Here is a 57,671-nt window from a genome sequence, read left to right as displayed (position 1 = left end):
CATGGTGCCCGTCACAGCCGCAGGAGACTATAACGTAGCTATTTTGTCTGACATCGGCGGTGAAAAGGTGAATGGACGCTTTACCTTTGCCAAGTAACACCAACTTATATTCAATCACCCCGAGGTCAAGCAGATTGTAATCGGGACGACTTGCCAATTACCTAGATTGGATCTGGGAGTGAGCGAGTAAGAGTTTTAGATTACGGAATCAGCCTGGCCAAATATGGCTAGGCTGATTGCTTTTCTGATTGCCCTCAGGCAGGCTGAATATTCACAGTGCCCATCATGCCGAGATCTTCGTGATCCAGGATGTGACAGTGGTAAACCGTTTTACCTGTGAATGTGCGGAACGGAATGCGGATGCGCACGGTTTCGTTGCCTTTTACCAGTACCGTGTCTTTCCAAGCCTGGTAGGGTTCAGGCTGTCCGTTGCGGCTGATCACTTGAAACGGGTTGACATGTAAGTGAAAGGGATGATCCATCCGGTCAGGATCGACATTGACCAGTTCCCACTCTTCGACGGTGTTGAGTTTGGAGGCGATGTCGATGCGTTGGGCGTCAAAGGTTTTGCCGTTGAAGAGGAATGCCATAGACATCCCCGGCCCCATGGCCATATTGAATTCAATGCGACGGCTGAGGGTAGGGTTAGGCAACAACTCGACTGTGCCCAACTGCTGGGGCAGCGGTAGGACGGCAACAGAGCCGCGATAGGTCACAGTGGCCAGGGTTTGGGTGGCTGCGACAGAACTGCCCTGGCCCATCATACCGCCCATGCCCATGCCGCCCATGCCACCGCCCCCCATCATCATGCCGCCGCGATCGTAGGGGAGATTGAGCAGGCGATACTGGTTCGGTTCGCGGTTGCCCTGCACCAGTACTTCAGCTCGTTCACCAGGGGCTAGCAGCAGTTCAGAGAGTTCGACGGGGGTGGCGATCGCACCCCCATCCGTTGCCACCAGATGCAGACTATGGCCCTCTAGCTGCAATCGATAGAACCGAGACGGAGACGCATTTAACAGCCGCAGCCGCAGCAGCCCGCCCTGAGCCAGGGGTAGCTCAGGGTTGAGCTGCCCATTGACGATGATCAACGGGCCTTCGCGGCCCACCATGCGGGCCATCATGTCGGGCGCGGCGATCGCCCCGGCGCTGGTGATGTCAAAGTCTTGCAGCACGACAAATGCTTCTTGAGCGGCCTTAATTTCAGGTACTTCGTCTAACTCGCCCCGGACAGTAAACAGCCCCGCCAGCCCCCCAAACACCTGCTCGGCCACATGTCCGTGGTGGTGGGGGTGATACCAAAACGTCCCCGCCGGATGATCGGCAGGCAGCGTAAACTCATAGGTCAGACGCTCCCCTGGGGGCACGCTGAGAAAGACATTGTCGGCGTTGCCCTGGGGGGTAATGTGCAGCCCGTGGTAGTGCAGGTTGGTGGGTTGATTGAGTCGGTTAGTAAAGCGAATCTGCACTGTATCGCCCGGTTTAGCCTCTAGCCGGGGGCCAGGCAGTTGACCATTGAAGGCCAGCAGGTTAGCACGGCGATCACCCAGGGATACTGCCTGAACATTCGCTTCCAAATCAAGGCTCAATAATCCTCCTTGACTGTTAATAACTCGCCCTTGCAGCAGAGTAGGGCTAGCGGTAGAGCCTTGGGTTTGTGCTTTAGAACATTGAGAGAGCAGGATAGCTGTCGTAGCTCCCGCACTCAAGCCTAGAAATTCTCGTCGTTTGATAGAGCGCATAGGTTAGGTACTTAGATTTCAATGACTCACTCAGGCAGCTGCCTTAAACGAGAGCTCATGCCTCACTACTATGGCGGCGTTGCTGATTCCAGGTATGAACCGATCTCTGTAGGTATTGGAACCCCGCCCAATTTTTTGCAGAATCATACTGCTATTCAGCAACGCCACTATGGCGATAGAGATTTTAGTGAACTGGAGAATCAAGGCAGCGAAACAATACTTAGCGTTTCTCATAGCCATGCTACGACTGAACTATGAAACGCCAGTGAAATACAGACAATACGAAAAGATGGGCACTGGTCTGGTAAGCGATGATAGGTAAAATAGCTGTAGTGCGATTACCCCAAAGCTATAGACTGTACTCACTGCCAGAGCCACCAAGTCGTGGAAAACGGGCGTGAACTAACAGATGAGTAATTGTCCAAATTCATTACCATTAGCTTATGAAATCAGGATGAAATCACTCTATTTAATCAGTAAGACATTGATTTTTATGTCCTGGGGAGATTGTATATGAAATTTTTTTCGATGGACTTGACTCTATAGCTGACTAGAGACTCTATCATGGCAATAGTCATCAAGATAGTGACGAATTTTTGTTGATTGAAAATTAGATAAATACTATGAAACCGACTCGCATCATCACTAGTGGAATTGTTGCTGGATTAGCCCTGTTGGGAGTTGCCATACTTCCAGCGATCGCTCATGAATACAACCAAAAAACCTCTACCCTTGCCCAAAGGCAGCCTACAGCGCCTTCTTATGAAGATCAAGCACAAACAGCCCCAACAGAAGAACAAATGCGGCAAATGATGGCTCAGTGCAACTCTATGATGAGCATGAGGCACAACATGATGGGTAATGAAAATATGCCTGAGATGATGGAGCAGCCAAAAAGCCATTCTGGGCAGGACATAATAAACCCCATGCCAAGATAATAAAATCGGGCGTTGCTGAAATGAGGGATAAACAGATTGATGAAACCCCATCGGCACTAAACTTTCGAAAAGATATTCATCTCAGGAATCAGCAACGCTTAAAATCGTTCCTATCTCAAGCAAGAGCAACACGATGAAAACAAAATTCAATGTCTTTGGCATGTGTTTCGACTGGAGAGTATTGGTGGGGCTGGTAGCCATTGGCATTGCCATTGCGATATTGGTACCGCAATTAACGCTGAGTGCATTACCATTGCTGTTGCTAGCAGCCTGTCCACTTTCAATGTTTTTGATGATGGCGATGATGAATCGAATGGACAAGGACTCAATGTCTGCTACATCACACCAATCAGTGAGCAGTTTACCCACCAGCATACATCTTGACCGGGATGCGCAACTGGCTCAATTGCGAGAACATCTTCAGCAATTGCAGACGCAGCATGAAGCGATCGCCCACCAGATTAATACCTTAGAACAATCTGAACAGCGATCATCCGGTAGTTCTTCACTTAAGGCAGATTATCATTCCAAAGAGTAAACTGTGCCGGATGAGGTGAGAACCATTAACACATCATTAATTGCTAGAAGAATTAATTAAAGCCGGAGCTGCTGCTAACTTTCCACCCGAATACATAGAACAAGCGGCGCAATAGATTCGGTTGAATCAAGTTCAAACGGAGATATGAAAACAAAGACTTAGAGATAATCCCGTTGGTATAGGAATGGCGATCGCTCTATTAACTATTTGGAATGTCAGTCATTTACAACCCCAAGCTTTCATCAGCTGTATAGTGACCCCTTTCAGCAGCATGATGGGCATGGAGCAGTAATCAAAAAACTACGATAAGGACACTATGAGTCAGCCAAAATTAAGCGAGGGAAAAGCTAAAAAATGGTTAGCTTATGCTTTTCTTGCAACTATATTTCTTCTAATCCTAGGAGGCACAGCCCGGTTATTTAGCCGTACCAGCCAGCCTACTGAAGGCAATTTGTCTAGTGCTGCACCTCAATCGCCAGCGAACAAGACAGATAGCGCACCAGCACCCACTACGTTAGAAGCATCTCTAAAACCAGCCGAAAACTGGCAGGCAAATAATCACATTCACGGATTAACCGTCAGTCCTGACAATCCTCAAATCATTTATATTGCCAGTCACAGTGGGCTTTTGAAGCGATCTGAGACGGGTCAGTGGTTTTGGATAAAAGAGCAATACGATTACATGGGTTTCATTGCACACCCCACTGATGCAAATCGCTTTTATGCCAGTGGTCATCCGCCAGAGGGTGGTAACTTGGGTTTTCAAGTGAGCCAAAATCAAGGGTTAGATTGGCAAGAAGTTTCCATGCCAGGGGTAGATTTTCATGCCATGGCGATCGCACCTAGCAACCCTGATACCATTTACGGCTTAGCTACATCTGGAAAGCAAGGCTTTTTTGTATCAAACGATGCGGGTCAAACCTGGACACAACCGTCTGGCAGCGGTTTAGAAGCAATGCCCTTTAGCCTCAATGTTGATCCTCTTAATCCAGAACGAGTTTTAGCAACAACACAAGCAGGGCTATATGAAAGTCAGAATGCAGGCAAAGCGTGGTCACTGATTCCCAGTACAGCCACTTCTCCAATCGCCGGATTAGCACTGCGAGCAGAGGGCGATCAAACAACGATGTTGGGATACCGTATTTCTTCTACGGATACTGGATTATACCGTAGCGTGGATGGCGGACAATCTTGGGAACCTTGGAGCGACGAATTAGAGGGCATAGTTTTATACATGGCTGTTGCTCCCACTAATTCCCAAGTTCTCTATGCTGTTAATGAGAACAATGCCGTCTTTCAATCACAAGACGGTGGCAAAACATGGGATGAACTGAATTCGTAACCGTGAGTCAAACAATTTGATCGCTCTAACTGTTTGGGGGTGTCTAAAAAACTAAACAACTACGAGCCAACCGCTATGAAGGCGTTCTATGATACTCACATTGCCCGTAGACCAAAATGTCAGAATGGGCGATGTCATGGTTAGTCTTTTATGAAGCGTAAGCCACTAAGGAAGCAGCAATTTCTCAACCGTCAGAATGCGATCGCCTTCAGCATTCTGGTGCTGTGTATACTGGTTTGCGGCTGGCTTTGGGTTCAACCAGACTTTGACTTATTCTCCGCACAAGGTCTGGAGCAAGCTATTCAAAGCTGGGGATGGTTGGGAGTATTCGTTTACATTGGCATCCTCATTTTATCTGTTGTCCTTAGTCCCATTCCAAGCGCTCCCTTAGCGGTTGCGGCTGGTATGGTTTGGGGGCCAATTTGGGCAGGAATTTATAGTGTTATTGGTGGCTTTTTAGGTGGCTTGCTGGCGTACTTTATTGGATACACCTTAGGGCGATCAGCTGTTCGCGCGTTGACGGGCAAACTTATCTACTTTTCTAAAAATCGAGGAGAAGTTTATCTTGGCTGGATAATCTTCATCACACGTCTGCTTCCTGTCTTGTCATTTGATCTAATTAGCTATGGAGCTGGTGTCACAGGGATTTCGCTGCCAATTTATGCCACTGCAACCTTACTTGGCATGATTCCATCAACCTTTCTTCTAACTTTTCTAGGCTCAACTTTTACAGTTGGTTTACCTTTAGGAATTATTTTCTCTCTTCTGTTTCTGATTCTGCTGATCGGTTTACCCTATGGCATCCATCGATATAACTGGTTCAACATGAGAGACATTATTCATGTGGAATAAGTGCTCATCATAGTATCTTAACTGTTTTAGAGTCAGGGCGCAGTGATAAGTAAAGGACACGTTAAAAGGGATAATAGAGATAGTGTATCTGCATAAATTTCCTGCATCCATCACTCTTCGGCATCACTGTGTAAGCCTTGATAGGGAAGAGAAAATTTACACTCCACTGCAATTTTTGCTTGCGACAGAACCATTTTAGTGAACTGTAGAGTCAAGGTAGCGAAACAATACTTAGTGTTTCTCATAGCCATGCTACGACTGAACTATGAAATGCCAGTAAAATACAGACAATACAAAAAATAAGTAATTGCCTGATTTCGTTACCATCAACTTATGAAATCAGGATGAAATCACCCTATTCAATCAGTAAGAAATTAAGCTTCATCCCTTAGAGGGATGAAGCTTAAAATGCTTTTATCTACATTCTTACTACCAAATAGACGTTAATGGAGAGCGATCATGCTTCTCAATCACGAACAATATCAATCTAGCTTTGATGAAGCCATGGCTTGTGTAGTGCAATGTGAGCACTGTGCTGAAGCCTGCATGGGGCAGGCAGAAATGGTGAAATGTGCTCGGATGTGCCTAGATACCGGCGATAGCTGTCGCACATTGGCGACCTTTATGGTACGGGGTTCCTACTTTATTGCCCCTTTAGCAAATGCCTGCGCCGAGATTTGTGATGCTTGTGCAGCTGAGTGCGAGAAGCACAATATGGAGCACTGTAAAAAGTGCGCTCAGGCTTGTCGTACAGCAGCCAATACTTATCGTCAGATTGCTAGTAAGTAGGTGAACTGGAGAAAACTTTAGTACTGGAAAAAACCTTAGTAAGGAGCATTAAACGGTATGTCTACTCAAAAGGCGATGAAAAGCGAAAAAATGTCGATGGGAAAGTATGGAAGATTTGCCGCGATGATAGCAACATCGACTGTTGCGATGTTTGTGCTGATGTACTTGAACATTTACCAGCTAGACCATATTTACTTTAGTGAAACACGGGTCTATATGGCTCTCTTCATGGGAGCAGTCATGGCTGGCATCATGCTCGGCTTTATGCTGAACATGTACGGCAATCGAAAAGTAAATATAAGTATCTTCGCAGGCAGCTTTATAGTATTTTTTCTATCGTTATGGCTTGTTCGTAGCCAGGCTACCGTTGGGGATGTCGCTTGGATGAAAGCAATGATTCCGCACCACTCAATTGCAATTTTAACGAGTGAGCGGGCTAATCTATCAGACCCGCGTGTGCAGCAGCTTGCCGGAGAGATTATTGAGGCTCAAGTCAGAGAGATTGATGAAATGAAGGTGCTAATTAAAGATCTTCAAAGTAAATAGCTCTGCGTCAAACTTAACTCAAGGTATGAGTTTTTGCACGGCTAATACTTAGGTTTGAACTTATCTGGATAGAAATCAAGCTGAGTGAAAATAAGATATGTTGCTGCTCGGGAATCATTTCATTCTAATTTCATATTTCTCTTGCAAGCTTACTTACAAGTGCCTTAGACGTTAGTTTTTCCTGATCGTTTAGAAACAAGGCTTACAGGCAAATCCCCTGGTACTCACGTAAGTCAATAAGGGAGCGACTATGGATCACGACCACGCGACACAGCATGATCACTCTAGGATGCATCATGCCACTTCAAGTCATGGTGCTGATTCTAACCATGACAAACATGCCGGTCATAGCCCTGAGATGTTCAAACAGCGGTTTTGGGTCTCCCTGGTATTAACCCTGCCAATTCTTTACTTTTCGCCGCAGCTTCAAGGCTGGCTGGGCTACGAGGCGGTGATGTTCCCTGGCTCAACCTGGATTAATCCCATCCTTGGCATTGTCCTTTACTTTTATGGGGGCTGGCCCTTTTTGTTGGGGGCATGGCACGAGCTGCAAAGCCAAATTGGCATGATGACGCTGATTGCCTTGGCCATCACGGTGGCCTTTATCTACAGCCTGGCAGTTTCCCTAGGGCTAGACGGCATGCCCTTCTACTGGGAACTGGCTACGCTGATTGTGATTATGCTGCTGGGCCACTGGATTGAAATGGCCTCGGTACAGGGAGCAAGTAGGGCTTTAGATGAACTCTCGACCCTGGTGCCAAGTGAAGCCCACCGCATGCGCAACGGCCAGATTGACGACGTGCCCGCCAGCGACATTCAGGTGGGCGACATCATTCTGATTCGCCCCGGTGAACAGATTCCCAACGATGGCGAGGTGATTGAGGGCAGTACCAGCGTCAATGAGTCGTTTTTGACCGGGGAGTCGAGGCCGGTACATAAACAGGTGGGCGATGAGGTGGTGGCAGGCTCTATCAATACCGATGGCTCTGTGCAGGTCAACGTCACGCGGGTGGGCAAAGACACGGCGATTAGCCAGATTATGCGCCTAGTGGAAGACGCGCAGTCGTCGCGCAGCCGCTATCAGGTGTTGGCTGACAAGGTAGCCTACTGGCTCACCCTGATTGCGATCGCGGCGGGCACTCTGACCTTCATTGTCTGGCTCACCCTGAGCGACCTGGTGTTTGCCATCAACCGAGCGGTGACGGTGCTGGTGATTACCTGCCCCCACGCGCTAGGGCTGGCTATTCCCCTGGTGATTGCCAACTCGACCGGACTAGCCGCCCGAAACGGCATTTTGGTACGCAATCGCGACTCGATGGAGCGGGCCAAAGATATCAAAATCATGGCCTTTGACAAGACCGGAACGCTGACCCAAGGTAAGTTTGGAGTGCAGCAGGTTGCGGTAGAAGGCATGCCAGAAAATGAGGCTCTGGTGATCGCCGCCGCCCTCGAAAACCCCTCTGAACATCCCCTGGCCAAAGCCATTGTTGACTCGGCCCACCAGCGCCAGCTTAACCTGCCCCCCATGAGCAATTTTCAAACCATCACCGGACGCGGGGTAGAAGGCCGGGTGAACGGGCAGACCTACCGGGTGGGTCGGCCAGAATGGGTGCAAGAGCAAAATCTATCCTGGCCCCAAGCGCTACAAACAGCTTTAACCAGGGCTGATGAACGGGGCGAAAGTGCCGTGGTGCTGATGACGAGCGATCGCCCTATTGCAGTGATTTCGATGGCTGACCGGGTACGCGATAGCGCCCGTACCACCGTTGATCGCCTGCACCAGATGGGTATTCAGTCGGTGATGATTACCGGCGATGCTGAGGCAGTGGCTCAGGCGGTGGCTGAGGATTTGGGCATTGATCGCTACTACGCCCGCGTGCTGCCAGAAGACAAAGTCGACCGCATTAAGGAACTGAAACAAGAAGCTCCCACCGCATTTGTAGGTGACGGCGTCAACGATGCGGCAGCGTTGTTAGAGGCCACGATGGGGCTGGCGATTGGGGCCGGGACGAACGTGGCGATCGAGTCAGCTGACCTGGTGCTGATCAACGATGATCCGCTGGATGCCGTCAAGGCGCTGGTTTTGGCCAAAAAGACCTACCGCAAGATGATCCAAAACCTGTTTTGGGCCACAGGCTACAACGTTCTGGCTATTCCCCTGGCGGCGGGGGTGCTATCCGCCTGGGACATTTTGCTGTCCCCAGCGGTGGGTGCCTTACTGATGAGCCTTTCGACGGTGATTGTGGCGATTAACGCGGTGCTGCTGCGACGGGCGAAGCTGGCCTAGAGGCATGCCCGCACTGGCGAGGGGGCGTTTAATGATAGAGGCGCTGCCCTTAGAGACGGCGCTCTTAGCGTGAACGCTGCCGCCGTAGGACCGGCGCTCGCCCAGCCCCAGCCCAGCTCCGCTGCTCTGGAGTGAGCGAGCTTTCTCGATGCGGTATGACTTTGCACCGGCTCCAGCGCCACCCGTGCTAGCTACCACCCCACCGTCACAATCAGCGCTAGCGCCGGGGGTAACCCTAAGGCCATTCCTGAGCCAGGCCATCGTCTAGAGTGCCCAAGCCATTAGGATATAGTCTTTACCCTCATTTAGTTCAAGCGCTTAACGCCCGAGGGGTGCAGGGACAGGTAAAGAGTGAACCAGCACCCCCGGCAGTCGCCGCCTACGTCAGGAGACCAGGTCTCTTCCTAACCACTGGAAGCAACCCCAGCGCAAACTGCTGCTGGAGCGACTGCAATTTGAGAAGTCGTAATGGACGTTGCTGATCATAGGTATGAACCGTGGGCTGTGATGCCTAGAGCCTCATTTGTAATCAGACAAATTCATACCCTCATTCAGCAACGCCATCATAATGAATCTCCATGTTGTCTATAGCAACGGTGGGTGAGCGCTGGGCACCGCTTAGGTTGTGAGTGACTGTGTGATGGATTAGGCAAGCAATGGCTGCTGAAGGGCATCTGGAGCGAAGCCCAGGGAGAGGTCTAAGTCAGCAAAAAAGCCTTGCCACAGAAGCAAGGCTTTTTTGTACTTGGCGAAATTAGGTAGCTAAAATCGCTAACCTCTCAACTTAGAACCGGAAGGTGGCTCGCAGGGCACCCCAGAGCGCAGAATTATCGGTAAAGGCAACTTGGTTAGCATCGCCGTAGATAATTGCAGGGGTAATGGTCAGGAACTTGTTGAAGGGAATGTCGTAGTAGCCCTCAATTAAGAAGGGATTCTCGCTGCGCCCAACCAGCTGAGGCAATTGGCCACCATAGACAGCTAGCTGAGATCCTTCCATTAGGAAGTCGTTGAGGCCGACGCCAGCATTCCAGCTGAAATCGTTACCCCCGTTGAAGGTGCTATAGGCACCGTGACCGGCAATGAAGAACCGGCCAAAGTCGAGGTTAAGCAACCCAGCAAAGGTATCGATAGCACCAGCGGCGGCAGCGACCCCCGTATTGTTGAGCGCGAAGGTATTGGAGCGATCGCTGTGGAGGTAGGCCACACCCGCCTGCAAGAAGCCTTCGCCCAGATAGCTGAGCTGGCCAATGTAGCTTTGGTTAGCGGCAGCAAACACACCCACATTGGGCTGAGTCGCCCCAGGATTGCCCGCCGTGTAGCCAGCATCAAACACGATAGTGTCTGTCAGGTTGATGTTGACGCCAACGCCAGCGCCATTGCTGCTGCTGCCAGCTAGATTATAAAATGCAGGTTCACCGGCTTGCGCTACCGAAACCCCATCGAATGGGACGATGGTGCTCGTTACCCAGTCGTCGCCAGCCAGGCCACGGGCCGCAACGGTGACGTTGATCCGATTACCCACCGGAAACCTGTAGAAAAAGTCGTCTACGGTGACGTTGTAGTCTGCACCTCGGGCATTTTGTAATCCCCCAAAGGCCGTCAGGGCATTACCGTCACCGGCCTGTAGACGAATCCGCAGACGATCTCTGCCGGTGAAGCTAGAGTCAAAGTTCAGACGAGCGCGGGCTGCAACGCTGGTGCTGGTTTCGCTGGCTGCTCCCCGGCCATCTAGGGTGTCGAAGGGGGTAATTAGGTGGAAATCAACCTGACCACGCAGCTTGGTGGTAGTGGAAAACTGCTGGGCGCGTAGGGTAGCAGTTTCAGCTTCGAGGGTATCAACGCGACCGCGCAGGGTGGCCAGTTCAGCCTGGAACTCTTCTTGCAGGCGACGGATGGTAGCCAGATCGTCGGGGTTGATGCCCGACTGAGCGATTAAGGTGGCAATGACATCTAAGCAGGAGTTCAGGCCAGCGGCGAACTCGAAGCGCGTGAGGCTGCGTTGACCACGGAAGGTGCGGTCAGGGTAACCCTGAATACAACCGTAGTTCTCTACCAGGCTTTGCAGCGACTGGAAGGCCCAGTCGGAGGGCAGCACATCGGTCAGATCCGACACGCTGGTAATTTGAGCCAGTTGAATCGAGTCTTGGTTAAAGCTGTTCACCTGAACGGAGGCCGAATCAGCAGCGACAGCCGTACCAGAAACAGCTACAGCAGCACCCCAGACAGCAGGCACCGCTAGCAAAAATTGCCACATTAGTTTGGTCATTCGGGAATATCTCCTCACACTGGATAAAACTGGATATAGCGGTTTTCATAAATATGGAGCACGCCAAAAACCCTGAAACCTTCATCCAGCAAGGGTTGTATGTACTGCCATAATTATGAATCTTGCTATAGCGTCGGTGGCATAGAGCCTTCCGATGACGTAACAGAAACATATAGGAAATCTGCGGCGGTAAGATGAGAGCCACTTGGAAAATAGCTGAGTGTCTAGTAAAGGTTGAATTAACGGATTAACAAGACATTAAGAACCTATATATAGCGGTTTTCATAAATATGGAGCACGCCAAAAACCCTGAAACCTTCATCCAGCAAGGGTTGTATGTAATACCATAATTATGAATCTTGCTATAAAGCCTTCAGAAGAATATTCGTTTAGCACCGTGGAGATACATGATAAAAAGGTCTACAAATCATAATGTGGGCGTGAGACTTACAAGAGGGGATCTCAAAATGCGGCTCTGAAACGGCGGTGCAGTATGTATTATCGGCGTCGAATTTCTATGGCAAGACTCAGGCGGGCTTGTAGCATATCTTGGATGTCCAGTGGAACATCTATAGTTAGGTGAGACTACAATAAAGATTAAGGAAGCGGATAACTCCGGCAATAGCAATAGGTCTTTGCTCTTACCCTTTATTCACCCAGAAAGTCAGCATATCCTTTGTATCAGAAGGTTTCGATGCATCTTCTCTTAACGAACCAGTGCCACGAGCGGGAGCTTAATGGTAAAAGTGCTGCCCTTAGAGACGGCGCTCTTAACGTAAATACTGCCGCCGTGGGTCTGGGCGATCGCCAACGCAATTGACAACCCCAGCCCCGCTCCGCCGCTCTGGCGAGACCGATCTTTTTCAATGCGGTAAAAGCGATCAAAAATCCGGGCTTGATCATCAGGGTGAATGCCCACCCCAGTATCTTCTACCGTAATCAGGGCGTGCTTATCTACTGCTTTAAGGCGGATGGTGACCTTGCCATTGGCAGGGGTGTGCTGCAAAGCATTGCTGACCACATTCAGCACCAGGCGGTAAAGCTGCTCTGCATGACCAATCACTACCAGGGGCGGGGTTGCAGGCTGATCGAGTACTAGGCCAATGCCCTTTGCCATAAACAACGCCGCCATTTCTTCATCAATATCGCTCAGGATGTCTTGCAGGCAGCATGCCAGGCCGGGCGTTGAGGTTTGGATATCGAGCCGGGATAAGAGCAGCAAATCGCTGACTAAGCTAACTAGGCGATGGTTTTGGCGAGCAATCACCTGGAGCGTATCGCGCGCCTCGGCATCTGAGATGTCTGGCAGCCGAATCACTGACTCGGTGGTGGCCTGAACCGCAGCTAGGGGGGTTCTCAGTTCGTGGGCGGCATCTGCCGTGAACTGCTGAATGTTGCGGTAAGACATTTGCACCGGCTCTAGCGCCACCCCCGCCAGCCACCACCCCGCCGCCGCAATCAGCGCCAGCGCCAGCGGTAAACCTAAGGCCATATTCCAGCGAACTGTGTCAAGGTAGGCGGCAAAGTCTTTCATGGAACGGCCCACCACGACCCGGCCCACCAGCTGCTGGTCATCGAGAGCATACAGGGGCAGAATAATTTGGCGGTAAGAGTGACCCGACCCATCGCGCAGACTTTGCCAAGAGGAAGAAACATCAGGGCTGGATAGTCCTTGGGGATAGTCGCCAGCGATCGCAACTAATGTTCCATCGGTGCTTAGCACCCGGATGTAGTAATTGCCGGAGTATAGGTCACCGGGGTGAGAGTGGTTCTGGCTGTGCTCAAAGGGGGCCAGGCAGGGATCTCCGGTTAGGCAAAGGCTCGGCAGCAGCTCAGGGGAACCGCTCTCAATCTGACCTTTGGCCGTGAGCGATTTCTCTAGGTTGTCGTGAACGGCTTCAGCGACTGACTTGAGCTCGCGATCGGCGGCGACCCGATGGGCGTGGGCGATCGCCTCATACATGCCCAGGGCACTGATCGCCAAGACAACGGCCATCACGCCCGTATACCAGCCAGTGAGCTGCCAGCGGCTGCGACGAAACAGTCTATTCAGCTTTGAACCGGTATCCCATGCCATAGACAGTTTCGATCATAGAGTCATAGCCATACTGCCCCAGCTTACGGCGCAGCAGCCGCACTTGGGCCGCTACTACATTGCTGATCGGTTCAGAGCCAAATTCCCACAGCTGGTTGAGCACCTGCTCTTGGGTGAGAATTTGGTCGGGGTGCTCCATTAGATATTGCAGGAGCTGAAATTCTTTCTGGGTCAGCTCGATCGTCTGCTCAGCGGCGGTGTCGCTGTGCAGCAGGGCAATTCTGCGATCACAATCTAGCGTTAGTGGCCCCACCTGAATTTGAGCTGGCCTAAAATCAGCGGGGCGGCGTCTCAAAGCCCGCAGTCGAGCCAGCAGTTCATCCATGCTGAAGGGTTTGACCAGGTAGTCATCGGCTCCGGCATCGAGCCCCGCAATGCGATCTTCGATACGATCGTTGGCGGTCAACATCAGCACCGGCAGCGCATTTTGCTGCGATCGCAGCCAGCGACAGATTTCGAGCCCCGTTCGTCCTGGCAGCATCCAGTCCAACACACCCAGCCCATAGGTCACATTGCTACTTCCCAGATAGGTCAAGGCTTCATCCCCAGACTGCACCCAATCCACCACATAGGCTTCTTGGGTCAGCGTGCGCTTAATCGCGCGTCCCAGGTCGGGCTCGTCTTCAACCAACAAAATACGCATTGTATAGTTGCTCAGGCTACCGGAAGACGCGATCGCAGCGAGTAGCTGCACCACGTCGCTTCAAGAAAATACCACCTGATAATGAAACCACAATGAAATTAATCACGGCATAATTGCTACTCCACTAGGTGAAAGGACACTAAAAAAAAGAAACCCGGCTCTTTAAGAGAGCGTTTGAAAAGGGGTAGGGTGTAGCGAATTATGCCAAGCGCCTGAGCATGATGCAGATCATGGCAATTTGGAGCATAGCTTCGGCGTTTTCAGGAAGCTGCTCATAATCCTGAACCAGGCGACAGGACCAACGCCACCAGCCAAAGGTGTACAAGCTGGAAAGTCACTGGGCAAATCCCGCCAACTAAACCCTTGAGAGACCAGATAGAAAATTGCGTGAGCACCCCCCACAGACAAACCGTGTGGGGTCGCCCTCCTAGCTTTGCCTTTGACAGTAAGGGTTCAATCAACTCAAACTGGCCACGGGTCAAATTGCTGGTGTAGGCTTTACTCATGGCTCTAGCGGGGCTGTAGCTTTAGTAATCTCAGCCTAGACCGTGTGAGCTTTTTTACTACTCAGCCGACTTTTCAAACGCCCTCTAAAGATTTTTAGTTTCTGCGAACTTAGCCTGTACTTTCCGAAAGCAATTATGGAATGGAAATCTTGGCCAATTCTTTCACTGAAAGACCGCGCGAATTTACCTGCCCAGCCTGGCATCTATGTAGTAGTGGATGCAGAAGATGAGGTCTGGTATGTGGGGCTATCCGTTAACATCAAGGTTCGCTGGAATGGCAAGAGTCATCATAGATATCAGCAAATCAGTCGTACAAACAATAAAAAACAATACAAAATCTGTTGGCAAGTATTTCCAATTAGTCAATTGAAGGAACAAGAGCAGAAGTATATTAATCTTTTCAAGCCACACCTCAACTACAGTCGAGTTAAAACATATGCCAAAAAATCCAGAAAGCCAAGTGAAGAAATAAGTCGCTTACTTAAGGTCATCAACAAGAAGACTGCACTTTTCCCTGACGTGAGGTCTCTCGTTGTTGGGTATTACACAGAAATTGATGAAGATGAAGCGGGCTACTTAAAGAAATTTTTCTGTATTGTTATGGCTGTTACTGTCAATGATCATGACGGCCCAATTCTTAATTCTTACAATAAATCCTGGAGCAGAAGGGGTGAAAATTTAAAGGGAATTTGGAAAATTTATGAAGCTGATTACAATGAAAATGAAGCCGAAGAAAAACCCGCCCTTATCCCCGTTTTTATATTTGAAAATATAATTTATGAATTCGTGACTTGCCCTAGGTTTATAGCCCAAATAAGGAATTGTAAGGATGACCTGTTCCTTGCAGAAGTTGCCAGCCAAAATATTTTAGCTTTAAAGAATATGAATTCCCTTGTCTTAGTGGACCGCGACAATGAAAAATATCTTCTCAGAAGTGAAAAGTATCTCCACTACCGAGCGCAAGACTTACAACCAATTTTGCAACTTATGTCAGAGTTGCCAGGCCCTTGATTGGTGTTTGAGTCTATCTCGAACTAAGGTTGCTTAGTCTTACTTGTAAGAGGTCACTGAAGAGCGATTCGCTGTAGCTTTAGTAACTTGCTGAGCCTCCCCTCTGTCCCCCGCGAACAGTGGAGCAGGGGGGAGGATCACTTTTTCTACAAGAAACAGGACTTTCCAAACGTCCTCTAACAATTTCCTTTGATTAAGCAGAAGCATGGACAGGAGTTTTGCCATTGAGGAATCCTACTCCAGAGCGCACCTCAATGGTGCCGAAGTTCATCTTCATGCCGCACATAAACTCGTACTCGCCGGGTTGTGTAGGCGTGAATTCCACTGGAATGGTTTTGCCTTCGGGTAGATCCACCGCAATACCGAATTCAGGAATCAGCAGTTGGGCATAGCAGCTGCTGGGAGTATCACGTCTGAAGTCGAGCCGCACGGGCCGACCCGCTTCGACAATAATGCGGTTCGGTTGGTAGCCCTTCGCTGCCGTTACCATGGCCGTTTGAATGCCCTCAGGGGTGAGAGTCGCCTCCCCTGTCTCTGACGATGGAACGGGAACTGCCGTGGGTACTCCTGAAGGATGGTGCTGATGGTCGGTAGGTTCTGCTGTGGTTGTAGCTACAGGGGGAACTGCGTCTCCGTCCTCGGCCACCACTTCGACGGTGCCGCGAAACATATTCATGCCGCAGGCAAACTCGTAGCGACCAGGCTGGGTGGGGGTAAACTCAATCGCCGTGGTCTGGTTCATCGGCAGCGCCTGGGCAATGCGAAAATCAGGAAAGCGCACTTCTTCGAGGCAGCTGCTGGGGTCTTTGCGGTAGAAGTTGAGCCGCACCGGCTGCCCGGCCTGCACCACGATGTGGCTGGGGTCGTAGCCACCATCGACGGTGACAGCCACCTCTTGCACGCCGCCAGTAGTGGTGGCTGTGCGAGACTTGGGCTTGCTAAGCAAGAACCACCACAGCTCAAGGCCGATCAGGCTGAGGCCCGCCCCGGTAACGGCGGCTCTCGACCACAGCGGTTGCTCAATGCGCTGGAACTGCCCAGTTGGCTCGACAGCGTGATCGGTCATGGCGTCGTGGTTGACCTGGGCGGAGGTGCCGCTGGCGAGAGTGAGGGCGAGGCTCAGACTGGCAAAAGTGGTAAGGGGAATATGCATGAATTTCATAGGGATGCTCCTAGGCAATGGCGTTAACAACAAGTCCTGACAGTGCGCCCAGTAAAAAACCGAATCCGGTAAGTAGGGCAAAGGAAGAAGAGTGGATCATGGGAGGAGTCCTTTTTATGAGAAGTGAAGGACGGGAAGTAGGGGGGGAGCAAGAGAGTTTTGTGTTCTCGATGACTCGACCACCTCATCCCCCCGTCACTCCATCACCCTTGCAGCTTGGGGCGAAAGTTCCGCAACCGCAGCGCATTCGTCACCACTGACACCGAGCTAAAGGCCATCGCTGCCCCAGCAATGATGGGGCTGAGCAGCCAGCCAAAGATGGGGTAGAGAATGCCCGCCGCAATCGGGATGCCCGCGACGTTGTAGATGAAGGCGAAGAACAGGTTTTGGCGAATGTTGGCCATGGTGGCGCGGGAGAGCTGAATGGCGGTGACAATGCCGTGCAGGTCGCCGGAGATCAAGGTGATGTCGCTGGCGGCGATCGCTACATCCGTCCCCGTGCCAATTGCCATACCCACATCCGCCTGGGCTAGGGCGGGGGCATCGTTGATGCCGTCGCCTACCATCGCCACGACCTTGCCTTCCCGTTGCAGGCTTTCGACCTGGGCGGCTTTTTGGTCGGGGCGCACCTCGGCAAAGACGCGGGCAATGCCCACTTCGCGGGCGATCGCCTCGGCGGTGCGGCGGTTGTCGCCGGTCAGCATGACCACCTCCAGACCCATGCGTTGCAGAGTGGCGATGGCGGCAGCCGAGGAGGGTTTGACCGCATCGGCAATACCGAGAATGGCTTCGACTTGGCCATCGACCGCTAGCCAGACCACGGTGCGACCCAAGGATTCGGTGTATTCTCCCTTTTGTTGCAGGTGATCGGTGGCGATGCCGAGTTCATTCATCCAGCGGTGGGTGCCAATCTGCACCCTTTGGCCCGCTACAGACCCCTGGACACCGCTGCCCGCCACCGCTTCAAAGGCCTGGGGATCTTCTAGAGTCACCCCTTGCGATTGGGCGTAGTTGACTACCGCTTCGGCCAGGGGGTGCTCAGAGTTACGTTCCAGTGAACCGGCCAGTTTTAGCAGGTGCAGCTCGGTGGCGGTGCCGTTGACGGTCAGGTAATCGGTCACCGTCGGCTTGCCCTGGGTGATGGTGCCGGTCTTATCGAGCACGATCGCCTGAATGTTGTGGGCCAGCTCTAGGCTGTCGGCCCCTTTAATCAAAATGCCGTTTTCAGCCCCTTTGCCGGTGCCCACCATGATCGAGGTCGGCGTCGCCAAACCCAGGGCACAGGGGCAGGCAATAATCAGCACGCCCACGGTAGTTATTAGCGCCATCGTCACGTTGCCCATGACGTTGTACCAGACGATGAAGGTGAGAATGGCGATCGCAATCACCGCTGGCACAAACCAGGACGTCACCTGGTCAGCCAGTTTTTGAATTGGGGCCTTCGACCCCTGGGCCTGCTGCACCAGCTTGACGATCTGCGCCAAGAAGGTGTCTTTGCCCACCCGAGTGGCGCGAAACTTGAAGCTGCCGGTTTTATTCAGCGTGGCCCCAATCACCTCGTCGCCGACGGTTTTCTGCACGGGCACACTTTCGCCCGTCACCATGGCCTCATCGAGGGTAGACGCGCCATCGACGATTTGGCCATCGACCGGAATTTTTTCCCCAGGCCGCACCAAAATCACGTCGCCCAGCACCACCTCGGCAATGGGAATGTCGAACGCCTGGCCCTGACGAATCACTCGCGCGGTTTTGGCCTGCAAGCCCATCAGCTTCCGAATCGCTTCCGAAGTCTGCCCCTTGGCCCGGTTCTCTAGCAGGCGACCCAGCAAAATCAGCGCAACAATCACCGCAGCGGCTTCAAAATACACGTCTGGGTTGAGGCCTTGGTCAATAAACCACTGGGGGTAAACCGTGGGAAACAGCGAGTAGAGAAAGGCGGTGCCGGTGCCCACCGCCACCAGCGTATCCATGCTGGCCGAGTGGCGCTTGAGGGCTTTCCAGGCGTTGATGAAAAAGGAATTCCCGGCCCAGAACAACACGGGCGTGGTCAGCACCAGCTGAAACCAGGGGTTGTGCAGCCACATGGGAATAAACGGAATCGGTAGGCCCAGCATCATCGGCAGCGAGCCGACCACTAAGATGCCTCCAATCACCAGGCTAAACACAGCCTTGCGGGTGAGCTGGCGGTTTTCAGTCTCTCGTTCTCTCCGTTCAGCATCGTCTTCGGCGGTCAGTGGGTCGTCGCTGAGGGGTTGGGCGGTGTATCCCGCGTCATCCACCGCCGCCTGGATGTAGGTGAGGTTGGTCTGGTGGGGGTCGTAGGTGACAGCGGCTTGTTCTGCACCAAAGTTGACGCTGCACGCTTCTACACCAGGCACGCTGCGAATGGCGTCTTCAATGGTGCTGGCACAGGCGGCACAGCTCATGCCTCGCAGCTTTAAAAGTTGGTTTTGCATCGATATCCTCCTTATCGGGATCAATGGCTGGTCAGAATCAATGACTGAACGGCAGCGCTAGGCAACGGTATAGCCAGCGTCGATAATGGCCTGCTTAATGACGGTCTCGGTGGCGATGGTGGTAACGTTGACCTGCTTGGTTTTGGAATCGGCGTTGACCTGGGCGGTGCTGTCAATTGTTTGAATGGCTTGGGTGACAGCCTTGACACAGGAGGAACAGGCCAGGTTAGGAACGGTAAATGAAAGGGACATAACAAACCTCTAAATGCTGTATGAGTCTATCTTGGAGCTTCCAGTGCGCTGGAGAGTCAAGGGGATAAGCCAAACAATTTGTGAAGCGGTTGATTATTCTTTTTATTAAGTCTTGAAACGACAATGAGGGGCATAAAGACTATGCCCCTCATTACGTTAGCTGTCAGTTTTTATGAGCTTGTATCTGTGCCACATTGACAAGCTCCAAGCCAGCGTGGATTAAGCCATTGCCATGCTCATGAGGCGGCAGGTTTCTGCACAGCGGCGGCACATCTCGGCGCAGGCCTGCATTTGGGCATCGTTGCCCATGCTGGCACAATCTTGGGCGCAGCGATCGCACACCTCCGCGCAGGCCCCGCAAAAATGAGCATGTAGGTCAGAGCCGCGCAGCAGGAAATTGGCGCTGGTTTGGCAGCTCTCCACGCAGTCCATCATCAGGCGAATGTGGGACGGCGCGGCGTGGTGACCACCCTGCTCTAGGCAGTAGGTAATGGTGTTGAGACACAGGCTGTGGCAATCGAGGCAGGTCTGAATGCACTGCTGCATCTCATCATTTACGTTATGTAATTTGAGGGTTTGAATAGGCATAATCAACCTCTCTAGATGTTCAAGATCCTGATCATTTCAGTCTTCTCTAGCTTAAAGAGAGACTGAAAATCACCAAATCTAGCTATTGAGAGAGATTGCCAAATTCGATATCTCATACCGTCAGCGGCTCAAATTTCATCCTGATTTCATTTTTGCTTGGCACACTTTTATATAGCTAAATACAAACTGCGCAGATGATTGAGGTATTGAAATGACGTTGAAACTAGCTGCAATCGCCCTGCTCAGTCTCACTGCTGCTGTCGGCCTGCCCGCCTGCGCTAATTCCCGAGACGCGGCAGTTGAGCCATCCACCGAAGAAACCGCCCAGATGGATCACGGTGGCATGGGCCAGATGGAGAGTGGCGGCATGATGGATCATGGCAGCATGGATCTTGGCCCCGCTGACGAGAGTTTTGACTTGCGCTTTATTGACGCCATGATCATGCATCACCAGGGCGCTGTGGTGATGGCAGAAGATGCTCAACAAGCTTCTACCCGTCCCGAAATTCAAACCCTAGCCAGCGATATCATTGCCGCTCAGCAAACCGAGATTGCCGAAATGCAGGCGTGGCGGGAAGGCTGGTATCCTGACGCCTCGGCAGAACCGGTCATGTATAACGCTGAAATGGGCCACATGATGCCCATGAGTGCAGATATGATGTCGGCCATGATGATGGACGTGGATCTAGGCACTGCCGATGATGAGTACGACCTGCGCTTTATCAACGCCATGATTCCTCACCATGAGGGGGCACTGACTATGGCGCAAGAGGCGCTAGCCAAGAGTAGTCGTCCTGAAATCCAGGAGTTGGCGGAAGCCATCATCGCTAGCCAGCAGGTCGAGATTGACCAGATGACCCAGTGGCGGCAAGACTGGTACGGGCAGTAGGAAGAGGGCGATCGCCCATCCCAAAGAACAAGGCCCCCAATGCCTCTTCATCAAGGCGCATCGGGGGCCGATTTTTTGACTAGAAATCGGTCGCTAGATTACCGATTAGGGAAAAGAAAGGTTTCTTCGCCGCCGCTCTAACGACCTAGGCTGCCTTTGTACGGAGAAATCGGGTTGGTGTACCGACGTTCTAAGCAGTGATTTGAATATTGCCCATCATACCCAGGTCTTCGTGGTCGAGGATGTGGCAGTGGTAAACCGTCTTGCCCACAAAGGTGCGGAAAGGAACGCGAATCCGTACCGTTTCACTGCCCTTCACCAGCACCGTATCCTTCCAGGCGCGATAGGGTTCAGGCTGCCCATTGCGGCTGATGACCTGAAACGGATTGACGTGCAGATGGAAGGGGTGATCCATTAGGTCAGGGTCAACGTTGACTAGTTCCCACTCTTCCACAGTGCCCAGTTTGGCTTCGATATCGATCCGCTTTTCGTCGTAGGGTTTGCCGTTAAACCAAAACTCCATATTCATGCCGTGGCCCATCGTCATCGACAGCTCAATGCGGCGGGTAATGGTTGGTTCAGGTAAAGTTGCCACGGTACCCAACTGTTGGGGTAACGGTAGCGCTGCGACAGAACCGCTATAGGTCAGGGTGGCTAGGGGTTGCGCGTCACCGGAGGAGCTACTGCTACCGTGCATCATGCCGCCCATGCCATGGCCGCCGCCCATCATGCCCATGCCTATACCGTTACGGTTGTAGGGCAGGTTGAGCAGGCGATATGCGCCCGGTTGTTGGTTGCCCTGGACGAGCACTTCGGCCCGTTCGCCAGGAGCCAAAAGGAGTTCCTGAAGTTGTATGGGGGATGCGATCGCACCCCCATCCGTCGCGATCAACTGAAACGGATGCCCCTCAAGCTGCAACCGATAGAAGCGGGAGGCCGACGCATTTAGCAATCGCAGCCGTAGCAAGCCGCCTTGGGGAAGGCTCAAGCTGGGGTTGACCCGACCATTCACTGTGACCAGCGACCCTTCTCGCCCCATCATTAGCGCCATGTGGTTAGGCGCAGGGGGATTGCCAGCCCGGTCAATCTCATAGTCTTTGAGGACAATGAACTCTTCCTGGGCGGCCTTCACTGCCGGGATCTCATCCAAAGCGCCCCGAATAACGAATAGACCCGCCAAGCCACCAAAGAGTTGTTCTGCCGCGTGGTGGTGGTGATGGGGGTGATACCAAAAGGTGCCAGCAGGATGATCGGCAGGAATGGTGAATTCGTAGGCGAAGGTTTCGCCCGGTGCCGTGCTGACAAACACGTTATCGCCTGTGCCCTGGGGGGTGATGTGCAACCCGTGGTAGTGCAAGTTGGTGGGCTGATCGAGCTGGTTGTGCAGCCGAATGCGGACGGTATCGCCAGGGCGGGCTTCTAGCCGGGGGCCGGGGCTTTGGCCGTTGTAGCTGAGTAGGTTAGCGGTGCGATCACCGACCTGTACTGGTCTCACCGCAGCGGTCAAATCGACCTCTAGCAGGCCGTTTTGGCTGGTGTAGAGGGGGGTAGCAGCGGTCGCAGCAAGCCCCTGGGCTAGAGATCGATTCCTGAGCCAGTGGAGGGTTGCCGCACTGCTGACACCAGCGGCTCCGAGGGCGATAAAATGACGACGATCCATAGTCTTTTCCTTTTCCCTGGGGGAGGGTAATGATTGGTTGAAATGCCTGTCAATGCAGCGTGACAGGGGGTGAAATACTTGATGAGTCTATGCTAGAGATTCCAGTGTGCTGGAGTGTCAAGGGGGTGTAGATAAGTTCACAAACAAAACTTCGCGTTCTCTTTTAAGACAAGCTCAAGCGAGATATAAGCCTGTGGGAGGGCGTTAGGTGTCGGATAAGCCTGGCAGAGGGAATGTATCCAGCGTTTTTAACGGATAACCTCTTACATCGCCAGAATTAACCATCACATCTGACGGATAACTGCGGTGTTCAGGGGTGTTATCTGTCAGATATGAAGTTGAATGCATAGTTAGCCCGCTTAGTGACTTTGCCTTAGCAGTGGAGAAATTATCGATATCCTTATTGACCACTGACGTAGAGAGCCGCAACTGGCTTGGTGTGCTATAAACAACTCAGTGACCCAAATCTAAGGTTAAAGCTATTTTTCTTATAGATAAATATCTATGATTTCCTCGACTTTGGCTCTAAGACTAAAGCAATTGGAAGGCAATATTAGCCAGGTCTTACAATTGCTAAATGAGTATGAAAAAGAACTACTCGACGAAGATGATCCTGGCAGAAAAAGCAAGTACCGCCGCCGTATTGAAAGCTTAAAACAGCAGAAAGAAAAATACGAGGAAGAATTTTCAGATCTGCAAGTTCAACTGGAAAGTGAGTACCCAGATCGAGCTCAATCTCTTTCAAGCCAGCTTCAGATAATTGACGACAAAATCGATCTTCTTTTAGAAAGCCAAGAGCACCTTTTTCAGGCGTTAATGGTTCATTTCAGCCCTAAAGAACAGGGCTTTCTCTCTCCTCTTGCGCAAAAATTAGATCAAATTGAACTTATAAAAGCAAAAGCATTTATAGAAGCCATAGATGAAGATCTCATCCCAGAAAAAAACGTATGCTTGATGCTGGAAGAGGCTAGGCAGATGATAAAAGCATCACAGGAAAAAGAGCTAGATTTACCGGAAGAAAATGTAATTATTGCTGAAATAATTAATTCACCAGAAATTGATGTAAAGCACGCATTGAAGGTCTCAATTCCAATTATTCCTTTTATTCTCGCCTATGAAGGAGAATTAGGATTAGGAACTGGAGTCAACCTTAAAGAAGCATGGAAAGGATTAAAGTCGAAGTTTACTAGGGATAATTAGATTGTATGGACTGGCGTGAGGAAAGGAAGTCTAATCTTGAGGAAAGATTGCTAAAAACTGTAAAACTTCTTGGCGAGTGCGAGCAAAGCTTGATTGATGAGAGTGATCCACAAGCTAAAAGCAAACTAAGAACTCAAATTTCTGAACTCAGAGAAGAAATGAAAAACTGCCAACTGGATTTAGAAAGTCTTGAGTCGGCCTCTCATACTCAAAAAAGTTCTGCTTTGGCAATGGCCAATATTGCTTATGATGATATTACATTTGTGATTACAGCGCTTTTGAATCAGAAGCCAAATTCTTTAGATGAGCAAGGTACTTTTAAGCCTACTAATCCTGAAGAAAAAATGTCTAAAAATGATTTGACTCACGAGATCAAATTTGCTTTAAGCATGGGCTTAGCCAAGGCAGGCGAGGTGCGTGACTTTATCGAGAAAAATGCAAAAATCTACTTTCCTGATGTTCCAGAAAGGCTTAAAGCCGCTTTAAGCAATGAATATAAAAAGCTACGTAGCGAAGGCGTTCGAGGAGATGAGTTATTTAATCGTCTTTATGATTTTTCACACCAGAACAATCCGAATCCCTCACGTCAATTGGCAGGCTTAGCAGTTTTATGTTATTTCTTTGAAACTTGCGACGTTTTTGAGCCATGATATTACCTGATAAGTACATTTCAACCAGCAACTCATTGTTAGGTGTTGGTGCTATTCTTATAGAGCATCTGAATCAACCTCGAACAGTAACTTCTCTTTGGAGCGATTTATCAAAAATTTCAGAAGTTGCTACGTTTGAGCGCTTTATTTTAGTGCTTGATCTGCTTTATATGATTGGGGCTATTGAACTAGAGGAAGGTTTGATTTACAAACGTCACCGATGATTAATTCTGTTTTTGCAAATAAAGATTCTTTTAAACCAGTTGAATTCACATGTGGATTCAATTTGATATTGGCTGATCGTACAGATACTTCTAGTTCCAGAGACTCGCGTAACGGTTTAGGAAAATCAACTCTTATTGAAATTATTCATTTTTGTTTGGGTTCGAGTCCACGAAAAGGTACAGGGCTAAGAGTATCAAGCTTGAGAGGATGGTCTTTTGGTCTAAATTTAACTTTGGCAGGGCGCAACGTTATCGTTGAAAGAAGTATTGATGAACCTGCCAAAATTTATTTGCAGGGTGATACTAGCAATTGGGCGATTCAGCCAAGAACAGAAGAAGGTGAGAAGTTCTATAGATTAGAAGAATGGAAAAAGTTGCTTGGATATTTAACTTTTGGCTTACCAATCGATGAAGAAAGACAGTTTACTCCTAATTTTCGTGGGCTGATTTCTTACTTTATTCGTCCGGGAAAAGATGCATTTTCCACACCTTTTGAATTCTTTAGAAAACAACCGGAATGGCAAAAACAAGTTCTTAATACTTTTTTGATAGGGTTTGCTTGGGAAGATGCCAGCGATTTTCAGAAGATTAAAGAAGAGGGGAAACTGTTAGATAATCTTAAGAAGTTGAAGAAGTCTGGTCAAGGTGGCATTTCGATAGGAATCTTGGGTTCACTCGGAGAACTGGAAGCTGCTCGAGTCAGGATCGAGCAACAACTGCAAAGACGCCAGGAAGATTTGAGCAATTTTCGTGTGCATCCCCAGTATAATGAGCTTCAAAAAGAGGCTAACTCTCTTACTTCTGGGATACATGAAATCACAAATGAGAATATATTCAATCGTCAACTTTTGACATTTTATCAATCTAGCGTTGAGCAGGAAAACGAACCAAATCAAAGTGACTTATTTAAAATATATGAGAGTGCTGGCATTGAGCTTCCAGGTTTGGTTGTTCGTCGTCTTGAGGAAGTAGAAGCTTTTCATCATCAGATCATCGAAAATAGGCGGGAATTTCTGCTGACGGAAATTCAGCGTCTTAGGCGAACTATTGCTGATCTAGATCAGTTAATTCAAAGAAAAACCGAGCAACGAGCCGAAAGACTTGAGATTTTACAGACTCATGGTGCTTTGGAAGAATACACTAGACTCCAAGAATTGTATTTGGAAACGCGTTCTAACCTTAACGACATAAATAAGCGTATTGATGAACTAAGAAAAGTGGAAGAAGGAAAAAGTTCTCTTCGGATAGAAAGAGAACTTTTACAGCAAAAAGCACGCCGAGATTATGACGAGAGATACACTCAGGCTGAGCGGGCCATTGCACTATTCAACTCAAATTCACAGGCCCTCTATGATGCTCCAGGGACACTTGCAATAAACGTCGGTTCAAGCGGATTTCAATTTAATGTCGAAATTGAAAGAGATCGTAGTGAGGGAATCGGTAAAATGAAAATCTTTTGCTACGACTTGATGCTTGCTCAATTGTGGGCGCAACGAGAACCATCACCCCACATTCTCATTCACGATAGTACTATTTTTGATGGTGTCGATGAGCGGCAGGTTGCTTTAGCCCTTGAATTGGCAGCCAGAGAATCAGAACGGCTTGGGTTCAAATATATCTGCACCTTCAATTCAGATATGGTTCCGTCAACAGAGTTCTCATCTGAATTTGATTTTGATTCTTTTATAAGGCTCAGGTTAACTGACGATGAGGGCGGAAACCTTCTCGGTATAGACTTCTGATACTGATTCACGAATTCAGCGTACAGGCCAACACTGCGTTAATGCGGACGGCATAGAGGCTGTCGGTAAGGGTTTGAGGTTGCTCGCCGCTGCACAATTTCACCGTTAGAGAAAATCTTAAGCTTCAATACGCCTTGAAAAAGACTTTTTCTGATAGACAATTGCCTATCTTTTAGAGTGAATGTTTTGGCAGTGTATTTTTTCTGCAAGTCATTGGTTTTTCCATGTCTAGCGAAAGGCCTTCATGAAACGCTGCTGCACATTACCGATCGCAACATAGAGCACCGGCACCACAAACAACGTCAGCACCGTCGCCACCAACATGCCGCCAAAGATGGCAGTGCCCAACGATTGCCGACTGGCCGACCCAGCCCCCGTGGCGACCATCAGCGGATAGATGCCCAGCAGGGTCGAAATCGCGGTCATCAAAATCGGGCGCAGACGTTCCTGGGAGGCTTGGACAACGGCTTTGCTGAGGGATAGCCCTTCGTCGCGCAGCTGGTTGGCGAATTCCACAATGAGAATGGCGTTTTTGCTGGCCAGACCAATCAGCATCACCAGCCCCACCTGGCAATACACATCGTTATACAGCCCCCGCATGGATTGAGCGGCCAAAGCACCCAGCACCGCCAGAGGCACCGCCAGCATAATGATCAGCGGATCGACAAAGCTGTTGTACTGCGCCGCCAGCACCAGAAACACAAAGAAGATCCCCAGGCCAAAGATGATGGGCGCTTTGCCGCCCGACTCCAGCTCTTCGAGGGAAATGCCCGACCACTCAAAGCCCAGGTTGGGGGGCAGTACCTCCTGCGCCAGCGTCGCCATCGCCTGCATGGCCTGCCCGGAGCTGGTGCCCGGAGCCGCCGCGCCGTTGATTTCGATGGAACGATGCAGGTTGTAGTGGTTGATAATCTGCGGGCCGGTGGTGCGCGTCACCGTCACCAGGGCGCTGAGGGGAATCATCTCGTTCAGGCGCGATCGCACATACAGTTGCCCAATGCTGTCGGGGTCGGCGCGAAAGGCATCGTCGGCCTGCACGTAGACCCGATAGGTGCGGCCAAAGGCGTTGAAGTCGTTGACGTAGCGGGAACCGAGGTAGGTTTGCAACGTGCTAAAGATGTCTTCGACGGGGACTTGCAGGGCTTCGGCGCGATCGCGGTTCACCTCCACCTGGAGCTGGGGCGCGTTGGCCGTGTAGAGGCTAAACACCCCCTGCAAACCGGGAGTCTGGCTCGCTTTCGCCAAAATTGCCCCCTTCATTTGATCCAGCGCATGGATATCCGAGGTGCTGCTGTCGCGATCTTGAAGCTGGAAGACAAAGCCGCCGACGCTGCCCAGGCTGGGAATGGTGGGCGGGTTCACCGCAATCACAGGAGCTTGGGGAATGCCCATCAGCGGCATCCGCACCCGGTTGATAATGCCCGTCACCGACTGCTCAGGCTGCCGCCGCTCCTGCCAAGCTTTCAGCGGCGCAAACAGGATGCCCCGGTTGGGGGTGTTGCCGTTAAAACCCACACCCCCCATCGCAAAGGTACCCTCCAGTTCCGGCACCGCCAGCAGTCGCTGCTCGGCCTGGGCCACCACCTGCTCGGTGTAGTTGAGGGAGGTGCCGTCTGGCCCCTGCAAAATGCTGATGAAATAGCCCTGGTCTTCTTCGGGCAAAAACGCCTGGGGTACCTGGGTGTAGAGCCATCCCGTTGCCACCAGCAGCCCCACGAAACCGACCAGAACGAGGTTCTGCCATCCCATTAACCACCCCAGGCCCCAGTGGTAGCTGCGCTCTAGCCAGGTCAAAAAGCCGTTGATGCGGCGGTAGATCCAGCCGAGAGCGCCGGTTTGGCGAGGCTGTGCCCGCAGCAGCAGCGCCGAGAGTGCCGGGGTAAGGGTGAGGGCGTTGAAGGTGGAAAGGGCGATCGCAAAGGCAATAGTGAGCGCAAACTGTTTGTAGAGCTGCCCCGCCGTACCGGGGAAAAAGCCCACGGGCACAAACACCGCCATCAGCACCAGCGAGGTGGCAATCACCGCGCCCACCAAGTTCCGCATGGAGGCGATCGCCGCCTGCATGGGCGACATCCCTTCCTTTTGAATCAGGCGGCTGATATCCTCCACAATCACGATGGCGTCATCCACCACCATGCCCGTCGCCAGGGTCAGGCCAAACAGCGTCAGACTGTTGAGGGAAAAGCCAAAGACTTTGACAAAGGCGAAGGTGCCCACCAGCGACACGGGAATTGTGATGGCTGGAATGATCGTGGTGCGCCAGTCTTGCAGAAACACAAAGATCACCAACACCACCAACACCACCGCCTGCAACAGGGTGATAATCACCTCCCGAAACGACGCCTCCACAAACCGCGACGAGTCGTAGGGAATCTCGTAAATCAGCCCTGGGGGAAAGCGTTCCGCCAGCCGCGCCATCTCCGCCTTCACCACCTTGGCAATGGCCAGAGAGTTGCTGCCGGGGGTTTGCAAAATTTGGTACCCCACCGCCGGATGGCCGCTGTAACGGGCAAAGGTGCTGTAGCGCTCGGCCCCAAGTTCTGCCCGCCCCACATCCTTCAGCTTGACCAGATCGCCCGCTGCCCCTGACTTGAGCACCACCTCCTCAAACTCCGCTGGGCTGCTCAACCGTCCCAGGGTTTGCAGATCGATCTGGTAGAGCTGTTCATCATTATTAGGAGGTTGACCGATGCTGCCCACCCCTAGCTGCACATTCTGCTGGCGCAGAGCGGTGATCACATCCTGGGCAGTGAGTTGACGGCTGGCTAAGCGATGGGGGTCGAGCCAGATGCGCATCGCATAGCGCCGCTCACCAAAGGGAACGAGGGTGCCCACGCCAGGAATCCGTCGCAGCGCATCGAGCACATAGAGGTCGGCATAGTTGCTGATGAAGGTGTCGTCGTAGCGATCGTCCTCGCTGTAGAGCGCCATCGCTAGCACAATAGAGCTGGATTGCTTCGACACCTGCACCCCCGTTTGGCGCACCGCCTCCGGCAGTTGGGGTTCTACTTGCAACACCCGGTTTTGCACATCCGAGGCGGCAACATCAATGTCGTACCCCTGGCGAAACGTAACCACAATGGTGCTGGTGCCGTCGTTGCTGCTGGTGGAGCTGATGTAGCGCATTCCGGCCACGCCGTTGATCTGGCGCTCCAGCACGTTGGTCACTGTTTCTTCCACCACCTGGGCGTTGGCTCCGACGGCGTTGGCGGTGACGGTAATCTGCACCGGGCTAATGTCGGGATACTGCTCGATGGGCAGCAGCGGCAGGCTGATCAACCCCACCACCAGGGTAACCAGGGCACAGACAATGGCAAAGACGGGCTTTTTGATAAAGAAATCCGTAAACATAGGATCACCTTTGGATGTAGTGGGAACGTGCCTTCAGTGGTTGGGTGGAAAAAGGATTTACGTAGGGTGTGTCCCCGGCCTTAGGCCAACCCAATGAAGCACCAAAGTGCTCTGCTCTGGCCGAAACGCACCGTTAGCGTCTGAAAATCTCAATTCTGAATAGGGCTGATGGGCACACCGTCCCGCAGCATCAGCACCCCCGTGGTGATCACCACTTCACCGGGCTGTAGCCCCTCGGTCACCTGGTACTGGTTATCTTCTATTTCTCCCAGCTGCACCGACCGCTGACGCGCCACCGTGCCTTCTGGTTCAGACTCCGCCACAAATACAAACGACTCACTACCCAAATGGGTCACGGCACTAGTTGGCACTTGGGTGCCCTGGCGCTGGCTCCAGGTAGTCCTCGCCAGGACAAATTGATCAGCCCGCAGTTTGCCTTCAGCATTGGGCAACAGCGCCTTCACCAGCACGAGTTGAGTCGCAGGGTCAGCATTGGGCGCAACGAACTCAACCTGGCTGGTGCCCAGGGTTTGCCCCTGTCCATCCACCAGTTCCACGGGGCTACCCGGTTGCAGCAGCGACGCCCGCTCCGCCGGAACGGAGAAATTCACCTCCAGGGTGTCGTTCTTGGCCAGCCCGATCAGCGCTGTGCCCGGACTCACCACCTCGCCCACCTTGACGGGAATATCGCCCACCACCCCGGTAAACGGTGCGGTGATTTGAAAATAGGCTAGCTGGGATGCCTGAGCCTGCGTTTGGGCTCGTGCGGCCTGCCAAGATTGCTCGGCCTGGGCAATGGTGGCTTGCTGGGCGCGGATCTGCTCATCCATCGCGTTCAGCTGGGCGCGGGCCACTTCGAGCTGCTGGGCGTACTGGTCGCGCATTTGCCGAGAAACCGCCCCGGCCTCAGCCAGGGTGGCAAAGCGGTCATACTCCTGCTGGGCATACTGCACCTCGGTTAGCTTGGCCACCCGCTGCGCTGCGAGGGCTTGCAACCCAGCCCTCGCATTGGCAATGGTGGACTGGGCCGACTCGGCGGTGGCCGTTGCTCCACTCACCAGGGCTTGTTGTTGCTGCGGATTGATCTCAATCAGTACCGTGCCAGCGGTGACGCGATCGCCCGGTTGTACCCGAATTTGCGCGACCTGCCCCTGTACCTGGGGCCGCAAGAGAACGGACTGGTGCGATCGCAAACTGGCCACAAACGCCGACGTTTCCGCTAGACTCACGGCCTCCACTGTCAAGGTTTGCACGGGCATGGGGGGCTGCTGTGCCTGGGCTACAGGTACCACTTCCTGCTTGTGCCGCCAGCGCCACAGTTCAAAGCCGCCGCCAGTGAGCCAGAGCAGGGCAAAGATGAGCCAAAGGCGCGATCGCCACGGTCGTTTTTTAGGGCTTACCGCTGGCTCTGTCTGAGCCTTAGCGATGGGAAAATCAAAAGCGTCCATAACTGTTTGGAGATAATGGGTCTTCGTCAGGTCAAGCTAAAAAGCTGCCTAAACATCGTCGGGACTGGCCAAATATTGCTGCTCTAACCAAACGCGAACGTCATTAATAGAGAGTGATCGGAACGGCTCGTCGGCCAAGGAGTCTTGAATCATCCACCAGCTCTGACCTGTGCGATCAACGTACTCCCAAACTCGGGGCTCCATTTCCCCAAACAGCGCAAAAGAGAGTTCTCTAGAGGTGCGTGAAAGCCAGCCAAACAATGCTCCAACCGGTGATTTTTGCTTATTGCTTAGGGATGGCTCAATTCATTCCAAATCGCGATGAATATCAGGACTATCAGGCGAAAATTCATACATATTAGACTCCTGTTTGCGGTAGAAATACTCGATAGGGCAGCAGCAGCTTGCACTTAGAAAATCAGCCGATGGGCTCATTTAGTGGTAGTAGCGTTGCTCAAGCCAAATGCGTACCTCATCCTCAGAATCAAAGCGATGGAAATCATGGGTCAAAACCTCATAGACTCTGTAGTAGGTTTTGCCATGCTGGTCGCGGTCTGTGAAAATCTTGAGTTCGCTTGATGGAGTAAATAGCTCAACTATGCCATGCCAGATACGGTGAACGGCTTGCCTAAAACTCCATCTCTTAGGCCTTTCGTCAACCAGCTCAAACCACTCTTGAGCAAAGCCAGAATCTGTGTTAAGTCCGTTGGTGTTAGTGCTCATTAAAAGTTCCTCAACAGGGGTCAAACCAAACATAGGTAAACCATACAGTTTCCAGTCAGATGGAAAGTCAAGAGCTAATTCAAAGAAATTTTTGGCAATAAAAAAGGCCTGCGATCGCAGACCTTTCAACCTAGCTAAAGCTGACAAATAGCCCAGGGCAAACGCATACTCCAATATTTTCGCAGTAAGACCAGCTTTGGGGTGCCTTATCGCGAAAACGTCGGCATCTTACAGGCTGCTGATCGTTGAAACCCTTATTCCTTCGTGGCTCTAAATCAGTATGCGTTTGCCCTGACAAATAGCCCCGTTCAGTAGCCTTTTAGACTCAGGCTAGCTAAGATCCATAGTAAAAACGTTCATGAACCACCTGGCCATCTTGCCATTGTTGTACCGAAACCTGATGGTATGTACGTCGGCCCCATTGACTCGGATTTGTCATCAGTTAGTTGCAAGTGTGAATCTGACATATCCAATACCTTACGCAGGTTTTTAATTCCTGATTAGCTAGGCATAGTCTAACTTTAGAGCTTTCCCCTGACTGGAATGTCAAGAGGAAGTTTTAAAATAAAAAACTGGGCCTCTTGATTAGGCCCAGTGCAGCGTGTATTACTTACTGAGGGAGAGGTAAGTTTACTAGCTTTCGATGATCGGGCAGATGGCTTCATCCGTCTTGGCTACTGTGCTTTGCCACCCAGTCAGAAGCCCAGATAGCTCCTGCCTCAGTAATTGAAGTTGCTGAATTTTTTCTTCGATTTCTATCAGCTTTTCCTCTAGCTTGACTTGGATATGGGAGCAGGGTAAGTCTCCTTGATCGTGCACTTCCAAAAACTCTTTGACTTCGGCTAGGGTGAGGCCAAGGCTCTGGGCGCGCCGGATAAAGCCTAGCCGGGTAAAGACATCTCCCGCAAAAACCCGATAGCCGCCCTCAGTGCGTCCGGCGGTTTTAAGCAAACCAATCTCGTCGTAGTAGCGGATGGTTTTAACGGGTAAGCCGCTTTTCTTAGCGACAGCGCCAATTAGTTTAGGAGGGGCTTCAGTTAGCATCGCTGACCTCATCAAGGATTAAATCTATCCTAAACCCTCCAGTCGTCTAGAGAGTCAAGAGACAATTCTTCGACTTTAGCTCAGCCTCGATTTCTAACTCAACTGTCTTTTTTTTGCCTAGGGTTAGGGCACTGCCCACGTTACCCCTGAATTGATTAAGCACCAAACAACTCAAGCTAAGGGGGCCAGATTTGCCTCCGCAGCCTTTGCAACCGGAGGGCTAGATTTAGTGCAGCAGCGCATTGACTGGCTAGATTTGGTGCAGGTTGTGACAAGACTTGGCTGGTCATTGTTGCCCAACAATGACCAGCCAAGTCTAAGGCCGAGATGAAGATGCTGAGCGCTATGGCCGGAGTAAAGTCTGCCGTGACACTAGGCTCTTTAGGTCCAGGAGAAAAATATTCAGAGGAAGCACTGGCCGTTTTGCTACCGTTCTTAGACCAAGATTCGATGGACTAACCTAATCATGCCTTGACTGAGTGTTGAGCGATAATTGGCAGGGGTGCTTCCTTTCCCTTGTTTACATGCTTTCTCAAGGAAGAATATACCGAGTCAGAATAGACATGACCTCCCCAGGATTAGGGGTAGGTAGAAGCGGGCTCCATATTCCCACTTCGGCATAGCCAAGCCCATAGAGATTATGGATGGTGCTGGTAACACCCTTCGGGGAGCCAATCAGTAGATGGCGTAGCGGCTCTCGCCCAGACGGGACATCTTCTATTGCAATGGGCAAAAGCGGAGAGCGGGGATCCTTTGGATAGCTAGCCGGAGGTTGGGTCATTGTGCTTCACCAGGTGAGGAGTACTAAAGGGTCTTGAGAACACTGAGCGTTCTAACCGTGCCCAACGGACAAAGTCGCTTTAAGACCACGATAGTTTTGAAGTTGCCGTCAGGGCAACAAATCAATGCACAGATGACAACATCTAATCTCGTTTTCGTTTTCGCTTTCGTTCCCAAATCTCCCGGAGGTGGGAGGGTTCATTTTCAAACTGGCTCCAAAGAGCATGAACTTCGGACAGTCGACGCTTATCTGCCTCGGACGGATCGCGACGATGCTCTCCCTGCGAGAACCAGTGGGCCACGGTGCTCTTAGAGCGCCCGCATAATTCCGCTAATTCTTCGTAGGTGACAACCCAGTACTCTAGGAACTCTTCCGGCTCCATTTGTCTCGAAATCCTAGCCTTGTAAGCCCTGAACAGTTCCCAGTGTCGTCTGGTTGGGGTTTTAGCGGCTATCATGGCAAGAACTTGAATATGCACGGGTGACAACTTTTAAGGCCATGATACGTCAACTTAGAACTGATCCGTTAGTTTGCCTTGAGTACATTTGGCTGTCCTCTAGGTCTTTTTGTAGCTCCTGCCGAATGAGGGCAAATCGCTGCACATCTGCCTGGATCAGCCAGGACTCAATCTCGTAAAGCATTTGCCCATTGTCTCGCTGAGTCCGTAACGCGAGAATCGTCTCCGGCAGGTGGTGAGCATCGCCTCTAAACTCGATATTCAGATCGCGCCCCCGCTCCACGATTGTGTAAAACTGCTTACCCTCAAACACCCGCTGCCCCCGAGCTTGGTCGCGGCAAAACCGCTCCAGGAGCAGCACCGCCGTCCCCGCAATCTGCTCCTGGGTCTGGCGGTCAACGGGGATCGGTGTTCTGGGGCGCGGCGAGTTCACGTCAAGTCATTGATGAAGGGATTGAGCCCCGCCATGATGGCGGCATCATCGCCCAAGAACTCCCGCAATGGTTCATCCACCGGCCTTAGGTCAGGCACTGTTTTGATGGATGCTGCTGGGGTAGATGCCATGGAGCTATTGGCTGATGGTAGATGTCGTGGGTATGGCTTAACCAGTGGGAGAGCTGTCTTGGGTAGCGTTATTGAATCATCGAAGACTTCCAGTTCTGGGAGAAACCGCTCCTTGATTTCTAGAATCTGAGTTGTCAACTGCTGAATTGATTGCACAGCCTGCCGCCGAATTTCATCCTGGGGAGCCTGAACCGCTGCCATCGCAAACGGCCCATAGCAGCCATTCAACGCCGATCGCATACGGGCATGGAGGTCATGGCGTGATCGCCCCCGGCAGTAGCCAATCACCGCTACATCCAGCTCATCTCGGCTGGAGTATTGAATTCGGGCCTTCATTTCTGACGATTGGGTCATTCCTCTAATTCCTTGTCTCGGTTGTCTTGGGATGTCCGGGATGTTAATGAGCCTGGGTTGGCTTGGCGCTGTACATAAAGGTCTTGAACAACCCATAGACATCGGCCCAACGGACGCTGGTAATCAAGTCGGGTTCCGCCGTGCCATCTTGGCCTCGCAGTACGTCGGTCATTTCCTGTCGCAGGGTCTCGGCCCAGGTGATCTGCTGGGTAAGCCCTCGCTGGTCGAAAAACTGTTCCAGTTCTGGCCGAATAAAGTAGGCGGCACCCCCGCCGACAATTACATCAACCTCAGCCGAGGGCAGCCACTCCACCAAAAACTGGTTCACTCGATCCAGATAAAACTCCCGAGCGTAGCTACAGGCTCGGGTCAGATCGAGGGCTTCCTTGCGGCCTGGGACGTGGAAGGTGGGATGCTCCTGCAAAACCGCTTCCAGCAGAGCCGGGTCATCTGGGGCGACACCTGGCAGTTCGGTGGCACACTGCTTTAGATATTCCACAAACCCTGGTCCCTGGGAGGTGCTGTTGGTTTCCTGGGGCGTGCTGCCCTTCTCGAAGGTGAGGATAGAGAGATTGCGGTGGCCAAACATCAGAACGACAACGGTGGAGTCGCGAATCCCTATCCCAGCCCTGGCTAACTGCAACCCCTTGGCCAGATAAAGCCCTGCCCCCTCTGGCTGCATCTCGATGCGCTCTAACTGTCCAAACATAGATCGACCCCGAAAGCTGAAGTCAGAAATGGCCCCCAGGATCTGGGCCTTCAGCTCCTTGCGGTCTTGCCAGTATTCTTCCAACGGCAGCAGCAGACCTAGCTGAGCGGTGAACTCACACCCTGAGCTATCAGATTGCTGAGCTTTGAAAGTCTTCTCAGCGATCGCGCCTAGGGTGGCCAGAATTTTGTAGACGGCGCGATCGCGCTTGGGCAGGGCAAGACCCGAGTCACCTTTTTGGGCGATCGCCAACGCTCCAATGGCATAGGCACTATTGCCCACCATCACATAGGCACTGTCCTCGGGCTCCTGGCTGGTCAGCCCACCCAGCATCAGCCGGTCGAGCCGAGCGGGGTTCAACCGAGCCACCTGGGGGTCGAGGTGTAGCAGGTAAGGCTGGCCCTGCCAGTAGAGACACTTGGTGGCAGAGCTGCCCATGTCGATGTAGGTCTGGATGATTTGGGTCATAGTTTTGAATGCCAATGACAGCGTTTAATCAACAGCTTGAGAAGCGAAGAATGTCTTCCAGTTTGTTGATCGATATCTGTATTCTGAGTTGTCGTTTTTATTCACGACTTAATAACGACTGAATTGTTATCTTCAGTAAAATCCATCATGACTTTGATGGCCGATGAATTTCATTCACGACTTGATAACGACTTGTCAATCCAGAATCCAAGACAAGCCTGGAATCACCCAATCATTCACGACTTGATAACGACTTATTCACGACTTCTCCTTTTTTAGGATGCAGATTCCAATCAATAGATTGATGAATAAAAACAAAGTTTGCAGCTCTCTGAGCTGAGCAGAACTGGTATTTTCTGTGAGCTAAAACAGAGATTATTGCCCCTGTATTCTCCCCAGGGAATGCCCCAGCAAAAGCCTGATGGGCTGCCCTGGGGGCTACGCCACTCCACTGCGTTTCGTAGCTCCGCGTTTCACACACCACGCCCAGCCCTGGGCCAGGGAGTTGCCGAAACCCAGCAATATCAGGGGTTCCAGGTATGGGAGCCAATGATCGGTCGTTTACGAATCACTGACGAATTCACGGAAAAGCTCATGGGTAAAGGATTTAGCGTCTCGCTGCCCCTCGAAGAGGCGGCGATCGTCGAAAAAGAGGCCAATCGGCTGGGTCTGCCCGCCGCCAGCATCATTCGCCTGATGATGCGCGATGGTCAGCAGCGCCGCGAACTAGAGCGGCAGGTGGATGACCTGAAGGCTCGGATGGAGCTGCTGCAAGTGCAGTTTCAGGGACTCCAGATTTTGCTAGAGACCATCGCCCTGGAGCAGGCCAATGCTCGGGGGCCGCAGGCGCTGGAAAATCGCAAGGCGCTGATTCAGGAAATCCGCAAGCGACAGGGCTTGGTAGAGGGATAGGAGGTCAGTCATGCTCAGCCTGACGGTGATCAGCGCCAACCAGGGCGAAACCTACTACACCGCCGAGAACTACTACACCAACGAAGAGAACCAGGCCCACTCCGGTTGGTGGGGTCAGGGGGCCAAGAGCCTGGGACTAGCGGGCCAGGTGCAGGGGGGCGACTTCAAGAATCTGCTCCATGGCTCCCATCCCCAGGGGCACCAAACCCTATCGGGTCGAAAGATCGATCCGGAGCGCCATCGAGCCGGGCTGGACTTGACCTTTAGTGCGCCCAAGAGCATCAGTCTGGCGGCTCTGGTTGAGGGAAATAAAGCAATAGAGCAGGCCCATCGCACCGCTGTCACTCGCACTCTGGCCATCATCGAGGAGCGCTATGCCCAAACGCGGGTGCGGACGCCAGAGGGACGGCAGGCTATTGGTACAGGCAACCTGATCGTCGCCCAGTTCCAACACGACACTTCCCGCGAGAAGGATCCACAGCTGCATACCCATTGCGTCGTGATCAATGCCACGCAGTTGGACAATGATCGCTGGCAATCGCTCCACAACGACATTCTCTTCAAGCAGCAAAAGCTGCTGGGGATGATTTACCAGAACGAGTTGGCGGTGGAGGTACAGCGCCTGGGCTATGGCATTGAGCCCAGAGCCAACGGCCAGCTTGAACTCCGGGGGTACCGACCCGACGACCTCCAGACCTTCTCCAAACGGCGGGAGCAGGTTCTGGCGGCGGTGGAGGAGAACGCCACAGCCCAGGAGCGAGAACTGGCCACCTTGATGACGCGGGCACCCAAGGGCAAGGAAATTCCTCGCGAAGAGCTGCAAGCTTACTGGCAGCAGCAGGCTCAGGCGCTGAAGCTGGAACACCCTCAACCCCAGCTGATGGACTGGCAGAGCCAGCCGAAGCGGGCCACCCAAGCTGGGCTGACCCACTGCGCTGAGCGGGAGGCGGTGTTCCAGCGCGAGCAGGTGGAACGGTTTGCCCTGGAAAACCATCTGGGGCAGCAGTGCTTTGATGACGTGCAACAGACCTTGGACACCGATCCGGAGGTGATTCACACCCATGACCAGCGGCTGACCACCCAGACAGCGGTGTTGCGGGAGCTGGAGACCATTCGCACGGTGTTGGATGGCCGGGGAGATGTGGGGAGTATTGCTTCTCCAGACCTAGTGGAAGCACATCTGCGCGATCAGGGGTTGACCGAGGGGCAGGTGAAGGGGGTGATGTTGGCGGTCACTACCCGCGATCGCTTCATCGCCTGGCAGGGGATAGCCGGGGCGGGGAAGAGCTACGCCCTAAATCAGTTTCGTCAGATTGCGGAGTCCCAGGGCTACACCGTGCGGGGCTTTGCCCCGAGTGCAGAGGCGGCAAAGTCGTTGGGTGACTCGGCCCAGATTCAGCTGGTGGAAACGGTGGCGGCGTTGCTGTGTGCTCAACCGGTGGAACCCAATCCGTCTCAGCCCGAAGTCTGGGTGGTAGACGAAGCGGGGCTCTTGAGTGCAAAGGATGCGCTGGCCCTGGTGACCAAGGCCCAGGCGCAGCAGGCCCGAGTGGTTTTGGTGGGAGATACCCGGCAGCTGTCGGCAGTGGAGGCGGGGAACCCGTTCAAAAGTTTGCAGCAGGCGGGGATGGCGACGGCCTACCTCACCCAGTCCTTGCGGCAGAAGAACCAGCAGATCAAAGCAGGGGTTGACCTGATTGCTGCTGGGGAGATTGCGGCGGGGGTGCGGCAGTTGAAGCCGTACATTCAGCAGGTGAGTAGTCAGGAGGCGAGGGCAGCGGCGATCGCCCGCGACTATCTGGCCCTGACCCCAGACGAGCGCAAGAAGACTTTGCTCTTGGCAGGCACCAACCAGGAGCGGTTAGCGATCACCCAGCTAGTGCGAGATGGTCTAAAAGCAGAAGGAACCCTCGGCCAGAGTTTGACGGTGAAGAGGCTGAAAGCGAGGGATTTGACGGACACCCAGGCGGGCTATGCCCACCATTTTCAGCCGGGGAATGTGCTGATCCCCCAGGCCAGCTATAAGCGGCTGGGGTTGGAGAAGGGGCAGCACTACGAGGTGCTGGCGACGAATAGCCACAGCAATGAGCTGATGCTGCGGGGGCAATCTGGGGCAGCGTTACAGGTGGATCCAGCGCAGATTAAGCGGAAGTCGGTTTATGAGGTGGAGGAGATGGAGATTGCAGTAGGCGATTGCCTGCGGTGGACGCGCAATGACCATGCCTTGGGGCGACGCAATGGCCAGGAGTTTGAGGTTGTGGGTTTGGAGGAGGGGCAGGTGATGATTCGCTGGGGGCGAGGGGAGTTGGGATGCTTCGAGAGTTCGGAGCTGGCGCATCTGGACTATGCGGTGGTCAGTACCACCTATGCAGCCCAGGGTAAGTCGGCGGAGCGGGTGATTGGGGCGTTGGATCGCTATGTGGGGCGGGAGAGCTTTTATGTGGCGGTGAGCCGGGTGAAGCGGGAGCTGCGGCTATATGCCTCGGAGGATTTGGATCGACTGATTGAACGGGTGGAGCGATCTAGGGCGAAGGAAAACCCTGGAGAGGTTACGGGTATTAATAGTGGCCGCTCTCAGCCCGCTGATTTGCCACTACCGACCAATTTGAACAATTTAGTTGCTATGGCCAGTCAACAGGCAAACCTGTCTCACACAAGGCATGACAACCGTTCCAACCGACAAGATAGAGGCGTTGAACGATAGGGAATTGGCCGAAGTTATCAGTCAGCCTCAAAAATCTGGCTTGCTTTCAGAGTGAGATCTGGAAACTCGACTGAGGCAATGGCCCTCTGCAACCCAAATACTCCGACCTCTTGATAGGTCTCACCGGCTAGCGACAGCACCATGACGGTTTGGGCTACGGGGTCAACTAGCCAGTACTCTGGCACTCTAAGGGCTGCGTACTGAGCCCGTTTGGAGACATAATCGCGGTCTCGATTGGTTTTGCCAGGGCTGACAATCTCAACTACCAAGCGAGGGGGTGGCATATCGCGGGTGATGGTTAACCGCCTCTGGGTCAGCTCCAGATGCTCAGGGCGGAGAACCACCAGGTCGGGGTAGCGGTTGGCCGCATCGCTCGGTTGCAAGACTGGCACTTGTAGTTCTAACGCATGGATTTTGATTAACCGCAGGGGAGCGACGTTGGCCGCGACCAGCAGAAATTGCAGGTAATTAGCCAGCCAATTATTCGGTTCTGACTCAGGTGGCAATTCGACTAACTCTCCACGCACTAATTCAAAACGCCCTTCTAGCGGCGTCTCATCACTGTAGGCAAGATACTCCTCAAAGGAAGCGTGCTTTACCTTAGCCTGGGTCATAGCCTTTATCCCCGCAGACGTTGCTCTCATCCTAGCGTGCTGCATGGCTTTACCTAATCCATGGACTGCCCTGCCTACCCCTTGCATAAAAAGCTTTTAGTTAACCTGGCCCAAACTACCCAATCCTCAAAGATCCAGGTCAACCTATGGCAGACGTTCATGGCCTGCTTAACAGAGAAACAATGTAGATTCAGCGCTCCTGACCTTGACGAGAAATCGCTGGAGCCGTTGCACAAGGACGATGGCGTTGCTGAAGCCGCAACATCTCAGCCTGAAACCGCTTCAGATCAACCACAGTCAGGTTTTCCAAGGTGACAGTATCACCCTGGGCTTGCAAAATAGCGCCCCGGTCACGGGCCTCTATAGTCAGCTGCGCCCCCTTGGCAGCTATTCGATAAATTTGCCCCTGCACCCAAACTTTGGGATCTACCGTCGAGCGCTCACCAGTTACCTTTCCTCGCTCTGTCTGATGGGCATAAGCCAGAATTTCTCGGGCCTGGTGTACAAACGTTTGAATCTGAGTCGCTGAGATTGCAGGCTGATGGACTGCTGAAGTATGGATGACTGCGTCTCGCTTCTTTTGAGGTTTGCCCCCATTCAGAATGTGATGGTTCCTCCTGGCAGTAGTCTGGATAGACTGCTTCGTATTGCTAGGACACAGCTCTTGATATACCCCTCGGTCTAGCTTCCATACGCGCTTCCAAGCGCTGATCTCACCCCCCGTAAAAACCGCCGCCGGGGTGCAACTGCCCGGATCAACAACACTCTCCATAATTCTCTCCACCCGCTCAGCGTCAATCCCCAAAGCAGCCCCCGCCGCTCGCGCCAACTCCTCGGCATTGCCGCTAATCGGCACTCGGTTCTGGGCAGCCCAGTTCTCCCAGCCATAGAATTCACGCATGGCAAAGGTCAGCGAGTGCGATCGCGATTCTAATGGACTATCCCCATGCAGCACCGCCTGGGCCTTCGCTGCGGCCAGATCCTCCAGCCGCAAGACTCCCGGTTGGGCAGGCTGCGACTGAATTAGGGGGCGAGCCTGACGGGATGGCCTCTGCTCTCTTCGACCACTCACCGGGTACAGCCCGATCGCATCCAACCGCTCTACCCAAACCGGCGGTACCCGCTGCATATTGACATAGGCTTTGCCAGTTGGGCCAATCGTGGGAGCCAGCACCGTGAAGCGCCCCTGGCCCAGAGCCTCCCCCATGTGCTGGCCACCCACCCCATCCAGCGAGAAATTGGTAAACGTCTTTTCGTGAGCCTGCACTGCCAGCCGCCAGCCGCCGCTGTGAGTGCGCTCGATAAAAGTTTGCCGTAAGAGCGGGTACTGGCTCAGCCAATTGGCGATCCGCTGGTCGCAGGCCTGCTGCGACTCAAATTGCTTCACATCCACATCGACCCAAACGATGTTGTGCCAGCCGCCCAGGGTGCCAATGCCGTTGTCAGGGTGGGCAAACCAGGTCTGAAGCTCAGCCTGAGTCGGCAACCGATTCTGATACTGGGTATGCCTGATGAGATGGGGAATTCCACGGCTGTCCACATAGCTAGGATTCTTGCCGGTAAAGGCAGGCACCAGAGCCCCGTCTTTGTCGCGCTTCAGGCTGCCATCGAGATCGCGGGCCGGGTAACGAGTCGGGTCTTGGGCTGGGGCAACGGGCAGCGGTGGTAGCCCCTGCACCCGGAGCCAGTCAAACGTGGTGCGAAGGGCTGGGTTCATCGACTTGGCCTGCTGGGGTTTGAAAGATCCATTCCATGGGATGGACAGCACCCGTGACCAGTTCCAGACGGTTGACTGTGAGCTGCTGGTTCACCAGGGCATAGACCAATACCCCATCCCAAAACATCTCTAAGCGGTCAGGTTCGCGTTCCGCCGTCCACTCTACATCGAGCTGTATCTCATCGCCCTCCACATGCACAGCCTTTTGCCCATCACACAAAATCACGATGGACTGGGGGCGGTAGTCGGCGGGTAAGGGGGCCAGGGTCATCATCGTTCAAGTCCTGCTGAAGTCGGGGTGGGAACACGGTCTGATTCTAGGCGCTGCACAAATCGCTGAAACCGCTGGCAGTCTTCAGCCGTCACCACCGTGCGTTGAATTTTCCCCTGGGCCATTTCCAGAATGGTCTGGGGTTGGGGTGTCACCCGGCGGACGGTCAGCCGGTCGGCGGTCTGCTTCAGTTCATAGACTTTGCCGCGAAACTGGGTGTGAGGGCCTCGGGTCTGCCCGATCACCGACAGGATTTTTTTAGAAGCCTGGGCCACGTATTCCCCCCGCTGCTGCAACGCCTGATATTGAACCAGGTCTTGAGCCATCGCCTGCTGTAGGTTTGGCGCGAGGCCAAGACCGTTACCATTAGCCTGTTTGGCTGAGAGGCCCAACTGCTTGATCTGTTCCAGGTGTAACGGATCATGGCCCAAGTCGCGGGCAGCGCGGTACCAGTCCCGCAAAGTCTCTAAAGCTGGCCCTGGCAAGGGTTCTGATGCCTTGGGCGCTGCATCGTTGGCCTGTTGCCCCTGGTCAGCTACCGCTGGAACCGTGGGGCCAGATAAAGGGGGTGTCGGCGGATCTACGGCCACTTCTGACAATGGCGCGGTTGGCTGATGGTCTTCCACTGGAGCAGTCCAGGCTGGATCGGCAGCATGGCTCTCCCGATGGCCATTTTGGTGCGCCCCGTTGAACGGGGCGAGGTCAAATAGGCTTTGTACCTGGAATTCAGGTTCTTCAACCGCTGCTGCTGAAGCCTGGGGCGGGGGAATGGGTTCAACAGGAATTGGGGCAGGTTCTTTTAGGGTTGGTTCGGTCGGCTGGTGGGGGTGAAGGGCGATCACCCCCTCTCCCTCCGCAATCACCACCTCCCCCTGCCGGGTCAACCTGTCCAAGTACTTGTGCAAACTCCCCACCGGGAACCCTGCCACTCGTACCCGTCCGAGTTCCTTCACCCCAGATTCCATGCTGGTGCCAATCATCTCCAGATGCTCGATCAAGGGCCGAGCCCCGTCAAAAAACGCCTCATAAAACCGCTGATCTGGCGACTTCACCAGCACGATCGCATCTGGATACTGGTCTTTTACTTCCAGATACTGCCGCATGTCGCTGGGCATCTGCGATCGCTCATCCTCCGGTTCCTGTGGGGACACTTCGGGCTCCGCCTGGGCCTGTAGCTGAGCCTGGGCTGCTTCTGCAAACCCCTGCTGCACAATATTTTTGGAGAAAACTTGGGCAAAGGCACGATCGGGCAATCGCGACTCCCCACCCCGCAGACTCTGTACCGCCGTCTCCTTAAACTCGATATGCCCCTCCCCCCGCACCCGAAACACCATCTCCGAGTCAATAAACATATCGCCGTTCTGGGTCAGGTAGTGGGTCAGATACAGCTCATCGCCCTGCCGCTCTACCACCAGTGGAATAAACGGTTCGTTCTCGATCCGCAGGTGAAATTCTTGGGAGGTCATTACCTCCTGCTCAATCCCAGCATTCCTCAAAAACCGCAAAATTCGCTTCTCCAGTTGGCCCATCGGGGGCGGATTGGGTACACCTGGGGACACTGCATTTTCTGGTGGTCGAATCGGAGTTATGGGCTCTATGGGATTTGGCTTTGGCTGACTTGCGATCGCAGGCGCAACCGGCTGAGAAACAATTGGGGGCTTAACCGCTTCTACCTCCACCTTCTCCAGTGTTGGCAGCGATACCCCCATCAACTGCCGCGCCGCCTCCTTAAACTCAAACGCCGCCAGGGTATAGTTCCGCTGGTGCATCACTACTCCCAACATCCGCTCCAGCCGTTCTGGGGGGATGACGACTTCCATGCGATCGGCTACTGAATAGAAATCCGACCCCGCCGCCGAGATCAGATCCTCATCCAGGTAATAGCGCCCCCCCGACTCCTTGGACTTCGGCGCTTGCAGAATGAACCCGTCCCCCGCCTGCTGAGGCTTCAGCAGCAACAGCTCATCGAGGGTTTTCACCGTTCCCTGCCGGTTGGTCAAATCGGTCAAGAACCGAAACACCTGCTGCGGCTCCTTAAACGCCACCGGCTCCTTGGTCAGCTCCGACTCAATATCGAAGCCCTTCGGCATAATCAGCCCCTGGCAGACCTCGCCCTGGTAGTCGGTGTAGTTCACCAGCTTGCCGTTGGAGTATTTCTCAAACGCCTTGATCAGGTTCCCCGTGAAGATCTGCCGGTTGACCCGCCCCGCCTCCTGTTGCATGTCGAACAGGGAATAGACGCTGTTGCCAAACCAATCTTCGGTCTGAACCGTGGCATCGATCGCCCCCGCCCGCCCGGTGTTGAATTTCGACAAGGGCACCGTAATCTGTCGAGCCGAATCCGCGACGAGAATCCTGAGCTTCCAGCGGTTCGGTGCTGCCGGGCTCCCAGATCGCTTCTTAGCGTCGGCCCCAGCAACTACGCCATAGAGAATGGTCTTGCTAGCTGGTGTCACCAGCCGCAGCGGTGTGCCGGGCACAAAGGTTTCCAACACGCCAGAGACATGCGTGAGCTGCTGTTCAATGCGGTTATTCAGTTTCTCAATCGCCTTGCTATCTTGCTTTTGGGCCACTGCCGCCTGCCGATACTGGTTCGTCTGCGTTTCCAACTCGGTAATTGTCGCCGCCACCTGCTGTCTGGCCCGCACAGCCAGAGCATCTGAATCATGAGCGTCTACCGCAGACACTTCAGGGAGTTCCACCGATTCCCGCACCACATTAATCGCCTGAAGCTGAGTCAGCGGTTTACTCTCACTTTTGGCCTCTACCAGTTCCAGATACACCGGCCCCGTGAACTCGCTCGCCGTCTCGCTGTCATCGGCCATCACCTCCATCCGCGCCAGGGGACGAGCCTCCAAATCCAGCTGATCCGCTTCCAGAATGTTCTCCCCCATCGCCCGCGCCTGATCCACCAGGTCGCGGTACTCCGATTCGATCAGGCTGTAGACCGCTTCTTGTTCAGCAATGGGCAACAGCGGAATCCGCCCGGTCACCTTCTTGATCAGAGCAATATCCGAGGCATCGTTCCCGATTTGAGCAGCGGGGAAATCTAGCTTGGCATTGAGGTCTGGGTCATCCGCCAGCAGTTCCGTCACTACCTGCTCCCCGTAGGGGTTCATGAAATCCACCACGGTGTTCAGCGAGATATCCGTTTCCCGTGCCGCTGTGGTGTTGGCATTCAGGCTCGCCATCTTGCGACAGAGGATCGCCCCCGGTCGCTTTTCGGCTGGAAGGTCACCCATCAATAAGGTGTAGGCAGGCAGCGCTACCTGCCCGGTACGATGCACCCGACCCAGCATCTGCATAAACACATTGATGTCTCGTTCCGCCTGGGCCACAATCATGTGCCGAGGCCGCTGGTCAGCAAACTTCTCCGAGGCGTGGAGCGAGATGCCAGTCGAGCCCGAGCAGTTGAGCAGAATGACATCCGCATCCCCGGCGTTGAACTTGGCTACCGCATCGATCCTGCCCTTGGCTGTCTTTTCCTCCCCCAGTCGCACCTTGTAGGCCATAGCGCCATCAGCCCCGTACTCGATGCCCGCCTTGCGCCCGGTGACTTCGGTAACCCGGTAGCCAGATCGCTCCAACTGCTGCTCGATGTAGTCGATGGGGCTGATGGGAATGCCGCTGAAGTCAGACTCGCGGATGCAATCCAGGGCTTCCTCATAGGCCAGAACGGCATCGCTGCCCAGTTGATCATCGCTGAGGCGTAGCCGAGTAGAGTGGCCACGGTAGTCAGTCACCACCACATCTCTGGATCGCTCCAGATACCGCTCCAGCAGATCCCCAAAGGAAAGACTCATGGCATCCCCAGGGTTCAAATTTTGGGACTCCGCATAGTCCTCGATGAAGCTGCCCATAGTGTTGGCCACTGTGATCACGGGCTTCTCACCTCGGTTCAGGGCTGCAATCGCCTCCTCCACCGTCGCATCTGCCTTTTGGGCCAGCAGCCCCTGCTCAATGCAGTTGTGCATCAACGAGGTGAAGTTGGTACTCCTGGCTCCCACCTCGCCAATTGCCCCATCCTGCCCCAAGGCCTTCGCTTCCGCCTTCGCCTCATTACTGATCGCTTTCACCGCCTTCTGCTTGGCCCGGTCAAAATCCTTAATGGCCCGCATCGCCGCCGAGAAGTCATCGGCCACCTCCCGATCCACCGGCACCGTCTTGGCTTGAAATGAGATGCCCTCATAGGAGCGCTCGCGGCGCAGCATCTGCCCCGAGGCCACAAACTTGCTGGCGACAATCTGTTGAAGCGGCACCCCACCCCGAGTCAGAATGTTCTCCAGCGCCGTCATGCTGCTGACGCCCAGACGCAGGTCAGTGCGCCGGGCATACAAATCCATCACATCGGCCCGTTTGGCATAGGTGGCTGACGAGTAGAACACCCCCGAGGACAGGTCGATCAACTCCCGCACAAAGTCAGCCCGATCCGGTGGCCCCGCTTCTTTCCATCCGCCCTTGCTGCCCCCCGCCTGGTGGGCCTCATCAAGGATCAAGATGGCGTTAGGAGCCATGCGTCTGAGGAACGTCCGCCGCAGCGGTTCTTTCTTTCCTACCGTCTGGAGTTGGCTGTAGGTGGTAAACACAGCGCTGTAACGGCCCAGGTTCCCCCGTTGAATCATCGACTGCATTTCCGTCTGTTGCTTCGCCGCCCCGGCAGTCTTCAGCGCCGCGCCATTAGCCAGCGGAATCTCAGTGCCGCTATCAGTAATGAAGGGCATAAACCGCCTCATCCCAATGTCCCCCACATCCCGCATCATATCGGCATAAAGCGGTTTGTCCTTGGTGATGAACAGCGCAATCTTCCCCTGCTGCTGGGCATAGCGCATGATGCTGGCGCAGATGCGGCCCTTGCCGATGCCGGTCTGGTCACCCGTGATGAACCCGGCCCCCCGCTCGATATTGCTGATCGCCAGAGCTGAGGCATCGACCTGCTCAGCGCTGAAGTAGCCGTGCAGTTCAGAAACAGAACCATAACCCAGCCGGGTGGCCAGGTACTCATCAATGTCGCCGTGCTGCTGCTCAAAGCACTCCAGCGCTTGCTGGGCCGCACTGGCCATATTGAAGGGAATCAGGGTCTGAGTCGAAAAGCCTTTGCTTTTGGGCACATAGGCCACCTGCCGGGGCTGGACATCATAAGTGTCTGCCGACGGGGCCACAGCCTCGCCGGTTGCAAGAGGAGTATTCATGGTGGTTTCTGGATGAAGGGCTATAGGCTTAGTTCGTTCAGCCACGCCTCTAGCGTGGTTTCGTCGTGTAGGCTCAGCCAGTCCAGGTAATCCGGGTAGCTGGGGGTTACGGGCGTTACCGGAAAGATCCCCCCGTAGTGGCCCAGTCGTTCCTGAAACCGCCAGTTGCTCCGAATCAAGGTCTCCGCCCACTGCTGCCGCCAATACTCCAGGGCGAAGTCCGGCTCCTCGTCCGGCTCCAGTATCGGAATCTCCTGAGCCCAGTCCAATTCGCTGAGGGTCGTGGCCAGCCCTTTTTGCGTCTCGATTTGGGAGGTTTCCGAGACCGAGTCCTGAATCATTCTGTCCAGCCGGGTTTGCATCAGCTGCAGGTAAGTCGCTTCGCTCAGATGTTCTAGCGCTGGTGGCACCTTGACGATAAATAGCGTTCCCATGCCCTCCAGTGTCCAGAGGTTGGAAAAGTTGGGGTACTTGCTGGTCATGAACGGGTACGTCCAGGGTGAAACGGGCATGGTGGATAGGTTCATGGGGAATCAACTCCTTAAGTTCAGCAAACGATTTGTAGATAACCGGGACATCAGCGGCAGGTAACGGGCGTTCAGACCGTCCTCGGCCTTCAATCACAATCAAATCAATCGGAAAACCCGCGCCCTGTTTTCGGTACAGGTCACCCCAGATAGAAATGTGTTGGGTAACGGCGTACTGCTGGTACAGGGCATAAAAGAAGCCTCGACTTTCCAGGCTGTTGTAGCGCTCAGACCGGAGCTCTTCGTCTGCCCCTAGCTTGCCACCCAGGATCAGAACGGCGCGACCATCGTCTTTCATCGCTCCTAAAGCTTGAAACGAGATCGCCTGGTCAATCTGAGTCGTCCCCCGCAGATTGCCGGGCAACCTGAATCGCTTACGCTGCCCCTGCGCGTCCCGCACCGCGCCAAAGGGTGGGTTAGCAATCACCACATCGTGCAGGCGTTCTGGCTGATACTCCGCTGCGTCCCACTCCGTGACGCGGTACCCCTGAGCCCGCAGGTCAGCGGCGCGATCTGGATTGAGTTCATTGACGGTCACCTGGGTGGGGTCAGTTCCCACCAGCAATGCGCCATGTCCGGCAGAGGGTTCGTAGACGGTGGTGTCTGGGGTAATGCCCGCCAGGGTAGAGGCCAAAAACGCAATAGAAATGGGCGTGCTGTAGGCCTGCTGCAACACGCTGGTGGAGGAACGAACATTGAGGGCTGGCTGGCGGTTGTGCAACTCGACCAGCTGCTCATAGGCATCGAGGGAAGTGGCCGAGGCTTGAAGAATCCCCTGGGCCGCTCGCACCACCGCCCCCTCCACCGCTTCATCCACCTGCTTGGCCAGCGCTGTGCCGGGGTTGACCGGTGTGCCCAACACCAGCGCCGCCTGTTGTCGGGCGGCGGTAATTGTCGTAAACCCTTCACCCCCCAGAAAATGGGCGGTGAAGTGGTTCACGAGCTGCTGTTGGGAATCTTCTACCATTCCTACTCACCCATGGCCATGCCGACAGCGCGGCTGCGTTGTTGGCTGTTCAGGGGCGTCACTGTCGCCGGTTGGTGCCGCTGTAAATCCTGGCTGAGTTCCCGGTCAATAAAGCGGAAGTAAGCCACATCCTTAGACGTGAGATCAGACTTGATTTTGCCGTTGTCGATGCTGAGAATCTGACCCCTCTCACCCGCTTGAATTTTCAGGCTGTTGGGGGTCTCCTCAATCCGGTACTGGCTACCCCCTTGAAAGACCCGCTTGCCCTGCACGTTGGGGCGGCTGCCAGTGACATCCAGCAGTTTACGGGCGGTTTTCGCTAGGGCCAGGGCAGTGAGATCGCGGGTGATGCCCATGTCCCCGGCTGGCGCGAGGTTACCCAGTTGCCGTACCCGCATGGGAGGCTCTGGGGACAGACCATCAATCCCCTGAATTTGGATCTGCTGGCGGGCTTTCATGAAGTCGGCCTCTTGTGATGCCACCATGTCGTTTTTGAGGATGTCCAGCCCCCAGCGGGTTTTGCGAGCCGTCATCAACTCGATACCGTCGCGGTCTGAGACAGTGACCATACGGCCCTTAGAGCTGACTACGTAGTTTTCCGCCACGTAGAAGCCTCGACCAGGGCTATAGGCGGTGCCGTATTTCTGGAGCAAATCCACCGCTGTAGAGGCGACCTGCCGACTGCGGATATTCGCCGCCAGAGCCACCACCCGTTCAGTCAATTGCTGGGACGAGCGCTGCATCACCCGAGTGGTTTGCTGCATCCATTTCTGGGTGGCTTTTTCGACCACCTGCTGGTTCTGGCGCTCCATCACGTCGAGGATGGAGACCACCTTGGGTGAGGCCATAGCCAGAGGCTGAGCTGCAACTCGGGTGGGTGCAGGCTGACTTGCAGATGGTTGTTGCTCTGGCACTACAGCCGTCACAAGGGCCGGAATGTCCTTGGCTGTGGCAATCTCGGGTTCTGCTTCCGCTTTGACCGGGGACAAAGGCGGTGGGATTGGGGCCACAGTATCGTCTGCCCGTTGCGGAGCCGAATCTGTTGGCCCTTGGACGACAGCAGGATGAGATACTTCCGCCTGGTTAGCCGAGTCAGGCTCCAGCCGGTTGGTCTCAACAGCCCCCTTGCTCATCCGGTAAACCAGCTCATCTCCAGCCTTGATATTGATCGTCCCTTTGGCCCCGGTAGTCACCTCAGCCCCCGATTGCGGAGGCGCATCTACTGCGGCCTGGAGCAACTTTAGCGTATTGGCATTGAGCTTGTTGATAGGGTCTTTATCGACATAGCCTTCGCGGTAGACAATCTCGCGGCCCATCTTGATCTCGATAGGCTCAGCAACAGCTTGGGGCAGATCCACGGCATCCTCGGGCTGAGAATCCTGTGCTTCAGTTTCCGGGTCTTGCTCCTTTTGCCGAGCCGCCTGAAGCCGCTCGCGCAGCATCTGGATAAAGGCCTGTACAGCCTCGGCGGTTGATTGAGCCGTGGCCGCTGCCATTTCGCTAGAGGCCAGGGTGGTGTGAGCATAATCCTGCTCGATTTGTTTGGCTTCTCCGGGATTAACTACGGCTTGCATGGTTCCTCCTTTAAGGGGTCTAGTCCTTCTAACTCCATCAGGGGCATGATTGTGATGCGGTTAATCACCTCCAGCCCTTGAACCGAAAAGTAGGCGGTGTCACCATCGATCAGCCACTCCACCAGGGTTGGCGTATAGTCAATATCCACATCGGCGCACTGGGCCTGAATCCGGCCATCCCGCCAGTGAAACACCGTCACATCGTCGTACAGCAACTCAATCTCGCGAGGCACATAGTCAGCACCCAGGGGCGGCTGATCTAGCTCCAACGCCAGATCAGCGGCGATGTTGGGGTAAGCCAGTAGGGCAGTGACCGTATCGACGGGCAGCTTTGCCCGCAGGGTCTGCGCCAGCATGAGATCGGGGGATTGAATCGTTGTTGTCATCGGGTTTCTCCTAAAGCAAACTGCTGTATTTATCGATGAGGCCAGCGGGGTCAGGGTAGGCCGAGTTGACCGGGGCCTGGGGCTCCGGCAGCATCGCTTCCACCATCTGTCGTCGTTTTTCCAAATCAGCGGCAGTAGGCATCCGCTGAGGGCTGCGGCGCACCAAGCGAGTGTGGATTTTGGCCCACAGAGCTTCGCTGCCCTCGCTGGCTTGAACATCGGCCTTGGGAATCTTGATCGCCTGCTGGATGGGAATGGCGGCTTCCCCACGGGAGGTAAAGCCGGGATTGATCAAGATGCATTTACCCGGCGGTAGGCGGAGAAACTGGCTGGGTTCAAACAGCTTGCGGGTGCGCTCTTGATCAGAGATGGTGGTGCTGGATTTGCCACCGCCCCGATTGCGCGATTTTTGCTTGTGCTGGATTTCTTCGTCTCCCAGAAAGTCTGAGAACATGCGGGCCGCTTCGTATTCCTGGGGGTTGAAGACCGCCTTGGTGGCACAGGCTCCCAAGATGGCGCGAGCCAGTTCACGACCGTAGGTTTTCTCCAGCTGCACCAGGTTTTGAAAGCCGAGAATGACCGCTAGACCGTCTTCCCGGTTTTCGTTCAGCCACTGCACCAGGGTGGGTAAGTAAAGAGTAGGCAGTTCGTCGATCGCCACAATCAGCGGATCTTGCCGCCGCTGGGCCACATTGCGGGTGACCAGCATGTGCAGCACCGTGGCTACCAATGGCCCCACTACGTCTCGCCGCTCCCGATCCATCCCCAGAATCAGCAACTGCTTGCCGGTCAGGTCTAAGGGTATGGAGGTTTGGCCGCAGAAGGCCCCCAGTACCCCTTCTTTCATGAAGCGGGTAAAGGTCTCGCTGGCGCTGCCCACGATGCCGCTAGCGGTTTTCTCGGCATCCTTGACCCCGATGAGCTGGTTGAAAGACACCCGAATCCAGCTGTTCATGCCTTGAGCTGCCGCCACCCGATTGCCCAGGTTGGTCAGCCCGAGTACTGCCTGGGCAGTCATGATGTCGGGGTACGGGGTGGACTTAGCGAGCATCAGCAGGGCTTCTGTCAGTTGGTCCCCGGCGGCAGCAAAGAAGCCATCCTCGCTGCTCTGGGTCATCAGCCGAAAGTTTTTGTTCAGCACCGTGGCGATTTGCCGCGCCATCTCGGCATCGGACTCGCTGCGGAGGAAGTCGATGGGGTTGCACACCTCAGACTCGGGAAAGCCGGGGGCCAGCACTCGCACGTCGTAACCCAGCTTGGCGGCATAGGCGGCATGGCGAGCACTTTGGGTCGGGTACTTAAAGTCGTACATAGCCACCGGTAGACCCTGGTCGAGAGCGGAGCGAATCAGCGGGTCAATGACGCTGAAGGTTTTGCCGGAGCCTGGCCCACCACAAACGGCGATGCCCCGCTGAAGGTCGGGCAGGTATAGAGACCGGGCATCTTGCTTGCGGGTAGGCTTGCCGATATAGAGCGAAACTGCGTTGCGTTTGCGTTCCTGAATCTGTCGCACCGCTCGTTTGCGGGCAGCAGATTTCTCGGGACTTCCACCAAAGCGGCTGGTGGCGAGCTTACCTTTCTTGCCTTGGCTCATGAGGGAGAAGGCGGCAATTAGCACGGCACAGCCCAGCAAGGTGAGCCCTTGGCGAGACTGGAGTGAGGTCACCAGCTGAGAAATTGACTGGGTGGAGGTGGAATTCACCTGCCCCAGAATTGAGGGGGTTTCGGTGTAGTAACGCATCAGCGCAGCACCTCATAATTATTAGGGGGTAGTTCAATGCCCAGCTGCTCTAGCGCCCAGAGGTATTCCTCAGGAAACTGACTGCGGGTACCTTCAGGGGCTGCCGTCAGATACTCGGTCAACTGCTGCTGATAGGCGTCGCGTCCGCCCTGTTCTTGCAGCACTTGGGTGTAGCGCTGAAGGGCTAACTCGCGGGCTAAGTTCAGGGGAATGTAGTGACTCAGCACCGGGTCATCCTCCGGTAGTAGTGACCGGCAGGCAGATTGAGCATCCAGGTAAATCAGCACTTCCTGGTAGGTCTCGCCTTCACCAGCCCCGATTAGGAGGTAGCTGCCGGAGGCTGCTTCAACCAGGCCCCAGAGTTTGGTGGCTTGGGTCTGGGGGGGCAGGCAATCGTAGACCGCCTCTGGAATGGGGTCTGATGCCCGAGCCAGATTGAGGCCCACGACAGAGATTAGACCGACAAGCAGGAGACAGAGGCCTGCTAAACCAGCAAAGACAGTACGGTTAAGTCTCATTGCTAAACTCCTCAACTGAGATAGTTCATAGGGTTTTGGGGCTGGCCGTTCTGACGCACCTCAAAGTGCAAATGCGGCCCCTTTGACCAGCCGGTACTGTTGGCACGACCAACCGGATCGCCTTGGGCGATGATGTCGCCCGCTTGCACAAAAAAGCCTTGTAGATGGGCGTAGTAGCTCTCTAAGCCATTGCCGTGATTGACAATGACGAGCCTGCCGTAGCCGCTGGTGAGGGAGCCGCTGATGCCCGCGAAGGTGACCTGCCCGCCGTCAGCCGCTCGAATGACGGTGCCGGTGGGAGTGCCAAAATCGGTGCCGCTATGAAGGCGGCGATCGCCGTGAATTGGGTGAGTGCGATAGCCAAAGCTACTGGTGACGCCATAGCCCGGTGCGGGGTGAATGAATCGTCCAGTAGCAGTCCCTGGAGAGCCTGAAGCTCTGGCGACAGGGGCTGGGTTGGGTTTAGGTTCGCCGGTCTGCGGGTCAATTCCTTTTGCCGTAGCGGCGGCGGCTGAATCGGTGGTCGAAAGACCTTCCTTGATTTGACCCAAGAAGACCATGCCCTCTTCCTGCACCGGCAGCCAGGGAATGGGGCCGATGAAATAGGGAGTGCAGCCCAAGTCCACAAACAGGTTGCGGACACACATGCGAAAATACAGCCCGGTTTCAGCGGTGCCGGAGGCCTCATCGGTCTCTAACACCGCCACCTTGAACGCATTGCCAAAGGGATGGCGACCCGTGGGTTCAACCCCGCCATTGGCGGCGGCCAAGGCCCCACGACCGCCGCGCACCTGTTGGTACTTGCCCGAGACCCACTGGGTGCCTTCTACCAGCGTGGGCTGCCCGATTTCCAGGTGGGCGCAGTCAGCGTCACAGGGCACATTGAACCCTTCCACATAGCTACCGCTGATGGTGTTGGTGCGATCGCCCTCCGCCGGGCCAAACACCACATCCACCTGGCCCACTACCACGCCCTGCTCCACGATGGGGTTGGGGAAGTTGGCGAAGGGGACATCGGCGAGACCGGGCACCTGATCGATGACGGACTGCTGCCAGTCGCGGAATCTTTCCAGCGGGGCCTCTATCAACCCCGGAATATCGGCTAGTCCGTACTGCTCCAGGTTGAGGTCTCCCAGGCTGAGCGACGCCAGAGCCTGATTTTGGAGCGCCTCGGCGATCGCAGTTTGCGGGTCTACTTCTCCCTTCAGCAGATCGGCGATCGGGGCCACGGACTCCACCGGACGGTTGGCTAGATCGGGCAGCGCCTGCACCAAATCCCCTAGGGTTTGCCAGGCCACCAGGGCAAAATCCGCCAGCCTCAGGGCAGGCCAATCCAGCCCCACCACAGCGGCAATCTCGTACAGCGAGAACTGCTGGAGCTGAAAGCTCTCCTGAAAATCGCCTAGCTGCATGTACTGATCAGCGGTTTGACCGGCCTGCCAGACCCGCGACGGGTCGTAGCCCAGCAGACGGATCAGATCCGCTGGAGCCTCAAACGAGCCAGACTCTAGCACCGCTGGCAGGGTGCGTAGGGTGATCTGTACCCAGTCGGGCTTGGTGCCTAAGATCTGATCCTGAATCACCGGCACTGGCGACCCCGGCTGGAGGCTGGAGTAGGCCGGTTGCACTCGCCAGCTGTGGAGCGCGATCGCCAAAATTAGAACAAGAATCCCGATCACAGGCCGCCATGGCCGCCTGCGCCTAAACAAGTATGAGGTCATGGCTTTCACCTGAGTGGAGAAACTAGAGAGCAGTAGAGTTCAAAGGCGGGTCGTCGCGAGCATTGGCACCCCACTGCGCCAGGCGGGTGATCACTTCAGAGGAAACCCCAGCCTGCGCTGCGGCAGCAGGTGCGGCCAAGCCACCCTGGGCCAGCCGCAAAAAGGTTTGTAGCCGGTTCCACAAGTCCTGGTCGGGAGCGATCAGTCCTCTGGATTCAGCTACCTGAAGCCCTCGGCGCACATCCCCTGGCCCCAGCAGCGGATGAATGGGGGAGGTGGGGTTAACCACGACGGTGTGGTAGTCGGGCTCGCCCGTACCGAAGGCGATGCGGAATTCGTAGAGGCGGCGATCACCCCCAGTCGTCTCGGTGATCACCGTCAGCAGCGTGCCGCTGGCCCTGGGCAAATTCTCAAAAGCCAGCCCCTGAATCCGTCTCAGATGAACCACCGAGGGACGACCCGAGATACAGCCGGATTCAGCAGCGGTGGGGCAAAGCGGCTGATCAAAATCCAGGGCGACTCGGGACGGATCATCGATCCACACCCGCACGATGCTTTCGTTCGTCGGGATAAAGCTCAGGTTGGTGCCATAGCCGGGCCGAAGGTGAATAACGGGGGCCTGACTGCCAGTTAATCCTTGGGCATGGCTGGCAGAAACGGAATAGGCTGACTGAGCTTGGGCGGGGTGGGATGAGATACTTGCAAGAGAAAGTGTCCCGGCCACAATCCAGGGAGTCCAAGGTGTTTTCATAGCGCCACAGTTTGATTCACGTACAGTTCGACCTCAGTGCCGGTTGGCAAATACCAGACGACAGGGCGATTCAAGATTTCATCCAGTGCCGCCTGATTGCGTGCTTCCATCTGCCCCGATAGCTGTTCAAACGCGCCTTCGAGAATTCCAGCCAGAAGGTTGGGCTCTCCAGTGTCCTGGGTGATCGCGCTACCTCCGGCAGCAGTAATGACCGAGGAGGTTTTGGGCCGATTGACTAACCCTGCCGCCCGAGATAACCCGGCCATGGCCGCCATCGTGGCATCCATACGAGCGATGTCCATGCCTGGGTCGTCGTACTTTTGAGCGATCAGGGGGGTGCCCTCTACCCCTCGCAGTTGAACGGCTCCAGCGGACAGCGGAATCTCCTGACCCGCCTGAATGAACGAGACTACCGCCAGCTGCACCAGGCCGCTGTCCGCTACCGATGTCACCTGTGCCACCAGCGAAGTTTCTGCCGGTAAGCCGATCTCTCCATTAGCGGTCAGCAAGGGTTCGGTCAGCTGCACCACAAACTGAGGGCTGTCTGTCTCCGCCGCCCAGATCAACGGCGTCTCTAGTACAGCTGGGGCCTGGGTTCCAGTCAGCAGCAGAGGCGATGTCGGGGGCAATGCCACTGGCTGGCCCTGGAGAATGGCCGCTTCTTCGGCATGGTTGATGTCACGGGGTAAGGGTAGGGTGCTGACTTGAGCCACTGACGTTGGAGCCTCTGGGACTAGCGGTGCAGAGGGTTCCTGCGGTAAGGAACTGCTCTGCCCGTAACTCCCCAAATGGGACAGCGCTAGCCATCGTTCCGTTGGATCAACGACAGGTTGGGCCATCGGTTGGGATGCGACGGGACGGGCTGAAACAGCGGGGGAGACGGGTGCTGGTCGAGGCGGCAGCGGTGTCGGGGTGGGCCGCGCTGCAACAGGCTGGGGTTGTCGTGACGGGGGTGGAGGCGCAGGAGAAAATTCAGGGGTTTCTCTGGCCGTTGGCGCTTCCGGTTGAGCCGTAGGCTCTTCATTGGCCAAGGCCTCCAGTTCAGCCTGCTGCCGCCCCATCGCTAAATCGGTCAGCAGTTGGCCCCGGTCATCGGTGGTAATCACCTCCTCTCCCTCGACCATGGGTTCTGGAAAATCGGCTTGCACCTCTTCAGCCGGTGGAGAGTCATTCTTCATCACCCCGCTGGTGAACACGGCTAAAACCCCGATCACCAGACCCGTCCCAGCCGCGACAACACCCAGCTTTGTGAAGGGGTTAGCCGCCAGGGATAGTTTGGGCTTGTGAGAAGTTAGTGCCTGCCCGTCAATATCCTCAGCATCCAGAAGGGGTTCTGTCTCCAGAGTGGTAGCAGGTGCAACTGGATAATCAGCCGCCTGTTCTTCAGTTGCGGCAGGTTCTGGCAGGTGGAGTCCGACCAGGTCAGCCATCTCTTGGTCATCCCACAGATTATTGGGTGTCGTCATCACAAGTCCTCCCGTTCAAGTTCACGGATGGCATAAATTTGCAGGCCGGTTTGGCGAATGCTGTAGATGGCCTGCTCCAGCGGGGTATCGCCATCGGGCACGGCTGGCGCGGTGACGGCCTCGACAAACACCTCCCGGTTAAAGGGAATGGCTTGGCCCAGGGCATTGGCGTCGTTAAAGACATAGAGATGGGCCACCACCGCCACCTTCCAGCGGCCTTCCCCAACCACCTCAGGGCTGCCGACGTGGTTGATCACCATCACCACCTGACTCGTACCGGTGAAGACCCCCGGTGGAGTCAATTCGGCCACCCGCTTCAAAAAGTCTTGGCGGAAGTCT

45 protein-coding genes and 1 pseudogene (2 of these 46 running past the window's edge) are annotated in these 57,671 nt (G+C 54.2%); 16 read left to right on the top strand and 30 right to left on the bottom strand.

Going from position 1 to position 57,671, the window contains the following annotated elements:
- Window positions 1–97 carry the final stretch of a hypothetical protein gene (locus IQ265_RS06310; RefSeq protein WP_194051631.1) on the top strand. Its footprint begins 404 nt before the window's first position, so only the last 97 of its 501 coding nucleotides appear in the window; its start codon lies off the left edge, out of view; it ends in the stop codon at window positions 95–97.
- A 157-nt stretch (window positions 98–254) separates the two neighbouring features.
- Here the strand turns inward: IQ265_RS06310 and IQ265_RS06305 are convergent, their stop codons facing one another.
- Entirely contained in the window at window positions 255–1,739 is a 1,485-nt protein-coding gene (locus IQ265_RS06305; RefSeq protein ID WP_194051629.1) for a multicopper oxidase family protein, read from the bottom strand.
- Between the two features lie 623 nt (window positions 1,740–2,362).
- Here IQ265_RS06305 and IQ265_RS06300 point away from each other — a divergent pair.
- From IQ265_RS06300 to IQ265_RS06270, 7 genes are all read left to right on the top strand, one after another.
- Complete coding sequence (locus tag IQ265_RS06300) at window positions 2,363–2,677, top strand: hypothetical protein (protein WP_194051627.1); 315 nt, start codon at window positions 2,363–2,365, stop codon at window positions 2,675–2,677.
- A gap of 133 nt (window positions 2,678–2,810) precedes the next feature.
- Window positions 2,811–3,215: a DUF2933 domain-containing protein gene (locus tag IQ265_RS06295; RefSeq protein WP_194051626.1), complete on the top strand. Its 405-nt coding sequence runs from the start codon at window positions 2,811–2,813 to the stop codon at window positions 3,213–3,215.
- 316 nt (window positions 3,216–3,531) lie between these two features.
- Window positions 3,532–4,557, top strand: a complete 1,026-nt coding sequence (locus IQ265_RS06290; protein ID WP_194051624.1) for a F510_1955 family glycosylhydrolase — start codon at window positions 3,532–3,534, stop codon at window positions 4,555–4,557.
- A 150-nt stretch (window positions 4,558–4,707) separates the two neighbouring features.
- Entirely contained in the window at window positions 4,708–5,409 is a 702-nt protein-coding gene (locus tag IQ265_RS06285; protein WP_194051622.1) for a TVP38/TMEM64 family protein, read from the top strand.
- A 459-nt stretch (window positions 5,410–5,868) separates the two neighbouring features.
- Window positions 5,869–6,198, top strand: a complete 330-nt coding sequence (locus IQ265_RS06280; RefSeq protein WP_194051620.1) for a four-helix bundle copper-binding protein — start codon at window positions 5,869–5,871, stop codon at window positions 6,196–6,198.
- A 96-nt stretch (window positions 6,199–6,294) separates the two neighbouring features.
- On the top strand, window positions 6,295–6,744 hold the full coding sequence (locus IQ265_RS06275) for a DUF305 domain-containing protein (protein ID WP_194051966.1): 450 nt from the start codon (window positions 6,295–6,297) through the stop codon (window positions 6,742–6,744).
- 358 nt (window positions 6,745–7,102) lie between these two features.
- Entirely contained in the window at window positions 7,103–9,031 is a 1,929-nt protein-coding gene (locus IQ265_RS06270; protein WP_228037631.1) for a copper-translocating P-type ATPase, read from the top strand.
- 784 nt (window positions 9,032–9,815) lie between these two features.
- Here IQ265_RS06270 and IQ265_RS06265 read toward each other — a convergent pair.
- The 4 genes and pseudogenes from IQ265_RS06265 to IQ265_RS28525 all read right to left on the bottom strand — a co-directional run.
- Window positions 9,816–11,297: an iron uptake porin gene (locus tag IQ265_RS06265; RefSeq protein WP_194051616.1), complete on the bottom strand. Its 1,482-nt coding sequence runs from the start codon at window positions 11,295–11,297 to the stop codon at window positions 9,816–9,818.
- 706 nt (window positions 11,298–12,003) lie between these two features.
- Window positions 12,004–13,374, bottom strand: coding sequence for a two-component system sensor histidine kinase RppB (gene rppB, locus IQ265_RS06260; protein ID WP_194051614.1), 1,371 nt, complete (start codon window positions 13,372–13,374; stop codon window positions 12,004–12,006).
- Window positions 13,343–14,035, bottom strand: coding sequence for a two-component system response regulator RppA (gene rppA, locus IQ265_RS06255; protein ID WP_194051965.1), 693 nt, complete (start codon window positions 14,033–14,035; stop codon window positions 13,343–13,345). Before rppA ends, rppB begins: the two co-directional genes overlap by 32 nt.
- Window positions 14,036–14,234: 199 nt before the next feature.
- Window positions 14,235–14,354, bottom strand: a pseudogene (locus IQ265_RS28525) (IS5/IS1182 family transposase); the annotation flags it as partial.
- A 322-nt stretch (window positions 14,355–14,676) separates the two neighbouring features.
- Between IQ265_RS28525 and IQ265_RS06250 the strand changes: the two are divergent.
- The gene (locus IQ265_RS06250; RefSeq protein ID WP_194051612.1) at window positions 14,677–15,552 is read left to right on the top strand and encodes a GIY-YIG nuclease family protein; all 876 of its coding nucleotides are present in this window, start codon (window positions 14,677–14,679) and stop codon (window positions 15,550–15,552) included.
- Window positions 15,553–15,745: 193 nt separating this feature from the next.
- Here IQ265_RS06250 and IQ265_RS06245 read toward each other — a convergent pair whose 3' ends face one another.
- The 4 genes from IQ265_RS06245 to IQ265_RS06230 form a co-directional block, all read right to left on the bottom strand.
- Window positions 15,746–16,714: a cupredoxin domain-containing protein gene (locus tag IQ265_RS06245; RefSeq protein ID WP_194051610.1), complete on the bottom strand. Its 969-nt coding sequence runs from the start codon at window positions 16,712–16,714 to the stop codon at window positions 15,746–15,748.
- 203 nt (window positions 16,715–16,917) lie between these two features.
- The gene (locus IQ265_RS06240) at window positions 16,918–19,170 is read right to left on the bottom strand and encodes a heavy metal translocating P-type ATPase (protein WP_194051609.1); all 2,253 of its coding nucleotides are present in this window, start codon (window positions 19,168–19,170) and stop codon (window positions 16,918–16,920) included.
- 57 nt (window positions 19,171–19,227) lie between these two features.
- Window positions 19,228–19,422, bottom strand: coding sequence for a heavy-metal-associated domain-containing protein (locus tag IQ265_RS06235; protein WP_073607387.1), 195 nt, complete (start codon window positions 19,420–19,422; stop codon window positions 19,228–19,230).
- Window positions 19,423–19,641: 219 nt separating this feature from the next.
- On the bottom strand, window positions 19,642–20,010 hold the full coding sequence (locus IQ265_RS06230) for a four-helix bundle copper-binding protein (protein ID WP_194051608.1): 369 nt from the start codon (window positions 20,008–20,010) through the stop codon (window positions 19,642–19,644).
- Between the two features lie 211 nt (window positions 20,011–20,221).
- Between IQ265_RS06230 and IQ265_RS06225 the strand changes: the two genes are divergently transcribed.
- Complete coding sequence (locus IQ265_RS06225; RefSeq protein ID WP_194051607.1) at window positions 20,222–20,899, top strand: DUF305 domain-containing protein; 678 nt, start codon at window positions 20,222–20,224, stop codon at window positions 20,897–20,899.
- 190 nt (window positions 20,900–21,089) lie between these two features.
- Here IQ265_RS06225 and IQ265_RS06220 read toward each other — a convergent pair whose 3' ends face one another.
- On the bottom strand, window positions 21,090–22,559 hold the full coding sequence (locus IQ265_RS06220; protein ID WP_194051606.1) for a multicopper oxidase family protein: 1,470 nt from the start codon (window positions 22,557–22,559) through the stop codon (window positions 21,090–21,092).
- A gap of 504 nt (window positions 22,560–23,063) precedes the next feature.
- On the opposite strand from IQ265_RS06220, the gene IQ265_RS06215 reads away from it, so the two are divergent.
- The 4 genes from IQ265_RS06215 to IQ265_RS06200 are packed head-to-tail and all read left to right on the top strand — an operon-like array spanning window position 23,064 to window position 26,375.
- Window positions 23,064–23,759, top strand: coding sequence for a hypothetical protein (locus tag IQ265_RS06215; RefSeq protein WP_194051605.1), 696 nt, complete (start codon window positions 23,064–23,066; stop codon window positions 23,757–23,759).
- Between the two features lie 5 nt (window positions 23,760–23,764).
- Window positions 23,765–24,409, top strand: coding sequence for an ABC-three component system protein (locus IQ265_RS06210; RefSeq protein ID WP_194051604.1), 645 nt, complete (start codon window positions 23,765–23,767; stop codon window positions 24,407–24,409).
- Complete coding sequence (locus IQ265_RS06205; protein ID WP_194051603.1) at window positions 24,406–24,633, top strand: ABC-three component system middle component 6; 228 nt, start codon at window positions 24,406–24,408, stop codon at window positions 24,631–24,633. Before IQ265_RS06210 ends, IQ265_RS06205 begins: the two co-directional genes overlap by 4 nt.
- Window positions 24,630–26,375 carry an ABC-three component system protein gene (locus tag IQ265_RS06200; protein ID WP_194051602.1) on the top strand — a complete coding sequence of 582 codons (1,746 nt, stop codon included), beginning with the start codon at window positions 24,630–24,632 and terminating at the stop codon, window positions 26,373–26,375. The genes IQ265_RS06205 and IQ265_RS06200 overlap by 4 nt, the downstream gene beginning before the upstream one ends.
- A gap of 228 nt (window positions 26,376–26,603) precedes the next feature.
- Here IQ265_RS06200 and IQ265_RS06195 read toward each other — a convergent pair whose 3' ends face one another.
- From IQ265_RS06195 to IQ265_RS06165, 8 genes are all read right to left on the bottom strand, one after another.
- The gene (locus IQ265_RS06195) at window positions 26,604–29,726 is read right to left on the bottom strand and encodes an efflux RND transporter permease subunit (RefSeq protein ID WP_194051600.1); all 3,123 of its coding nucleotides are present in this window, start codon (window positions 29,724–29,726) and stop codon (window positions 26,604–26,606) included.
- A 149-nt stretch (window positions 29,727–29,875) separates the two neighbouring features.
- Complete coding sequence (locus IQ265_RS06190) at window positions 29,876–31,174, bottom strand: efflux RND transporter periplasmic adaptor subunit (RefSeq protein ID WP_194051598.1); 1,299 nt, start codon at window positions 31,172–31,174, stop codon at window positions 29,876–29,878.
- A 435-nt stretch (window positions 31,175–31,609) separates the two neighbouring features.
- Window positions 31,610–32,071, bottom strand: a complete 462-nt coding sequence (locus tag IQ265_RS06185; protein ID WP_194051596.1) for a hypothetical protein — start codon at window positions 32,069–32,071, stop codon at window positions 31,610–31,612.
- Between the two features lie 459 nt (window positions 32,072–32,530).
- Complete coding sequence (locus tag IQ265_RS06180; RefSeq protein WP_194051594.1) at window positions 32,531–32,941, bottom strand: MerR family DNA-binding protein; 411 nt, start codon at window positions 32,939–32,941, stop codon at window positions 32,531–32,533.
- 532 nt (window positions 32,942–33,473) lie between these two features.
- Window positions 33,474–33,722 carry a hypothetical protein gene (locus IQ265_RS29850; RefSeq protein WP_278002727.1) on the bottom strand — a complete coding sequence of 83 codons (249 nt, stop codon included), beginning with the start codon at window positions 33,720–33,722 and terminating at the stop codon, window positions 33,474–33,476.
- Window positions 33,723–34,228: 506 nt separating this feature from the next.
- Complete coding sequence (locus IQ265_RS06175; RefSeq protein WP_194051592.1) at window positions 34,229–34,612, bottom strand: hypothetical protein; 384 nt, start codon at window positions 34,610–34,612, stop codon at window positions 34,229–34,231.
- The gene (locus IQ265_RS06170) at window positions 34,609–35,097 is read right to left on the bottom strand and encodes a hypothetical protein (protein WP_194051590.1); all 489 of its coding nucleotides are present in this window, start codon (window positions 35,095–35,097) and stop codon (window positions 34,609–34,611) included. Before IQ265_RS06170 ends, IQ265_RS06175 begins: the two co-directional genes overlap by 4 nt.
- A 43-nt stretch (window positions 35,098–35,140) precedes the next feature.
- The gene (locus IQ265_RS06165) at window positions 35,141–36,274 is read right to left on the bottom strand and encodes a ParM/StbA family protein (RefSeq protein WP_194051588.1); all 1,134 of its coding nucleotides are present in this window, start codon (window positions 36,272–36,274) and stop codon (window positions 35,141–35,143) included.
- 594 nt (window positions 36,275–36,868) lie between these two features.
- Between IQ265_RS06165 and IQ265_RS06160 the strand changes: the two genes are divergently transcribed.
- Together IQ265_RS06160 and mobF are read left to right on the top strand one after the other, a co-directional pair.
- Window positions 36,869–37,186: a hypothetical protein gene (locus IQ265_RS06160; protein WP_035985554.1), complete on the top strand. Its 318-nt coding sequence runs from the start codon at window positions 36,869–36,871 to the stop codon at window positions 37,184–37,186.
- Window positions 37,187–37,196: 10 nt separating this feature from the next.
- Window positions 37,197–39,890, top strand: coding sequence for a MobF family relaxase (gene mobF / locus IQ265_RS06155; protein WP_194051586.1), 2,694 nt, complete (start codon window positions 37,197–37,199; stop codon window positions 39,888–39,890).
- Window positions 39,891–39,907: 17 nt separating this feature from the next.
- Here mobF and IQ265_RS06150 read toward each other — a convergent pair whose 3' ends face one another.
- The 12 genes from IQ265_RS06150 to IQ265_RS06095 form a co-directional block, all read right to left on the bottom strand.
- Window positions 39,908–40,504, bottom strand: a complete 597-nt coding sequence (locus tag IQ265_RS06150; protein ID WP_194051584.1) for a Uma2 family endonuclease — start codon at window positions 40,502–40,504, stop codon at window positions 39,908–39,910.
- Between the two features lie 190 nt (window positions 40,505–40,694).
- A complete protein-coding gene (locus tag IQ265_RS06145) occupies window positions 40,695–42,221 on the bottom strand; it encodes a bifunctional DNA primase/polymerase (RefSeq protein ID WP_194051583.1) in 1,527 nt (508 codons plus the stop codon).
- Window positions 42,193–42,495 carry a hypothetical protein gene (locus IQ265_RS06140; protein ID WP_194051581.1) on the bottom strand — a complete coding sequence of 101 codons (303 nt, stop codon included), beginning with the start codon at window positions 42,493–42,495 and terminating at the stop codon, window positions 42,193–42,195. Before IQ265_RS06140 ends, IQ265_RS06145 begins: the two co-directional genes overlap by 29 nt.
- Window positions 42,492–49,175, bottom strand: a complete 6,684-nt coding sequence (locus IQ265_RS06135; protein ID WP_228037630.1) for a strawberry notch C-terminal domain-containing protein — start codon at window positions 49,173–49,175, stop codon at window positions 42,492–42,494. Before IQ265_RS06135 ends, IQ265_RS06140 begins: the two co-directional genes overlap by 4 nt.
- Before the next feature lie 2 nt (window positions 49,176–49,177).
- Window positions 49,178–50,749, bottom strand: coding sequence for a hypothetical protein (locus tag IQ265_RS06130; protein ID WP_194051579.1), 1,572 nt, complete (start codon window positions 50,747–50,749; stop codon window positions 49,178–49,180).
- On the bottom strand, window positions 50,737–51,135 hold the full coding sequence (locus IQ265_RS06125; protein WP_194051577.1) for a hypothetical protein: 399 nt from the start codon (window positions 51,133–51,135) through the stop codon (window positions 50,737–50,739). The genes IQ265_RS06130 and IQ265_RS06125 overlap by 13 nt, the downstream gene beginning before the upstream one ends.
- Window positions 51,136–51,145: 10 nt before the next feature.
- A complete protein-coding gene (locus tag IQ265_RS06120) occupies window positions 51,146–52,876 on the bottom strand; it encodes a type IV secretion system DNA-binding domain-containing protein (RefSeq protein WP_194051575.1) in 1,731 nt (576 codons plus the stop codon).
- Window positions 52,876–53,394, bottom strand: a complete 519-nt coding sequence (locus IQ265_RS06115; protein ID WP_194051573.1) for a hypothetical protein — start codon at window positions 53,392–53,394, stop codon at window positions 52,876–52,878. Before IQ265_RS06115 ends, IQ265_RS06120 begins: the two co-directional genes overlap by 1 nt.
- Before the next feature lie 11 nt (window positions 53,395–53,405).
- Window positions 53,406–55,073 (bottom strand): M23 family metallopeptidase, encoded by a 1,668-nt coding sequence (locus IQ265_RS30470; protein ID WP_194051571.1) that lies wholly within the window; start codon window positions 55,071–55,073, stop codon window positions 53,406–53,408.
- 64 nt (window positions 55,074–55,137) lie between these two features.
- Window positions 55,138–55,866 carry a hypothetical protein gene (locus IQ265_RS06105; protein WP_194051569.1) on the bottom strand — a complete coding sequence of 243 codons (729 nt, stop codon included), beginning with the start codon at window positions 55,864–55,866 and terminating at the stop codon, window positions 55,138–55,140.
- Complete coding sequence (locus tag IQ265_RS06100) at window positions 55,863–57,332, bottom strand: TrbI/VirB10 family protein (RefSeq protein WP_194051567.1); 1,470 nt, start codon at window positions 57,330–57,332, stop codon at window positions 55,863–55,865. The genes IQ265_RS06105 and IQ265_RS06100 overlap by 4 nt, the downstream gene beginning before the upstream one ends.
- Window positions 57,332–57,671, bottom strand: partial view of a hypothetical protein gene (locus IQ265_RS06095; RefSeq protein ID WP_194051565.1) — the 3' portion only. 395 nt of this gene lie beyond the right edge of the window; only the last 340 of its 735 coding nucleotides appear in the window; its start codon lies beyond the right edge, outside the window; its stop codon occupies window positions 57,332–57,334. The genes IQ265_RS06100 and IQ265_RS06095 overlap by 1 nt, the downstream gene beginning before the upstream one ends.

It is taken from the genome of Nodosilinea sp. LEGE 06152 (genome assembly GCF_015207525.1).
Lineage (GTDB): Bacteria > Cyanobacteriota > Cyanobacteriia > Phormidesmidales > Phormidesmidaceae > Nodosilinea.
The sequence above is the reverse complement of the archived record's forward strand: the minus strand, read 5'-3'. Positions and strand labels throughout refer to the sequence as shown.

Excerpts from the sequence above, each read along its gene's own strand:
- IQ265_RS06210 (WP_194051604.1), top strand. The coding sequence starts at position 23,765 with ATGGACTGGCGTGAGGAAAGGAAGTCTAATCTTGAGGAAAGATTGCTA.
- IQ265_RS29850 (WP_278002727.1), bottom strand. The coding sequence starts at position 33,722 with ATGACCCAACCTCCGGCTAGCTATCCAAAGGATCCCCGCTCTCCGCTT.
- IQ265_RS06305 (WP_194051629.1), bottom strand. The coding sequence starts at position 1,739 with ATGCGCTCTATCAAACGACGAGAATTTCTAGGCTTGAGTGCGGGAGCT.
- IQ265_RS06215 (WP_194051605.1), top strand. The coding sequence starts at position 23,064 with ATGATTTCCTCGACTTTGGCTCTAAGACTAAAGCAATTGGAAGGCAAT.
- IQ265_RS06230 (WP_194051608.1), bottom strand. The coding sequence starts at position 20,010 with ATGCCTATTCAAACCCTCAAATTACATAACGTAAATGATGAGATGCAG.
- IQ265_RS06120 (WP_194051575.1), bottom strand. The coding sequence starts at position 52,876 with ATGCGTTACTACACCGAAACCCCCTCAATTCTGGGGCAGGTGAATTCC.
- rppA (WP_194051965.1), bottom strand. The coding sequence starts at position 14,035 with ATGCGTATTTTGTTGGTTGAAGACGAGCCCGACCTGGGACGCGCGATT.
- IQ265_RS06275 (WP_194051966.1), top strand. The coding sequence starts at position 6,295 with ATGGGAAAGTATGGAAGATTTGCCGCGATGATAGCAACATCGACTGTT.
- IQ265_RS06145 (WP_194051583.1), bottom strand. The coding sequence starts at position 42,221 with ATGAACCCAGCCCTTCGCACCACGTTTGACTGGCTCCGGGTGCAGGGG.
- IQ265_RS06290 (WP_194051624.1), top strand. The coding sequence starts at position 3,532 with ATGAGTCAGCCAAAATTAAGCGAGGGAAAAGCTAAAAAATGGTTAGCT.
- IQ265_RS06135 (WP_228037630.1), bottom strand. The coding sequence starts at position 49,175 with ATGGTAGAAGATTCCCAACAGCAGCTCGTGAACCACTTCACCGCCCAT.
- IQ265_RS06280 (WP_194051620.1), top strand. The coding sequence starts at position 5,869 with ATGCTTCTCAATCACGAACAATATCAATCTAGCTTTGATGAAGCCATG.
- IQ265_RS06220 (WP_194051606.1), bottom strand. The coding sequence starts at position 22,559 with ATGGATCGTCGTCATTTTATCGCCCTCGGAGCCGCTGGTGTCAGCAGT.
- IQ265_RS06205 (WP_194051603.1), top strand. The coding sequence starts at position 24,406 with ATGATATTACCTGATAAGTACATTTCAACCAGCAACTCATTGTTAGGT.
- IQ265_RS06105 (WP_194051569.1), bottom strand. The coding sequence starts at position 55,866 with ATGAAAACACCTTGGACTCCCTGGATTGTGGCCGGGACACTTTCTCTT.
- IQ265_RS06170 (WP_194051590.1), bottom strand. The coding sequence starts at position 35,097 with ATGACCCAATCGTCAGAAATGAAGGCCCGAATTCAATACTCCAGCCGA.
- IQ265_RS06235 (WP_073607387.1), bottom strand. The coding sequence starts at position 19,422 with ATGTCCCTTTCATTTACCGTTCCTAACCTGGCCTGTTCCTCCTGTGTC.
- IQ265_RS06140 (WP_194051581.1), bottom strand. The coding sequence starts at position 42,495 with ATGATGACCCTGGCCCCCTTACCCGCCGACTACCGCCCCCAGTCCATC.
- IQ265_RS06240 (WP_194051609.1), bottom strand. The coding sequence starts at position 19,170 with ATGCAAAACCAACTTTTAAAGCTGCGAGGCATGAGCTGTGCCGCCTGT.
- IQ265_RS06295 (WP_194051626.1), top strand. The coding sequence starts at position 2,811 with ATGAAAACAAAATTCAATGTCTTTGGCATGTGTTTCGACTGGAGAGTA.
- IQ265_RS06195 (WP_194051600.1), bottom strand. The coding sequence starts at position 29,726 with ATGTTTACGGATTTCTTTATCAAAAAGCCCGTCTTTGCCATTGTCTGT.
- IQ265_RS06285 (WP_194051622.1), top strand. The coding sequence starts at position 4,708 with ATGAAGCGTAAGCCACTAAGGAAGCAGCAATTTCTCAACCGTCAGAAT.
- IQ265_RS06150 (WP_194051584.1), bottom strand. The coding sequence starts at position 40,504 with ATGACCCAGGCTAAGGTAAAGCACGCTTCCTTTGAGGAGTATCTTGCC.
- IQ265_RS06125 (WP_194051577.1), bottom strand. The coding sequence starts at position 51,135 with ATGACAACAACGATTCAATCCCCCGATCTCATGCTGGCGCAGACCCTG.
- IQ265_RS06115 (WP_194051573.1), bottom strand. The coding sequence starts at position 53,394 with ATGAGACTTAACCGTACTGTCTTTGCTGGTTTAGCAGGCCTCTGTCTC.
- IQ265_RS06250 (WP_194051612.1), top strand. The coding sequence starts at position 14,677 with ATGGAATGGAAATCTTGGCCAATTCTTTCACTGAAAGACCGCGCGAAT.
- IQ265_RS06180 (WP_194051594.1), bottom strand. The coding sequence starts at position 32,941 with ATGCTAACTGAAGCCCCTCCTAAACTAATTGGCGCTGTCGCTAAGAAA.
- mobF (WP_194051586.1), top strand. The coding sequence starts at position 37,197 with ATGCTCAGCCTGACGGTGATCAGCGCCAACCAGGGCGAAACCTACTAC.
- IQ265_RS06100 (WP_194051567.1), bottom strand. The coding sequence starts at position 57,332 with ATGACGACACCCAATAATCTGTGGGATGACCAAGAGATGGCTGACCTG.
- IQ265_RS06225 (WP_194051607.1), top strand. The coding sequence starts at position 20,222 with ATGACGTTGAAACTAGCTGCAATCGCCCTGCTCAGTCTCACTGCTGCT.
- IQ265_RS06130 (WP_194051579.1), bottom strand. The coding sequence starts at position 50,749 with ATGCAAGCCGTAGTTAATCCCGGAGAAGCCAAACAAATCGAGCAGGAT.
- IQ265_RS06160 (WP_035985554.1), top strand. The coding sequence starts at position 36,869 with ATGGGTAAAGGATTTAGCGTCTCGCTGCCCCTCGAAGAGGCGGCGATC.
- rppB (WP_194051614.1), bottom strand. The coding sequence starts at position 13,374 with ATGGCATGGGATACCGGTTCAAAGCTGAATAGACTGTTTCGTCGCAGC.
- IQ265_RS06300 (WP_194051627.1), top strand. The coding sequence starts at position 2,363 with ATGAAACCGACTCGCATCATCACTAGTGGAATTGTTGCTGGATTAGCC.
- IQ265_RS06190 (WP_194051598.1), bottom strand. The coding sequence starts at position 31,174 with ATGGACGCTTTTGATTTTCCCATCGCTAAGGCTCAGACAGAGCCAGCG.
- IQ265_RS06165 (WP_194051588.1), bottom strand. The coding sequence starts at position 36,274 with ATGACCCAAATCATCCAGACCTACATCGACATGGGCAGCTCTGCCACC.
- IQ265_RS06270 (WP_228037631.1), top strand. The coding sequence starts at position 7,103 with ATGTTCAAACAGCGGTTTTGGGTCTCCCTGGTATTAACCCTGCCAATT.
- IQ265_RS06265 (WP_194051616.1), bottom strand. The coding sequence starts at position 11,297 with ATGACCAAACTAATGTGGCAATTTTTGCTAGCGGTGCCTGCTGTCTGG.
- IQ265_RS06200 (WP_194051602.1), top strand. The coding sequence starts at position 24,630 with ATGATTAATTCTGTTTTTGCAAATAAAGATTCTTTTAAACCAGTTGAA.
- IQ265_RS06245 (WP_194051610.1), bottom strand. The coding sequence starts at position 16,714 with ATGAAATTCATGCATATTCCCCTTACCACTTTTGCCAGTCTGAGCCTC.